This window comes from Rhizobium sp. BK418 (assembly GCF_004341105.1).
Classification (GTDB): domain Bacteria; phylum Pseudomonadota; class Alphaproteobacteria; order Rhizobiales; family Rhizobiaceae; genus Rhizobium.
Map to the genome: position 1 here is coordinate 787,634 of NZ_SLZK01000001.1, position 56,678 is coordinate 844,311.

The window sequence follows — 56,678 nt, forward strand, 5'->3', positions numbered from 1 at the left end:
TGCACAGGTCGACCGCATCACATCCCGCCAGCTTCTCGATCAGCAGGTCGTCGAGGACAAGGTTGACAAGCTCATGGAGCAGCAGATGGCGCTGACCTCGCGTCATGGGAAGCTCGACAACCTGCTCGACCGCGCCGAAAGCTCTGGCCTGACGGGCAAGGAGGCGCCTACCGTAGACGTGCCGGCGCAGGCCTATGCGCCTGACATCAAGGACAAACGTGCGTCGCTTTCCGGCGGCGTGCAGGCGATCGACAAGCTTCTGGCAGGCGATAACAAGCCGGCTGATGCCGGCGCTCCCGACAATTCCACCCTCGCCTATGTTCCATCGGAGGAAACGGTCGGCGACCGTGCCGACCGCATCTTTTCTAAGGTCACTCTCTCGCTGAAGAATGTCGAACAGGATCAGAAGAGCCGCGTCGACCAACTGACGAGTGACGCCGGCAGTGCCGCCGATGCGATCGAAGGCGTGCTCGGCCGCTTCCATATCCCGGTCCCGTCGGAGACATCAGCGGCGAAAGAGGACGAAGACGCCGTCGGCGGTCCCTATGTCGAGCCTGAAAGCAACGACGACTTCAACAATTCTCTGGTGCAGCTCGACAGCGCGCTGACGCGGCTGGAAGCGGTGCGTAGCACTGCCGAGTCCCTGCCGTTCCGCAATCCGGCTGTTGGCAAGGAAATCACCAGCCCCTTCGGCAACCGGCGCGATCCGTTCCTCGGCCGCCTTGCCCTGCATTCGGGCATCGACTTCCGTTTCTCGCCCGGCGAAAGGGTCCGTCCCACTGCGCCCGGCAAGGTGATCGCTGCCGGCTGGACCGGCGGCTACGGTAATATGGTCGAGGTCGATCACGGCAATGGCATTTCGACGCGCTATGGCCATATGTCTGAAATTCTGGTCAAGGTTGGCGACACCGTAGACCGCAACGATGTGATCGGACTTGCCGGCAGCACCGGCCGTTCCACCGGCACGCATTTGCATTACGAAGTGCGGCAGGATGGACACGCCGTCGATCCGATTTATTTCATGAATGCCGGCCTTAAACTTGCCACTTATATAAAATAGCCGGTCGCGGTAACGAATGCTTCACCTCGCTACCTGGGGTGGAGACGCTCTCCCTTGACTTGCCGGCCGTTTAGGACTATGTCGCCCACCATTGCGGCATGCAATCCTGCCGACTCGCCAGAGACCGGCCGAACGAAACGGAAACAGTTTTCCCTTTGACGACATTTGCTGACCTTGGTTTGAGCCCCAAAGTGCTCTCCGCTGTTACCGATGCGGGCTATACGACCCCCACCCCCATTCAGGCCGGGGCAATCCCTTTCGCGCTTGAGCGCCGCGATATTTGCGGTATCGCGCAGACCGGCACCGGCAAGACGGCATCTTTCGTTCTTCCCATGCTGTCGCTTCTGGAAAAAGGCCGCGCCCGTGCCCGTATGCCGCGCACGCTGATCCTGGAGCCGACCCGCGAACTGGCTGCCCAGGTTGCCGAAAACTTCGAGAAATACGGCAAGAATCACCGCTTGAACGTCGCCCTGCTGATCGGCGGCGTTTCCTTCGAAGAGCAGGACCGTAAGCTCGAGCGTGGCGCAGACGTCTTGATCTGCACCCCCGGCCGCCTTCTTGACCATTTCGAACGCGGCAAGCTTCTGATGAGCGGCGTTGAAATCCTCGTCATCGACGAAGCAGACCGCATGCTCGACATGGGCTTCATCCCCGATATCGAGCGCATCGCCAAGCTGATCCCCTTCACCCGCCAGACGCTGTTCTTCTCGGCCACCATGCCGCCGGAAATCCAGAAGCTTGCGGACCGCTTCCTGCAGAACCCTGAGCGTATCGAAGTCTCCAAGCCGGCTTCGGCGTCGAGCACCATCGTGCAGCGTTTCGTCGCCTCGCACGGTAAGGATTACGAGAAGCGCGCCGTGCTGCGCGATCTGATCCGCGCCCAGGAAGACCTCAAGAACGCGATCATCTTCTGCAACCGCAAGAAGGATGTCGCCGAACTCTTCCGTTCGCTAGACCGTCACGGTTTCTCCGTTGGCGCGCTCCATGGCGACATGGACCAGCGCTCGCGCATGACAATGCTCGCCAACTTCAAGGACGGCAACATCAAGCTGCTCGTCGCTTCCGACGTCGCCGCCCGCGGCCTCGATATTCCCGATGTCAGCCACGTCTTTAATTTCGACGTGCCGATCCATTCGGAAGATTATGTTCACCGCATCGGCCGCACCGGCCGTGCCGGCCGTTCCGGCGCTTCCTTCACTATCGTCACCCGCCACGACCAAAAATATGCCGACGCGATCGAAAAGCTGATCGGCGAAAAGGTCGAATGGCTGAACGGCGACCTCTCCGCCCTGCCGCCGGCCGAAGAAAGCCGTGACAGCGAGCGTTCTCCTCGTCGCGGCAAGGGTCGTGAGCGGGATAAGGATCGTGGCCGCGAGCGTCGGTCTTCGAGTCATAAATCTGATATCAACGCCGAAGATAATGGTGCAGAAGTCGTGGAAGCAGTAGCAAGGGCCGCCAGCGTGAAGAACGAGCGCAAAGCAGAACAGAAGCCGCAGAACAACGCGCGCGGCAATCGGCCTTACCCCGCGAACGACGACAGCCGCGATCGCCGCCGCCATCGCGACAATGATGACGGCCCCACGCCCATTGGTTTCGGCGACGATATCCCTGCCTTCATGCTGATTGCCGCCAACGCCAAGATCTGAGTGCCCCATGGGCAAGCCCGGCATCGACTTCCCAGGCTTCGGTGTAGGCCTGGTGATTTTGCGCGACGGCAAGATCCTTCTCTACAAGCGCATCCGTCCGCCTGAAGCCGGCTACTGGAATATCGTCGGCGGCAAGGTTGATCATATGGAGCCGGCCGAAGAGGCTGCGCGCCGCGAGGCGGAAGAGGAAACCGGCCTCGCGATCGGCCGTATCGAACGCATAGGCCTGACCGAGCAGATCATCGAAGCCGACCGCCAGCACTGGATTTCCCTGCTCTACATCGCCCGCGACGTAACGGGCGAGCCGCAGTTGACCGAGCCGGACAAGCTTTCGGATTTCGGCTGGTTCGGCCTTGCCGACCTGCCGGAGCCTTTGTCGGCCTTCACCAGAGCAGCGATTGCCAGCCTTCCGGCGGGCGAATTGCGCTGATCATTCGGCGCGCAACGCCGCCTCATAGGCAAGCCGCACCCATCGGGCCATGATATCGGGATCGTCATAGGCTTCTTCCGGAATGCTCCAGTAAGGCATCTTTACCGGCGCGCCCTTCTTGCCCTCGTAAAACCACTGGCTGGCACCCGCCGCCGCAAATTCTGGCGCGCTCTTCTCATCGGCCTTCAGCAGGATTTCGTCTCGCACTTCGAGCGCCAGGATACGGCCGAGATGATAGATGCCCTTGCCGCCGAACATGCGTTTGATGGTGACGGGACCAAGCGACTGAAACATTTCCTCGATGCCGGCATTGTCCATGGCTGGTCGCTCCTCTGACTGGAGCGCCTTGCATCCATTCGGACGCACAAAGCGACGCTCTAACTCTTTGAATCTAAGCATCGTGCTTTTCGAAAATCGATTCCGATTTTCAGGCCGATGCGGGGTAAGGCTATATCGAATGATAACCGCGGTGCAGATAGAGAAGCGCCGGGTGGATTTCGGTGAAACGGACGGCAGCGACCTCGCCGAAGATGACGTTATGGGTCGGCATTTCCTTGATATCGGTCACCCGGCAGTCGAAGACGGCAAGTGCATCGGCGAGCACCGGCGCACCCGTTGCCAGCGTTTCGAAACGGGCACTCAGGAAACGTTCTTCGTTTTCCAGTTGCGTGCGTCCAGAAAAGGCGTCGGCCACGCGCTGATGATGAGCGCCGAGCGAGTTCAGTGCGAAAATGCCGCTGCGCCAGAAGATCTCGTTTTTCACATTGGTGTTATTGAGGCAGACGAGAACGGAAGCCGGATTGTCCGACACCGAGCAGGCGGCCGTGATGGTGACGCCGCGGCGGGCTTCACCGAGAGCCGTCGTCACCAGCTGCACGTGGCCGGCATAGCGACTCATGGCGTCGCGATATAGGCCAGGATCAATATGCTGCCTGTTCAACACATGCTTCTCCGCAATCAGTGTCTTGTTTTTGTTATTTCGCCAATATGGCGGGCATCAGTTACCTTTTCTACAATAGCAGCCGCTAAAAGCTGAAGAATATGCTTGTTTTTCTTTGACGATTGCCGCCGTGCAGATAAAAGGGCATGGACTAGACGAGAGACCTGCACCTTTCATGATGACGCTGCGTGTCATAGCCGCCCTTCTGTCGCTCCTGGCGTTGACGGCCGAAAGCCGCGCGGCCGGCGTGACGATCGGCGTTGTGGCCCCGCAAGACGGCACCTTCGCCTCGCTCGGCGCCCAAGTTCGTGCTGGCGCAGTTTTCCAGATTGGGCAGGCCGGCGATACGATCGTTCCGATCAGCGAAAGCTGTGAGGACAATAGCGGCCCGGCGATCGCCGATGCGCTGATTGCCGCCAAAGTTCAGATCGCCATCGGTTTCCTCTGCAGCGAAACGCTTGAAGGCGCGTTGCCGAAGCTCAAGGATGCCAACATCCCTGCCATTACCGTGTCGGTGCGCTCGCGTATCCTGATGGAAGATTCGCTGAAGAACGGCTGGCCCCTCTTCCGTCTTGCGCCGCGGGACGGCGATGAGGCGGAGAAGATCATCCAGATCATCCTGCAGCAATGGACGGCTTTCCCGATCGCCCTCATCGAGGACGGCACGATCCACGGCCGCGAATTGACGGAAGCCGTACGCGACGCACTGGAAGAAAATGGTCTCAAGCCCGTCTTCACTGATACTTACCGGCCGGGGCAGGAACAGCAGATCGGTCTCGTGCGCCGCCTGAAGCGAGCAGGTGCCACCAAGGTCTTCATCGGCGGCGACAGGAACGATGTCGCCACCATCGCGCGTGACGCCAAGGCTGAAAACATCTCGTTGGATATCCTGAGCGGCGATGCGATGCGCGCTCCCAACCAGCCGCTTGCGCTTGCGGACGGCGTACGCGCTGTCGCGATTCCGGAATACGCTCTTCTGCCGGAGGCAGATTCGACCGTCCACGCGATGCGGGCGGCAGGAGTAGAGCCCGAAGGTTATGCCCTGCCTGCGGCAGCCGCCGCACTGATTGCCGATCAGGCCGTGCAGGCGGCGGTGACCGAGGGCAAGCCAATCGCAGAAAAGCTGATCGGAACGCAATTCAATACGCCGATCGGCCCGGTTATCTTCACACCGGCCCATGAGTTGTCGCAGAATCCCTATCGCCTGCTCCAATGGCGCGGCGACGCGTTCGTCCCGCCCGCTGGCGGCACGGACTGACCTATTGACCATGCCGTAAGGCGGCTTACCCGCTTCCGGTTTGAGACGGAGACCGAGACCCATGACGACACTGCCCATCCGCATCGCGCCATCGATCCTGGCGGCAGATTTTGCAAAGCTCGGCGAAGAAGTACGCAACGTCACCGCGGCCGGCGCCGACTGGATCCATCTCGACGTCATGGACGGCCATTTCGTGCCGAACATTTCTTTCGGCCCCGATGTCATCAAGTCGCTGCGTTCCTACACCGATGCGACCTTCGACTGCCATCTGATGATCTCGCCTGCCGATCCCTATCTGGAGGCCTTCGCCAAGGCCGGGTGCGACCGCATCACGGTCCATGCAGAAGCCGGACCGCATCTGCATCGCTCGCTGCAGACGATCCGCCATCTCGGCAAGAAGGTTGGCGTCACGCTCAATCCGGCAACGCCGCTCTCGGTCGTCGAGAACGTGCTTGACGATGTCGACCTCATTCTCATCATGTCCGTCAACCCCGGTTTCGGCGGCCAAAAATTCATTCCGGCAATGGTAGACAAGATCGCAGCGGCGAAGTCACTCATCGGTGACCGTCCGATCGAGCTTGAGGTGGACGGCGGCGTGACGGTGGATACCGCTCCTGCCGTGGCAAAGGCCGGCGGCAATGTGCTCGTCGCCGGGTCGGCAATTTTCAAGGGCGGCTCGCTCGAGGCTTATCGGCAGGCGATCACGGCCCTTCGCAACGCGGCTGAGGGAGCTCGCTAAATGACGAAGCGCATGTTCATGGGCAGCCTTTTCGCCGCCCTGCTGACGGGAATATCCGCCACAGCCTTTGCCGGCGATATCGCCAATATCCAGCCTGTCGGTTTCTCAGCTGATGGCAAGGTCTTCGCCTTCCAGGAATTCGGCATGAAGAATGGCAAGGTCCCCTATTCGGATACCTATTTCATCAATACCGACACCGGTGAAAATCTCGAAGAGACGCCCTTTCATCTGGAGCTGACAGACAAGGATGCTGATCTCTCCAAAGCGCGGCGCCAGAACCTGACAGCGGCCCGCAAGCAAATGGACAAATATGACCTACTGACCAATCCCGGCCTGATCGCCGCGTTCAATCCGCCGACCGAACTCGGCTCGCCGATGAAGACGATCCGCTATACGACGCTTGCAACTGACGGCCTCGCGCGCGGCGCTTACACGCTGCTGCTCGGCGATGCGCAGGTCGCGACACCCGATGCTTGCAAAACCCTGAACAACCACGTTGTTGGCTTCACTCTCCAACTCATCGAGAAGGACGGCGCGCCAAACCGCCAGATCGTCCATCAGGACAAGGCAATTCCCGCTGATCGCGGCTGCCCGGTGGAATATCGGATGGGCGGCGCCCTCGTCTATCAGCCGGAAGCCGGAAGACCCGTCCACATCGCCCTCATTCTGGCGCTGAGCGCTGCGCCTGACGGTCGCAACGGCCGCTGGATTGCCGTTCCGGTTAAGCCCTGAAAATGAACCGTCTGCGGGTGGCATGGCCGTCCTATTCAGAGCTTTTCATCGGCGCCCCCCTCTGGGGCGTGCTGATGCTGATCTCGGCCATGGTTGGCCTCTATCTGCGCAATGGCATGGAGACGAGCCATGTGCTTGATCTCGCCCTCCTCTATTTCGGCGGCGGGCTGCTCTCCTGGCCCTTCAATCTGCTTGCCGGACGATATCTTGCGCTTGGTCATGAGCTGGAGGCGCGTTTTGCCGCCTTCTTCCTGGCGTTGACGACGGGCACGGTGCTGATGACGGCCTTTCTTTTCGCCATGGATTACCGGATTTTCTATTCTCGCTGGCATGCGCCCTTCGGCTCTGTCATCTGGATGTTCCAGTTCGTCTTTACCGGCGCCAGCGCCATCTATCAGTTCCTCGTTATCGGTCTGGGGCTGTTTTTGCCCGTCGGACTGGTCTGTCTGCTTGTCATCAGCCTGGCTCTTGCCAAACGCATGCGTTGAGATTGCCGGCCGTCTTTGCTACAGGGGCCGCAGCTACTGTCACAAATGAAGGCGCTCGCCCATGATCCCTCGTTATTCCCGGCCCGAGATGGTCGCCATCTGGTCTCCAGAAACCAAGTTCCGTATCTGGTTCGAGATCGAGGCGCATGCCTGCGATGCGCTCGCAGAGCTCGGCGTGATCCCGAAATCGGCTGCCGCCACCATCTGGGAAAAGGGCGGCAAGGCAACTTTTGATGTTGCCCGCATCGATGAGATCGAAGCCGTTACCAAGCATGACGTCATCGCCTTCCTGACGCATCTTGCCGAGATCGTCGGCCCCGATGCCCGCTTCGTCCATCAGGGCATGACCTCCTCTGACGTGCTTGACACCACGCTGAACATCCAACTCGTGCGCGCTGCCGATATCCTGCTTGCCGATATGGACCGTGTTCTCGCTGCGCTGAAAACCCGCGCCTTCGAGCATAAGGATACGATCCGCATCGGCCGCAGCCACGGCATCCATGCCGAGCCGACGACGATGGGTCTGACCTTTGCCCGCTTCTATGCCGAGATGAGCCGCAACCGTGCGCGCCTGGTCGCCGCTCGCGCTGAAATCGCCACGGGTGCGATCTCCGGTGCCGTCGGCACTTTCGCCAATATCGATCCTGTTGTCGAAGAGCATGTCTGCGCAGCCCTCGGTCTCGTTTCCGAGCCGGTCTCCACCCAGGTCATCCCGCGTGATCGTCATGCGATGTTTTTCGCCACGCTCGGCGTCATCGGCTCCTCGATCGAAAATGTCGCGATCGAAATCCGTCACATGCAGCGCACCGAAGTTCTGGAAGCGGAAGAATTCTTCTCGCAAGGCCAGAAGGGCTCTTCGGCCATGCCGCACAAGCGCAATCCGGTTCTGACCGAAAACCTGACCGGCCTCGCCCGCCTCGTGCGCATGTCCGTCGTTCCCGCGATGGAAAACGTGGCGCTCTGGCACGAGCGCGACATCAGCCATTCGAGCGTCGAGCGCGCCATCGGCCCGGATACGACGATCACGCTGGATTTTGCGTTGAACCGTCTCGCCGGTGTGATTGAAAAGCTCGTGGTCTATCCCGAGAATATGATGAAGAACCTCAACAAGTTCCGTGGTCTCGTACATTCGCAGCGCGTTCTGCTGGCGCTAACTCAGGCCGGTGTCTCCCGCGAGGATGCCTATCGCCTCGTGCAGCGCAACGCCATGAAGGTCTGGGAACAGGGCAAGGACTTCCTCGAGGAACTGCTTGCCGACGCCGAAGTCCGCGCCGCACTCTCCGAGGCGGATCTCCGGGAGAAGTTCGATCTCGGTTATCATACGAAGCACGTCGATACGATTTTCCGTCGCGTCTTCGGCGAGGTGTAATTACCGAAGATATCTCATGAAACGGCGCCCACGAGGCGCCGTTTTCATTTCCGCTTGCGCGATGTGGAAGCCACTGGCGTCTTGCGTTTTTTCGTCTCGCTTTTTGCAATCGAGATGTCGGCCTGTAAATCCGCTACCTCGCAAGCCTCTGTCCTGCCCCGGCCCTCGGCCGCCTTGGCCACCAGCCGGTCAAGATGTTTGAGATCTTCTTCGTCGAGATTTTCGATGCCGATGAAGCGGTTCTCGGCGTGGCTCGTCAGGATGATTTCATTGAGCTTTGCCTGAATAGCGCGCGTGTCGCGCGTCTGCGCGTTCTGCAGCACGAAGACCATCAGAAAGGTGACGATCGTCGTGCCGGTGTTGATCACGAGTTGCCAGGTTTCCGAATAGTCGAACAAGGGACCTAGAGCGGCCCAAATAATGACGGCGATAAGCGCCAGAATGAAGGTCACCGGCTTGCCCGCCCACTCCGATACCTTGGTTGCAAAGCGGGCAAACACATGGCGTAACGTCACCTTGAAATCCTCCTTGGAAGTCGGCCAAAGACAAACTCCAAGGAACGTTCCGCGGTTCCGTATGCAGAAAAAATTCCGGGTATCGCGGAATCTTGCGACACCCGGAATGGTGCCGTCACATGGCAATCAGTTTCCGGTAGAGATGCCAGGTCGCATGGCCGAGGATCGGAATGACGAGTGCAAGGCCGGCAAAGAGCGGAAGTGTGCCGATGACGAGCAATGCGGCCACAATCAAACCCCAGGTGAGCACCGGCACAGGATTGGCGAAGGTTGCCCGGATCGAGGCGACCATCGCGGCCACTGCTCCGCAATCCCTGTCGAGTAGAATCGGAAATGTCACGACAGTGATCGCCAGAACGACGAGCGCGAATCCGAGGCCGACCAGATTGCCCCACAGGATGAGCTGTATGCCTTCAGTCGTGCCGAAGACCTGTTGCATGAAGAGCGACATGGAGCGCGGGAAGACCTCACCGATAAGGCTCGTATAGATGGTTTGCGCCGTGACCAGCCAGACGACGAAGATCCCGAACAGCAGGAGGCCGACGGCGATGATCGACGGCAGGGCCGGCGAGCGGCGTACATCGAGCGCATGTTGCCAGGAGGTGTCGAGACCGGCCTCGCGTCGACGACTGATTTCATAAAGGCCGATCGCGGCGAGCGGGCCGATCAGCACGAAACCCGACATCAACGGAAAGATCATCGGCGCGAGATTGGCGCCCGAGCTCAACATCGTCAGGAAGATGCCAGCGATCGGATACATGAGACATAGGAAAACGTAATGTGAAGGCTTTTCCCGGAAATCCTCGAAACCGAGCCTGAGCGCGTCGAAGACGTCTGCTATGCTGATGCGATTGATCGCAGGCCGTGCGAAGCTGTCGCCAGCACCTGTCATGATATGGAATGCCGCCATGGCTTTCTCCTCCTCAGCCAAGATGAGCCGGAGGCGAACGTGTCGGTAACGACAAGCCGACACGCAAACGCAACCGGCAGGCAGCGACTATAGCAAATTTCTCAGGCCAAGTCGCTCTCTCCCTTGACATCGCCGTCAAGCTTTCTCACATCGGCGACACCATGAAAGCGTCAGAAGCAGATATTCTCATCGTTCCCGGTTACACCAACTCCGGTCCCGACCATTGGCAGACCCGCTGGGAAGCAAAGCTCTCCACCGCGCGCCGGGTCGAGCAGGCGGAATGGTCGAAGCCCGTGCGTGAGGACTGGATCGCCCGCATCGCCGAGGAGGTGAATGCCGCCACACGCCCCGTCGTGATCGTCGCCCATTCCCTTGGCGTACCCTCGGTGATTCATGCGATCCCGCTGTTTGAAAAGCGGGTTGCCGGTGCCTTCTTCGTCGCGCCGCCCGATGTCGCCAATCCGGATATCCGTCCGAAACATCTGATGACCTTCGGTCCCTACCCGCGCGATCCACTGCCCTTCCCCTCGATTACGGTGGCAAGCCGCAACGATCCTTTCGGCACGTACGAACATGCCGACGATATCGCCAACAGCTGGGGGTCCTTCCTGGTGGATGCCGGCGAATCCGGCCACATCAATGCGGATTCTGGTCATGGGCCCTGGCCCGAGGGCACGATGGTCTTTGCTCAGTTTCTGAGCCGCCTGCCCGGTTGAGAACCGGAAACTCCGGTATTTCCAGTGAATTGAGCGATCGCTTTCTAAGCATTTCTTAATGGAAAGACCGCAGACTGCGCTGATGCCAGAAAAGCGAGAGCGCGCGCCCGTGAAGCAGAGCCATCCGCAAGACGCCGCTGACCCGGACCGCGACGCACCGGCCGCAAATGGACCGGTGAGCTATACGGATGATTCCGATCTTTCCGAGCGCGAAAGCCGCTGGAACTACGCGCTCGTCGGCTCCGGTCTCGGCGTCTGGGACCACAATTACCGTCTCGACAAGAAATATTACTCGCAGACCTGGAAGACCATTCGCGGCATGGCGCCTGATGAGGCGGCCGATGGTGATTACGAGGCCTGGCTGCAGCTCATCCATCCCGATGATCGCGATTTCGTCATTAATGCCATCGAGCGCCAGAATGCCGGTGACCCGGCCTACCATATCTTCCAGTATCGCGAGCGCCACAAGGATGGCCATTGGGTTTGGATCGAATGCCGTGGCGCACCGGTTGAGTGGGATGAAAACGGTGCGGCCCAGCGTGTCGTCGGCACGGACACTGACATCACCGCACGCAAGCAGACGGAGGAGATGCTGGCGCAGCTCTCCCGCCGCCTCGACCTTGCCCTGCAGATCAGCGATATCGGCGTATTCGAAGCCGATATCGACCACGGAACCGTCGAATGGGACGACCGCCTCATTGCCATCTATGGGCTGCAGGGCGTCGACCGCCTGACGGCAGGCGCGGCGTGGCCGGGAAGGATTCATCCTGACGATCGCGAGCGGGTGCTCGACACAGTCGAAAGCACCGTCAACAACGGGACCGGCTTTCACCATGAATTCCGCATCATCAGGGGTGATGGCGCCGAGCGCATCATCCGCGCCAGCGCGGCGTTCTTCGTCGACGGCAACGGTTACCGCAAACTGATCGGCGCCAATTGGGACGTGACGGAGGAAGTGGCGCTGCGCAACGAATTGCAGCGCGCCAAGGATCTTGCCGAAGCCCGCAACCGCGAACTCGAAGCCGCCAAGGAAAGCATCGAGCATCTGGCTCTTCATGACTATCTCACCGGTCTGCCGAACCGTCGCTATCTCGACAAGATGCTGGAAGAACGTTCCGCCCAGTGCCGCGAAGAAGATCTGGCGCTTGCCATCCTCCACATCGATCTCGACCGCTTCAAGCAGATCAATGATACGCTCGGCCACCGCGCCGGTGACCACTTGCTGAAACATGCCGCTCGGGTATTACGCGACTCCATTCGCAGCACGGATTTCGTCGCGCGCATCGGCGGCGATGAATTCGTCGTCCTCTGCGTCGTCAACACCGCTTCGAAGAAGATCGCCACAGTCGCCGAGCGCATCATCCGCGAGCTGAGGAAGCCAATCAAATATGAGGGGCATGACTGCCGCTTCGGCGCCAGTATCGGCATAGCCATCGATAGCGGCTCGAATCTCGATGAAAAGCAGCTTCTTCTCAACGCCGATATCGCGCTCTACCGGGCTAAAGCCTCCGGCCGCAACCGCCACGAATTCTTCTCCAAGGCTGTACGGCGAACGATCCTGACGGCCAAGCGCCTTGCCGATGAAATTCTGATCGGTCTCGAGCGCAATGAATTCGTACCCTTCTACCAGCCGCAATTCGATGCCCGCACGCTGGATATCGCCGGCATCGAGACCCTGGCCCGCTGGCAGCATCCGGAACGCGGCGTGCTTGCTCCCGATCGTTTTCTCGACATCGCTGAAGACCTCGACGTCGTCTCGACGATCGATGCCTTGATCCTGCAGCGGGCCCTTGCCGACCGCAAAACCTGGGTCCGTGAAGGCTTCGCCATTCCCCGCATTTCCGTCAATGTCTCCGCCGGGAGACTTTCCGATCCGCAGCTCGGCAAGAAGCTGCGTTCGCTGAGGATCGAACCGGGCACGGTGTCATTCGAGCTGCTGGAATCCATCTCGCTCGACGATTGCGACGACGCGGTCACCGCCAATCTCAAGAAACTGAAGAAGCTCGGCATCGACATCGAAGTCGATGATTTCGGCACCGGCCACGCCTCGATCGTCAGCCTGATGCGGCTGAGCCCGAAGACGCTGAAGATCGATCGCGAGCTGATCAGCCAGCTGCCGCAATCGGCAGAGCAACGCAAGCTCGTCCGTTCCATCATCGAGATCGGCCGCTCGCTGAACATTCTCGTCACCGCCGAAGGTGTGGAGACTGCCGATCACGTCCACATCCTGCAGGAGCTTGGCTGCGATATGCTGCAAGGCTATGCACTTGCACGGCCGATGCCAGCGATGCAGATCCCGGCCTTCATCCAAAGCGAAAGCTGGCGGCAACCGGAGAGTGCGGCCCGTGCGCTGCAGACTGACCTGCGCCGTTCCGTCGGCCGCACGGTTTCCAGGTGACGACCTCCAGATAGAGACCTGTATAACCGCTCCGAGATTTTGCCTTCATTTCACCGTAAAGAAAAAGGCGGTAGTCTCCTCTTGCGAAGACATTCGATTCTCTTTGCGGTTTTCCCGCTACGGCCGGAAACCGGGGAAGGAGTGACAGGCGGATTGTGAAACTCTCTCTTTTCCTTTAAGGGGACGCCACGAGATCGATCCACGCGCGCTATCCCAAGAGCGCCAACAGCAGAGAATAACTACAATGAACCGTCGCCGCCGTATCTACGAGGGCAAGGCAAAGATACTGTATGAAGGGCCTGAACCGGGCACACTGATCCAGTTCTTCAAGGACGATGCCACCGCTTTCAACAAGAAGAAACACGAAGTCATTGATGGTAAGGGCGTTCTCAACAATCGTATTTCTGAATATATCTTCAGCCATCTGAACAAGATCGGCATTCCCACCCACTTTATCCGCCGGCTCAACATGCGCGAGCAGCTGATCAGGGAAGTGGAGATGATCCCGCTCGAGATCGTCGTGCGCAACGTCGCCGCCGGCTCACTCGCCAAGCGCCTCGGCATCGAGGAAGGGGTCGTTCTGCCGCGCTCGATCATCGAATTCTATTACAAGTCCGATACGCTTGAGGATCCGATGGTCTCCGAGGAGCACATCACTGCCTTCGGTTGGGCCAATCCGGCCGAACTCGACGACATCATGGCACTCGCCATCCGCGTCAACGACTTCATGACCGGCCTCTTCCTCGGCGTCGGCATCCAGCTCGTCGATTTCAAGATCGAGTGCGGCCGCCTCTTCGAAGGTGACATGATGCGCATCATCCTGGCCGATGAAATCTCGCCGGATAGCTGCCGCCTCTGGGATATCGAGACCCACAAGAAGATGGACAAGGACCTCTTCCGCCGTGATATGGGCGGGCTGCTGGAAGCCTATTCCGAAGTTGCGCGCCGTCTCGGCATCATCAATGAAAACGAGCCCGTGCGCGGCACCGGCCCCGTTTTGGTCAAGTAAAAGGCAGGGAAGAACAAGTGATCAAGGCTCGCGTCACCGTCACGCTGAAAAACGGCGTTCTCGATCCTCAGGGAAAGGCCATCGAAGGCGCACTCGGCGCCCTCGGCTTCGGCGGCGTCGGCCATGTCCGCCAGGGCAAGGTCTTCGATCTGGAATTGGAAGGCACCGACAAGGCCAAGGCCGAGACGGATCTCAAGGCCATGTGCGAGAAACTCCTCGCCAATACGGTCATCGAGAACTACGCGATCGCGATCGACTGACGATCACAGGCTCGCCACCTGGCGAGCCTCCAGGATGAAGCGTCATGATGGAAGCAAAGCTGGAGACGGAAGTCTCGAAATATATGAGCTATGTCTTACGCCATGCGCCGGAAGCCGCAGGTCTGACGCTTGATGCCGAAGGGTGGGTTTCCTTCGATGCGTTCGAAAAGGCGTTGACGTCGAAATATGACGTCTCGCGCGCCGATATTATCGGCATCATCGAAAACAGTCCGAAGAAGCGCTTTGCTCTTGTCGAGGACAGAATTCGCGCCAATCAGGGCCACAGCGTCGGTATCGACCTAGCCTTGAAGCCGGTCGAGCCGCCGGCAATCCTCTTCCACGGCACGTCGCGGGCAAGCTGGCCTGCGATCGAGCGCGAAGGCTTGCAGAAGATGGAACGGCATCACGTTCACCTTTCTGCCGATATCGATACCGCGAAGATCGTCGCAACCCGCCGCAAGGGCGACTATATTATCCTGCGTATAGACGCAGCCCGCATGTTTTCAGAGGGACATTCTTTCTTTGTCTCGGACAATGGAGTATGGCTCGCCGAAAGCGTTCCAGTTCAATATCTTTCGCTAAACGCAGGCACCCCATGAAATCAGCCGTCGTTCAACTTCCGGGCCTCAATCGCGATCGCGACATGATCACCGCTCTCACCAAAATCTCCGGTCGCCAGCCGGTGACGATCTGGCAGACGGAGACGGAAATCCCCGATGTCGACCTGATCGTCATTCCCGGCGGCTTCTCCTATGGCGATTACCTGCGCTGCGGCGCGATTGCAGCACGCATGCCGGTCATGCAGGCGATCATCGAGAAGGCGAACAAGGGCGTGAAGGTTCTCGGCGTCTGCAACGGCTTCCAGATTCTTGTCGAGGCCGGCCTTCTGCCGGGCGCCTTGATGCGCAATGCCTCGCTGAAATTCGTCTGCCGCGAGATCAAACTCGAAGTCGTCAATGCCGACACGGATTTCTCTCGCGCCTACGAAAAGGGCCAGATCATCCGCTGCCCGGTCGCTCATCACGACGGCAACTATTTTGCCGATGCCGAGACGCTCGCTGCCATCGAGGGCAACGGCCAGGTCGTCTTCCGCTATGCCGAAGGCACCAACCCGAACGGCTCGGTCAACGACATTGCCGGCGTCATGAATGCCAAGGGCAATGTTCTCGGCATGATGCCGCATCCGGAAAACCTTATAGAAGCCGCTCACGGGGGGTCGGACGGCCGCGGCCTCTTCGCTTCGGCGCTCGACGTCGTCGCTGCCTGATTCATTTCATCAGAAAGCCCGTCGCCGGATCACTGGAGCAAGCTGAATGCGCCCTTGCCTTTTTGCTGCTACTGCCAACGCTGTAGCCTTTGCCGGCCTCTCTGCGCTGGTTGCTGCCTGCCAGTCCTCGACACCTGCAAAGGGGCCGGACCGCAGCGCGCTATCGACAATGGAGCGTGTGGCGCTCGGCGCCAACAGTTGCTGGTTCAAGTCGGGCGACCCGGCTTTCGCCGCATATAGGCTGGCGCCGGAGCTCAATTCCTTCTCCGGCCGGCCGCGCATCCTTGTCGTCCACAAGGGCAGTCCTGAAAGCCGCCCGCTTCTCGTCGTGCAGGCCGAGGGCAGTCCTGCCAAGATGCAGGCTTTTGGCCCGATGATGTCCGAGCCGGTCTCAGGCCGCATCGCCGCTGACGTCACCCGCTGGTCGGGCGGCAACCGCGCCTGCAGCTAAGGCTCCACATCACGAGCCTAATCCCAGAAAAACGACTTGCTGATTTCCCGCGCGGCATCGGTTTGCGACAGACCGATATCCTTCAGCTGATCTGCGGTCATATGGCGAAGCGCGCGCCGTCCCTCACGCTTTTGATGCCAGATGAGAATGGCGACCCAGAGACGCATCAGCCGTGTCGTGGCCGGCTTGTGCCTGGGCAGTACGATCTCGTGCGGACTATCGATAGAGACAATCGATACAATATGACCTTTGGCCTGGGGTATAGCGGACATCTTTGACTCCTGTTGCTTCCGCTGACAGGATTGTCTCATAGTCTTGACAGGTATAGGGTGACAATTTATTCATTGTCACCATGACAAATTGGCTCCCCGATCTTTCGCAGGGCTCCGGCCCGGTCTACATGCGGCTTGCGGACAACATTGAATCCGCCATTGCTTCCGGCGCCTTGCCGGCAGGCAGCAAGCTGCCGCCGCAGCGAAATCTCGCCTATGATATCGGGGTGACAATCGGGACAATCGGCCGCGCTTATGCGCTTGTGCATGAGCGTGGTCTTGTCGCCGGCGAAGTCGGCCGCGGCACCTATGTGCTTGACCGCGCCAATACGCCGCCTAGCGAGCAGGTCGATCCCGTCACTCTTTCGCTAAGCGGCACGCGCGTCGCGGATGCGCCCCCGAACAAGCTTCGCTTCGATACGACAGCTGCTCCCGATCTTGGTCAAGGCAAGGTCATCGCTGGCATCATGGCCGAGATCGGCGAACAGCATCTGGCGGAAATCTCCTCTTATTCTCGCAGCTTTCCGCCGAACTGGTTTGAGGCCGGACGTCTGTGGCTGGCACGCAATGGCTGGTCGCCGGAGGTCGAAAACGTCGTGCCGACGCTCGGCGCACACGCCGCGGCCATCGCCGTCATCGCCGCCGTGTCGGCGCCCGGTGACAAGATCGTCTTCGAAAACCTCACCTATACGCAGGTGAGCCGCAGTGTGCGCCTGCTCGGCCGGCGCACACTGATCGTCGAGTCTGATGAACACGGCATCATCCCTGATGATTTCGAGCGGCTCTGCCAGCAGCAGCATCCGAAGCTCGTCTTCACAATGCCGACCGTCCACAACCCGACACTTGCCATCATGTCCTATGAACGGCGCGTGGCCATTGCCGATATCGCAAGGCGACATGGCGTGTGGATCATCGAGGACGACCTCTATGGCGGCATGGCTAACGACGATACGCCTCTGCTCGCCTCGATCGCGCCTGATCGCACCTTTCTCGTCAACGGCCTGTCAAAGTCGGTCGCGGCTGGCGTGCGCGGCGGCTGGGTTGCCTGCCCGCCGCACTTCGCCCAGCGCATCAAGGTCACGCACAAAATGGTCACCGGCGGCCTGCCCTTCATTCTGGCCGAAACTTGTGCGCGTCTTGTTGAGAGTGGCAAGGCGCACGAGATCCGCAATGCCAGCGTCCTCGAACTATCGGCCCGCGTTCGCCTCGCCCGCGAGCAATTGCGCGGGTTCGAGTTCGAATCCCACCCGCACGCCCCCTTCCTGTGGCTGAAACTGCCGGAGCCCTGGCTGTCCGGCACTTTCAAGAATGCTGCCTTCCGCGATGGCGTGCTTGTCGATGACGAGGATGAGTTCAAGGCGGCGCGTGGGGAGAAAGTCTATCACCGCGTGCGCATCGGCTTCTCCTCACCGAAGGATAGAAACGAGCTGGCCGCAGGTCTTATGGTATTGAAACGCCTACTGGAAAATGGTGGCTCCGCCTATGACGGCGAGATCTGAACTGTTGCAGATCGGTGTCAGCATTGTGGAAAAGGTCATAATCGAAACATAGCGCTTTACCGAGACCTCTCGCATGTTACCTCTGTCCCATTCCGCTGTTTAGGCGAGAATCAAAGGACAGCAGATGAAATTCGAATTCCGTTCACTCCTGCTGCGCCTGTCAGGTATCGCGTCGGTCGCAGTCTTTGCATGCAGCCTGGGAATGTCATCAGCGGCGCAAGCCGGAGATAAGGTTTTCGACGAATTGCGCTTCGGCGCATCCGCTTCCGTTCAAGGCGGCCATTCGCATGAAGACGGCGTTTTCCCCGAAATAACGGCCCTTTTTGACCCCTTCGGCTTCGAGCAGGCAACCGGCTGGAAGCAGCAGCTTTTGCATCCCCGCGTTCATTTGGGCACCTCGATCGGTACGGCTGGCGAAGCCACGCAATTCTTCGCCGGTTTCACCTGGACGGTCGACCTCAGCGACAAGATCTTCGCGGAGGCCGGTTTCGGCGGCGTCATCCATACCGGTGACATCGATGGCAATGACGATGGGCCGGATCTCGGCTGTCGTGTGCTGTTTCACGAATATCTCGGCGCCGGCTATCGCTTCACCAGCAACTGGAATGTTATGGCGCAGCTCGCCCATTCCTCGAACGCCAACCTCTGTGACGGTCCGAACGACGGCATGACTCGCGCCGGACTGATGGTCGGCTACAAATTCTGAAGGCTGCGCCCTGCAAATTGCCAGTACGGAACTCGCGGTGCCTGCCCTCTGTTGACGGCAGGCATTTTCCTGTCGCGCATAGTTCCTACATAGGCTAAAGACACGGCAAACGCGCTAGAGCATGTCCGTTTTTCTTCCAATCACTGTCATGCTCTATCTCTTTGTTTTCACGCAATTCCGGATGCAAAACCGCTGCGCACTTTTGCAGGATTGCTCTAGGCAGGGATTTTCGAGAGCTCATGACCATTCCCAACACTATCAAGATTACGCCGGAACTCATCGCCTCACACGGCCTCAAGCCGGATGAATACCAGCGCATTCTGGATCTGATCGGCCGCGAACCGAGCTTCACGGAGCTCGGCATCTTCTCGGCCATGTGGAACGAGCACTGCTCCTACAAATCCTCCAAGAAGTGGCTGCGCACCCTGCCGACCAAGGGACCGCGCGTCATCCAGGGGCCGGGCGAAAATGCCGGTGTCGTCGATATCGATGACGGCGACTGCGTCGTCTTCAAGATGGAGAGCCACAACCACCCCTCCTATATCGAGCCCTATCAGGGTGCTGCGACCGGTGTCGGCGGTATCCTGCGTGACGTCTTCACCATGGGCGCTCGTCCGATCGCTGCCATGAACGCGCTGCGCTTTGGCGAGCCGGATCATCCGAAGACCCGCCATCTCGTTGCCGGCGTCGTCGCCGGTGTCGGCGGCTACGGCAATTCCTTCGGCGTGCCGACTGTCGGCGGCGAAGTGGAGTTCGACGCCCGCTACAACGGCAATATCCTCGTCAATGCCTTTGCTGCCGGCCTTGCAAAGTCGAACGCGATCTTCCTGTCGGAAGCCAAGGGTGTCGGCCTTCCTGTCGTCTATCTCGGCGCCAAGACCGGCCGTGACGGGGTCGGCGGCGCGACGATGGCTTCGGCCGAATTCGACGAGTCGATCGAGGAAAAGCGCCCGACCGTTCAGGTTGGCGACCCCTTCACCGAAAAGTGCCTGCTCGAAGCCTGCCTCGAGCTGATGAAGACGGGCGCCGTCATCGCCATCCAGGACATGGGTGCGGCCGGTCTCACCTGCTCGGCTGTTGAAATGGGCGCCAAGGGGGATCTCGGCATCCTGCTCGAACTCGACAAGGTGCCGGTACGCGAGGAGCGCATGAGCGCCTATGAGATGATGCTGTCGGAAAGCCAGGAGCGGATGCTCATGGTGCTGCAGCCGGAAAAGGAAGAGGAAGCCAAAGCGATCTTCGTGAAATGGGGCCTCGATTTCGCGATCGTCGGCAAGACCACGGCCGACCTGCGCTTCCGCGTCATGCATCAGGGCGAGGAAGTCGCTAATCTGCCGATCAAGGATCTCGGCGATCAGGCTCCGGAATATGACCGTCCCTGGCGCGAATCCGACAAGCGGGCGCCACTGCCGGCAAACCTCGTCGCAGCCCCGCAGGATTACAACGAAGCGCTGCTCAAGCTCGTTGGCTCCCCCAATCAATCGAGCCGCCGCTGGGTCTACGAACAGTATGACACGCTGATCCAGGGCAACTCGCTACAGCTGCCGGGCGGCGACGCCGGGGTCGTGCGCGTCGAAGGCCATCCGCTGAAGGCGCTTGCTTTCTCCTCCGACGTTACGCCGCGCTACGTTGAGGCCGATCCTTTCGAAGGCGGCAAACAGGCCGTTGCCGAATGCTGGCGCAACATCACCGCGACCGGCGCTGAGCCGCTGGCTGCGACCGACAACCTTAATTTCGGTAATCCGGAAAAGCCTGAGATCATGGGCCAGTTCGTCGGCGCCGTGAAGGGCATTGGCGAAGCCTGCCGCGCACTGGACTTCCCGATCGTCTCCGGCAACGTCTCGCTCTATAACGAAACAAATGGCGTCGCGATCCTGCCGACCCCCACCATTGCCGGCGTCGGCCTGATGCCCGACTGGCGCAAGATGGCCCGCATCGGCAGCGCTGCCGAAGGCGACAGGGTCCTGCTCATCGGTTCCGATGGCAGCCATCTCGGCCAGTCCGTCTATCTGCGTGATGTCGTCGGCAGCACCGATGGCCCGGCCCCGCACGTCGATCTCTTTGCCGAGCGCCGCAACGGCGATTTCGTTCGCTCAGTCATCCGCAACGGCCAGGCGACTGCCTGCCACGACATTTCCTCCGGCGGTCTTGCGATCGCGCTTGCCGAAATGGCGATGGCATCAGGCAAGGGCCTCAAGATCAGCCTCAGTGAAGGAAAGGGCGCGCCGCATGCCCTGCTTTTCGGCGAGGATCAGGCGCGCTATGTGCTGTCGGTTCCGAAGGATGTCGCCGATTTCGTCTGCGCCAACGCAGAAGGCGCCGGCGTGCCCTTCCGCCGCCTTGGCACCGTGCAGGGCGATGCGCTTGTCGTCGACGATCTGATTGCGCTGCCGATTCAGCAATTGCGCGATGCCTATGAATCGTGGTTCCCTGATTTCATGGATAACCGCGGCGAAATTGTCGCCGCGGAATGATGCGCAAGGAGTAACGATCATGGCCATGAAACCCGGCGATATCGAAGATATGATCAAGGCCGGTATTCCCGGTGCCAAGGTAACGATCCGCGATCTGGCCGGCGATGGCGACCATTACGCCGCAGAAGTCGTGGCGGAAGCCTTCCGCGGCAAGAGCCGCGTGCAGCAGCACCAGATGGTCTATGAGGCGCTGAAGGGCAATATGGGCGGCATTCTGCATGCGCTTGCTCTGCAGACCTCGGCGCCGGATTGAGCCGACATCCTGGCTTCGGCCGATCGAAGATCGGAAATGAACCGACCCGGCAGGAAATCCCGCCGGGTCTTTATTTTGGAGCGGAAGCGATTGGTACGAAATGGTCGGCGCCCCTCGCCTCTTTGTCCTCGTGCTCCCGGGCTGGCAGTTTGCTCACATCGGGATAGGCAAAGACCGAGGCCGGCATGGGTCCAGCCGTCAGCAGCGTGAAATCGAAGGAGGATTTCATGTCCGGCCCCAGCACATATTGGCGATGCACACGCAACTGATCGGCACGGATCTTCTTGTAGTGCTCCGGTGTCAGCATCTGCCGCACGCGGATATGGATCATGCTGGCCTGCGGCGCATCCGGATGGCCGGAAACACTGACGACCGGCACCTTGTAGAAGTTGATCGAGTCCGTCAGGCACTGTACGTCCAGCCAGAAAATATTCGGGCAACGTGCAATCAGGCCGACGCGCGAGCGCAGCAGCGTCGCCGATGACATCAGCGCGCATTGCAGGATGGCGCAGCCAAGCGTCGCAAACACCACGCGCTTGCTCTTGAAGACATCAGGTTCCCGTTCCAGCAGAATGCCGACGACATGGGCTGCGACGCTGGATCCCATGCTGTGCGAGGAGATGACATATTCATCGGCCTCCTCGTTGAGCGCCTCGCGCATCGACGTCGCGCATTGCTCGAGCCAGTCGTTGAAGTCTGTCCTGTCCATGCGCGCCAGCGCCACCGCCATGTCCCAGTCGGCGAAAAGATGCAGGGTATGGAAACGTTCCGAAAACGGCAGGAAGCCGAAGGTGAAGAAGATCGCCGCCAGCGGCGCACTCCAGCCGAAATGCCAGCCGGAAAGTCCGAGCCAGTAGGGCAGCGTCAGGATCTGCAGCGTGATGAGGATCGCAAATGCCGTCAGCAGGAAGGGAAAGATAAAGAACAGGCCGAAACGCCAGGCGTGGCGGAAATAGCCGGCCATGCCACCTTCCCGCACCACCTGCAAGAAGCTTAGAAAGCCTGCCGCGATGCGGCTCGCCGTATTGCCCATGCGCAACTGCTGCACCAGTTCGTTATGATCGAACACATGCACGCGCGTCCGCGTCTGCCAGCCATCGGCGCCAGTGCCGACATCGAAGGAAACATAGTGCCCTTCGCCTGCTGCACCTGTTTCGACATCATAGCCCCAGACGGATGCACTCTGCCGGGCGGTACGCTCATACCGCGCCCGATGCGCTGCACCATCAAGCGGCTCGAAGCCGGGGAAATGCAGCACAACCCGCTTATTGACGAGTTTCATAGTCTTTTTCTTCTTTCCGGCGGGTTGGGAGCGCCGCTACCTGATGACGGGTTCGCCTGAAAATACGGCGAAAAACCGGATAAAATCTTCGAGCCGCCTTGCTAATCGAACTCCTCCGGAATTCAATAGGGAACGGTTCGTTTCGATGGGATTGAGGGGATTTTGCAGCCGAACTCGTGCATGAACAGGTGTCCGACCTCGTCGGCCGCGTGCTGACGGATTTCCTGAAGAGGACGTTCGGCAGGACGACGATGCCAGGATGCCCCACGCGCTTTCGCTGATGCCGATCTCTCCGCTTTCCCCAATGTCACACACTGGCTTGCAACGCTGAGGGAGTGTCGCGGCTCAAGCCTTATAGTCAATTCGAACGGGCTGCCTCCGTAAGGTTCAGCCCGGGCGTCGCCTGATCTGTATTCTACCGGGGGGTCTCAAGAAATGGTTCGCATTCTGAAAATCATTCTCGCAACGCTGGTCGTGCTCTGTCTTGTCTCGGTCGGCGCGATTTATGCGCTGTCCGAGAGGCGGCTTGCCAAGACATATGATCAAGCGTCCACCGATTTTGCCGTGAAGACGGTGCTGTCGCCTGATGAGGCGGAACGGCGCGCCCGCACCTTCATGTGCGGCGGCTGTCATCATGATGCCGGCAACGTCCTTCTGGATGATCCGGCCCTTGGCCGCATCGTCGCGCCGAACCTGACGCGCGTGGTTCCCGGCTATACCGATGCAGAACTGGTGCGCCTCGTCCGCCATGGCATAAAGCGGGACGGGACCGGCGTCGTAATCATGCCCGCCAGCAATCTCTCGAACATCTCGGACGAGGATATGGCCGGCATCATTGCCTGGCTGCGCAGCCTGAAGCCGCTTCCGGATGCCGTGCAGGGCGGTACGAGCTGGGGTCCGGTCGGCCGGATCGGTCTGGCTCTCGACCAGATTCCCTTCGAGGCCGACGACGTCGCGCCGACTTTCAAGCCGGTTGCCGCCCGACCAGCCGATATCGGCGAATATATGTGGAAGACGGACTGCAGCCACTGCCACAATCTCGATACCGAAAAGCAGTCGCCGGCATTCAAGGCCCCTGCCCTTCGGCCGCTGGCGCAATCCTACCCGCCCGAGCAATTCAAGGCGCTGCTGCGCACCGGCAAGGGCATGGGCGGACGCGATCTCGGCGTCATGACCGAAGTCTCCCAATGGGATTTCAGCCACTTCACCGATGCCGAGATCGAACAGATCCAGGCCTACCTCGCCAAGCAGCCGTAACGCTTGGGCAACAATCCGAGTCACAGAGTGTCGCGGATTGGTCTTTTTTTGGTTTTGGCGGGTGGAATTCCCGCCCCCACATGCTATCTAAGAAAAACGATTGAAACGGCGGGCCTTTAACCCGCCTGTTGAAAGGATTAGGTCCCATGAGCGGCATCAACGAATTCATCGACAACGAAGTCAAGAGCAACGACGTCGTCCTCTTCATGAAGGGCACGCCGCAGTTTCCGCAGTGCGGTTTCTCCGGCCAGGTCGTGCAGATCCTCGATTATCTCGGCGTCGACTACAAGGGTATCAACGTGCTCGCCGATTCGGAAATCCGCCAGGGCATCAAGGATTATTCCAACTGGCCGACCATCCCTCAGCTCTACGTTAAGGGCGAGTTCATCGGCGGCTGCGACATCGTCCGGGAAATGTTCCAGGCCGGTGAGCTGCAGCAGCATCTCCAGGAAAACGGCGTCACGGTTAAGGGCGCCGCCTGATCGGTCACCGGGCGTCCGTCCGGTTTCCACATCTATATCTTGAGTTCGAGGCGCTGCACCAAGCAGCGCCTTGACCTGTTTATGGGATTTTCATTGTGACACATTCATCACAAGCCATGTCCGCGGGCCGCTTGCCCATGGGCAAGCTGGAATTTATCGCGCTTGCGGCTTTCCTGATGGCCGTGAACTCGCTGGCAATCGATATCATGCTGCCTGCCCTGCAGCAGATCGGCGCCAGCCTTGGTGTCGAAAACGAAAATCATCGCCAATATGTCGTTTCCGCTTATCTCTTCGGCTTCGGTCTCGCCCAGCTTTTCTACGGGCCGCTTTCCGATCGGTTCGGCCGCCGTATTCCGCTGCTGATCGGCCTCGGCGTTTACGTTGTTGCCGCCTTCGGCATCGCTGTCGTCCCGACCTTCGCGGGGCTTCTGGCACTGCGCTTCATCCAGGGTCTCGGTTCGGCCGCCACCCGCGTCATTACTATTTCCATCGTCCGCGATGTCTACGGCGGAAGACAGATGGCCGAAGTCATGTCGCTCATCATGATGGTCTTCATGGTCGTGCCGGTCATTGCGCCGGGCAGCGGCCAGATCATCATGCTCGTCAGCACCTGGCACATGATCTTCGTCTTCATCGGCACCATGGCGACGGCCGTCGGCATCTGGATGTATCTGCGCCTGCCGGAAACGCTGGATCCTGCCAATGTCCGTCCGTTCACAGTCCGCTCGGTGGCGCAGGGCTTTGCGATCTTCTTTTCCAACCGCATCGCACTCTGTTACACCGTTGCCAGCACGATCCTCTTCGGCGCGCTGTTCGGCTTCATCAACTCCGCCCAACAGGTCTATGTCGGCATCTACGGGCTCGGTGTCTATATGCCCGTCGCCTTTGCCGGTGTGGCGCTGTTCATGGCCTTTTCGTCCTTCATCAATTCGCAACTGGTCGGCCGCTTCGGCATGCGCCGCCTGTCGCACGCATCAGTCCTTGGTTTCTGCGCATTGAGCTTCATCTGGTTGGTGGTGCAGATATCAGGGCCGCAGCCGATGCCCTTCGTGATCTTCATTGTGTTCTTCGCGCTGGTCATGTTCCAGTTCGGCTGGATCGGCTCCAACTTCAACTCGCTCGCCATGGAGCCGCTCGGTCACCTTGCCGGCACCGCCTCCTCGGTGATCGGCTTCATGAGCACGATCGGCGGCGCCTTGATCGGAGCTCTGATCGGACAGGCCTTTGACGGCACGGCGACGCCGATGATCGCGGGCTATTTCGTCGTCTCGCTGATCGGCATCGTCTTCGTGCTGATCGCCGAGAAAGGTCGGCTGTTCAGGGCGCAGCACGCGCCGCTCTCGCACGACGATTCGATTTCAAGCTTCGCCGATGTCGGGCACTGATACCGGGCGCCGATATCTGGACTGAAGCCTACAGACACATCAGGCGGCGGCGCATCTTGGTAGGGGCTCGCCGCCCTCCCGCACAATATTCGGCCGGTTTCCGGCCGCTCTTCCGTCATTCAGGGGGTTCGAATGACTCTGACACACAAACCGCACACGGAAAACCAGGGCTCGGCCCGTATCGGCATGGGCTTCGTCGAATTCGTTGTCACCATCGCCATCATGACGGCCAGCATCGCCATGGCAATCGACAGCATGCTACCGGCGCTGCCCAATATCGGCCATTCGCTTGGTGTGACCAGCAACAATGACGCGCAGCTCGTCATCGGCGTCTTCTTCTTGGGCTTCGGCGCCTCGCAGATCATCTTCGGCAGCCTCTCGGATGCTTTCGGCCGCCGCAACATTCTGCTCGGCGGCCTGGTTTGCTATATGATCGGTATGTTTGCGGCCGCCGCCACTGGCAGCTTTGAAATGCTGCTGATCATGCGCTTCGTTCAGGGCATCGGCGGTGCGGCTGTCCGCATCACCACCATGTCGATCGTGCGCGACTGCTTTGGCGGCCGCGAGATGGCCCGCGTCATGTCCTATGTCATGATTGTCTTCATGATCGTGCCGATCGTCGCCCCCTCTGTCGGCCAGCTCATCATCACCTATGCCCATTGGAACTGGATCTTCATCCTGCTCGGCATCGTCGCCACGATTCTCTTCGTCTGGGCGCTACTGCGCCTGAAGGAATCCCTGCCGCCGGAAGAGCGCATTCCCTTGTCGGTCGCTGCTGTTGCCGACGGTTTCAAGACGGTTCTCACCAACCGCATCACCTGCGGCTACATGATCGGGCTGACCATGTTCACCGGGGTCATCAGCGCCTATGTGATCTCGGTGCAGCAGGTCTTCGGTGAAGTCTATGGTCTTGGCGACTGGCTGCCGATCGCCTTTGCGGCAACGGCCGGCGGCATTGCCGTCGCCAATTTCGCCAATGGCATGCTAGTGCGCACCTTCGGCATGCGCCGCATCTCGCATGCCGCCATGCTGCTGTTCACCATCATTTCGGCGCTGGGCTTTGTCGTCGCACTCGGCGGCACGCCAGCGTTCGCTTTCTCCTATGCGCTCTTCTCGATCCTCCTGATGATGTTTGCCGTGATCGCCACCAATTTCACCGCGATCAGCCTGGAGCCGATGGGCAACCTCGCTGGTACGGCAACGGCAATCACCGGTTTCGTCTCGACGACGTTCGGCGCCATTCTCGGCGGCGGTGTGGGCCAGCTCTTCAATGGCACGGTCCAGCCCCTTTTCGGTGGCTTTGCGCTCTTTGGTGCCATCACTGTCGTCGTGGTCCTCTGGGCGGAAAAAGGCAAGCTTTTCACCCATCCCGGTGACAGCCCACAGATCGACCCTGGCGCCGTTCACATGTAATGCTGCAGCAGACCTAAAGCGTGCAGCGATCTTTCGCAAAACCGCTGCGCACTCTTGCGCGACATGTTTAGACTGGAAGTTTGCCATGAGCCGTTTCTGGAGCCCCGTTGTCCATGTGCTGACGCCCTATGTGGCGGGCGAACAGCCCATTATCGATGGGCTCGTCAAGCTGAACACCAATGAGAACCCCTACGGTCCATCGCCGCGCGCGCTCGCGGCGATCTCGGAAGCGGTCAACGACACGCTGCGGCTCTATCCTGAGCCGACGGGCCTGAAGCTGCGCAAGGCGATCGCCTCCACCCACGATCTCGATCCGGGCGAAGTCTTCGTCGGCAACGGTTCGGACGAGGTTCTGGCGCACACCTTCCAGGCACTCTTGAAGCACGAGATGCCTCTGCTCTATCCCGACATCACCTACAGCTTCTATCCAACCTATTGCGGCCTCTACGGCATCGATTTCCGTGAGGTCCCGCTGGACGAGAAGATGCAGGTGCGCATAGAGGATTACCGGCAGCCCTGCGGCGCCATAATCCTACCCAACCCGAACGCGCCGACAGGTACGGCGCTACCGCTTGCAGCGATCGAGGCACTGATCGCGGAACATCCGGATCAGGTTGTCGTCATCGATGAAGCCTATGTGGATTTCGGCGGTGAGAGCGCCATTCCGCTGGTCAGGAGATATCCGAACCTGCTGGTCATCCAGACTTTCTCGAAATCGCGCGGCCTCGCCGGCTTGCGCGTCGGTTTCGCCGTCGGCCAGCGGCCGCTGATCGATGCGCTTGAAAGGGTCAAGGACAGCTTCAATTCCTATCCGCTGGACAGGCTGACCCAGGCTGGCGCCGTGGCTGCCTGGGAGGATTGGGACTGGTTCGGGAAACATTGCGACCTGATCGTTGCAAGCCGCGAGCGCCTGATTGTCGAGCTTAATGAGCTCGGCTTCGAGGTCCTGCCCTCCTCTGCCAATTTCGTCTTCGCCCGTCATCCCGAACGGGGCGGTGCGGAACTGACTGCGGAGCTGCGCAAGAAGGCTGTCCTCGTCAGGCATTTCCGCAAGGAACGCATCCAGGATTTCCTGCGCATCACCATCGGCACCGATGCCGAATGTGACAAGCTTCTGGACGCGCTGAAGCAGATTCTCGCCTGACGGCTCAGACTGTGACGACCTCGCGGCGCAGGATGTCCCAGCTCTCCTTATCAGGCGTGATCAGCAATCCGCCGGTAACATGATGCGGCAGATAGGCCGAGCCGTCGAAGCGGGCGGCATAACCGCCTGCTTCCTGAGAGATCAGCGTGCCGGCCAGATGATCCCAGGGCATCAGCTTGTTGTATATCAGGTAATGAACATGGCCGCCTGCAAAGGTGCGGTATTCGTGGGCCGCACAACGGTAGTTGGTGAGGAAGCGCACCTTGGCGAGATTGCCGAGGATTTCAGCGCGCTTTGCCTGCGGCAGGTAACCGGTGGAGGCCATGCCGACCATCTGGTCGAGCGCGACAGGCTCGGCCACCCGCAGCCGCTGCGCTTCTCCATCAGGCCGGCGCAGCCAGGCGCCCCCGCCCTTTTCCGCCATGACCCAGTCGTCGCCCATCGGATCGTAGATGATGCCGGCAACGGTCTCGCCCTTTGAGACAACCGAGGCCATGACGCCGAAGGCCGGAATACCCGAGGCGAAATTGAAGGTTCCATCGACGGGGTCGACGATAATGGCGAGATCCGCACCTGCGAGCTTGTCCAGCAGCGAGGCATCGGCGGCAACCGATTCCTCGCCGATGAAGAGCGCATCCGGCCAGAGGCGCTGGGCCTCCGACTTCATCAAGCGTTCGGCCTGTTCGTCCGCCTCGGTCACGAGGTCGGTCGCTTCCGTCTTGGCGCGCACATCACTGCTGCCCAGCCGGCGAAAGCGGGGCAGGATTTCCGCTTTCGCTGCCTGCCGCATAAGATCGGCAAGCTTCATCGTCTCTATGGCAGTCGTCATGGCCTCGTTCCTTTCGGTTTATCGGTAGCCGACGATCTCCTTGCGGATCATCTGCCAGCTTTCCTTGTCGGGAGCCGAGATGATGCCGCCGGAAATCTCGCCGGGCCGATAGGGTGTTCCGTCGAATTTCGCGGTATGGCCGCCGGCTTCCTGATGCGTCAGCACACCGGCAAGGTGATCCCAGGGCATCAGCTTCTCATGGCCGATGAAATGCAGTTTGCCCGATGAAACCATCCAATACTCATAGGCAGAGCAATTGAAGGCGAAGGTCATGCGGGTCTTGGCCATATTGCCGGCAATGCGCGAACGGTCCGGCTCGTCCATGTGGCTGAAAGACATGGCGCCAACCATACGGCCGAGTTCGATTGGCTCTGCCACGGCAAGGCGCACAGGCTCACAATTGCGCTTCTGCAGGAAGGCGCCAGCGCCCTTGAGCGAAACGACCGTATCGCCAAGCGCCGGATCGTGAATAATGCCCGCAACCGTCTCGCCCTTCGCGGTCACGGCCAGGATCGTGCCGAACACCGGCAGGCCAGCCGCGAAATTGAAGGTGCCGTCGACGGGGTCGATGACAAAAGCAAGATCGGCATCGGCCAGCGCCGGCACGACGGAACGATCCGCCTCATAGGCCTCCTCGCCGACGATCAGCGCACTCGGAAAGCGCTCGCGGATGGCGGCTGTCAGGTAAGCTTCGGAGCGCAGGTCGGCCTGCGTGACGAGATCGATGGAAGATGTCTTTTCGGAAACATTGGCCGCGGCCGCATTGCGGAAGCGCGGCATGATTTCTTCTTCAGCGACATGCCGGAGGCAATCACCGAGAAACTCTATGTCTCTGTCTGAGAAAATCATTTTGGACTCGTTGCATGGAACTGCTGAGGTTCATAGCAAGTCCATTATGACGTTTGGGTGACTGCGAGCGCGGAAAAGTCGAAAAGTTTTGGGTCAAGCAGATGTGACGCGTTTACATGCGCGAGAGCGCGCAGCATCGTGTCCTTCCGGCCGGGCATGCGGCGCTCGATATCGGCCAGCATGTCCTTCATCGCATTGCGCTGCAGACCGTCCTGCGAGCCGCAGAGATCGCAGGGAATGATTGGAAACTGCATGGCAGCAGCAAACTTCGCCATGTCGTCCTCGGCGCAATAGGCAAGCGGCCTGAGCACCATCAGGTTGCCTTCGTCATTCAGAAGTTTCGCCGGCATGGCGGCAAGCCGGCCGCCATGGAAGAAGTTCATGAAGAAGGTTTCGAGGATGTCCTCGCGATGGTGGCCGAGCACCAGCGCATCACAGCCTTCCTCCCTGGCAATACGATAGAGATTGCCGCGGCGCAGGCGCGAGCAGAGCGAACAGTAGGTCGCCCCCTCAGGCACCTTTTCCTTCACGATCGAATAGGTGTCGCGATATTCGATGCGGTGTTTGACGCCGATCTTCGAAAGGTATTCAGGTAGCACATGCTTCGGAAAATTCGGCTGACCCTGATCGAGATTGCACGCAATCAGCTCCACCGGCAGCAGCCCGCGCCATTGCAGGTCGAGCAGCAGCGCCAATAGCCCGTAGGAATCCTTGCCGCCGGAAATGCCGATCAGCCAGCGCTTCTGGTCCTTCAGCATGTCGAAATCTTCGAAAGCCTGACGTACTTGGCGCAGCAGGCGCTTACGCAGCTTGTTGAAGGAGACCGATTGCGGCGCATCGGCAAACAGCGCATGACCGATGCCCGCATCCGCCGTTTCCAGGTCATCGGCGATATTGGCTGCGATATTCATTGTTTCATCCGTTCGATATGCCTGCCCTCTCTAACAGAAAGCGGCAGTCCAACCCAGCCTCAATCGCCGAAAACCGACCAGCCGGTGCGCGCCGCCAGCATTTCCAGCGCAACCGCCCCAAGCTGCGAATTGCCGACCTTGTTCAGCCCGGGCGACCAGACGGCGATCGAGGCAATGCCGGGTGCTACCGCAAAGATGCCGCCGCCGACGCCACTCTTGCCCGGCAGGCCGACATGATAGGCGAAATCGCCAGACCCGTCGTAATGGCCGCAGGTCAGCATCAGCGCGTTGATGCGTCGCGCACGCTTGGGCGATACCACTGAATGGCCTGTCAGCGGATTGCCGCCGCGCGCCGCCAGGAACAGGCCGGCGCGCGCCAGCTGCTCGCAGGTCATGGACAACGCGCATTGATGGAAATAGACGCCGAGCACATGATCGACCGGATGATCGAGATTGCGATAGGAGCGCATAAAATTGGCAAGCGCGAAGTTCCGGTAGCCGGTCGCCGTCTCCGAGCGTGCCACCTTCTCATCGATGGTGACGGATTCGTCGTCGGCAAGGTAGCGCACGAAGCGCAGCAGTTCGCCGATCGCCTCGCGCGGCGCGTGGCCGGCCATGACGACATCGGTGACGGCAATCGCGCCGGCATTGATGAAGGGATTGCGCGGAATTCCATGTTCATGCTCGAGCTGGACGATGGAGTTGAAGGCCGAGCCTGAAGGTTCGCGGCCGACCCTCTTCCACAGCCCCTCACCCACCTTGCCGAGGGCCAAAGTCAGCATGAAGACCTTGGAAATGCTCTGGATGGAAAAGGGTATATTGGCTTCGCCGACACTGTAGACCTTGCCGTCGACGGTGACGATCGACAGGCCGAACTGGTTCGGATCGATCTTGGCGAGCTCGGGAATATAATCCGCGACCTTGCCCTCGCCGATACGGGGCGCCAATTCCCTGTAGATGCTGTCGAGGACTGCCTGCAAATCCACCATCTTCCCCTCCGGATACGAAAAAGCCGCCCCGAGAGGCGGCTTTTCCAGAATGCGAAAACGCCTCGCGCTCTGCTGCGCCGCACATCGAAAATGTGCTAAGGACGCAGTAGCACTTTAGAGACGCATAAGCCTTTCCGACAATCGAATCGATTGTCGAGGTTATGCGTTAGCGCGAATAGAATTCGACGACCAGATGCGGTTCCATGACGACCGGGTACGGAACGTCAGACAGCGTCGGAACGCGTGCGAACGTGGCAACCATCTTGTTGTGGTCGACTTCGACATAGTCAGGAACGTCGCGCTCTGCAAGCGAAACGGATTCCAGAACAGTCACGAGCTGCTTGGACTTTTCACGAACTTCGATGACGTCGCCGACCTTGCAACGGTAAGAACCGATGTTGACGCGCACACCGTTGACCGTGACGTGGCCATGGTTGACGAACTGACGGGCGGCAAAGACCGTCGGAACGAACTTGGCGCGGTAGACGATCGCATCGAGGCGGGACTCCAGAAGACCGATCAGGTTTTCGGAAGTGTCACCCTTGCGGCGGGAGGCTTCGGCGAAGATGGCGCGGAACTGCTTCTCGCGCAGGTCACCGTAGTAACCCTTCAGCTTCTGCTTGGCGCGCAGCTGCACACCGAAGTCCGAAAGCTTGCCCTTGCGGCGCTGGCCATGCTGGCCCGGGCCGTATTCGCGGCGGTTCACCGGGGACTTCGGACGGCCCCAGATGTTTTCGCCCATACGGCGGTCGATCTTGTACTTGGACGATTCGCGCTTGCTCATCGTATTTCCTTTCAAGGTGTTGTGACGGTTTGTTGCCAAACCGCGCGAAGGAAACACGCCCTCCTTTGATCCCGTTTCCGGGAGCCGACAGGATCTTTCCATTACGCGAACGGATCTGATCCACGGGACATGTCAAATGAAACACCGGACATTGCTGCCCGGTGCTGGCGCGGTCTTTAGTCGGGCATCATGAAAATGTCAACAGCGACAAGGCGCTGAAAGCCTTTATTCCGCCGCTTCCCGGCCGTTGCTGTCATCGGGGGCATTGGCATCGCCGGGAGCCGTCTGGCAGCCGATATCGGGGAAAGCCACGATCCGTTTGCCGGAGAAATCGGTATGCACAACAATGCTCCCCTGCTCCTCGAAATAGCCGAGAAGCCGGCGAGCGCGCCGGGCTGAATGCGTGCCGTAGGCGCGTGCGATCCGCGCATCCGACGGGCAAGGCTCGCCGCAGACTGCGGCCTTGGCGAGCATCAGAAATACGCCTTGCAGATCGTCGGTCACAGAGGCAGAGAGCGACAGCGCCGTCGACCAGTTTTCCGAAGCAGCCGTCTCGGCATCGACGCCGGAGCGCGAAACTGCCACGCGGCGTCGAAACTCCGGCAGGGACATTGGAGGCCCGGGAACGCGGCGCATGCGCAGCCGTACCAGGAAATCCTGGTAGAGAACCGCATCGGTGCGGAAACCGGAGCCCGGATCGTCGAGGATTTCCGACAGCACGCCGGCAAGCCGTTCTTCGCGCTCCTCGGCCGAGATCTCCGGCTGCACCACCCGCGGCTCTGCCTGGATGGGGCTGGCTGCCGGCGTCGAGCGTGAAAGCTCAGCAAGGATATCGGTGGTCGGGCGCGGCGCCGGCGGCGCGCGGCGTACGACCGGACGCTGGAATTCTTCTGGGTCGGGCGTGAAGATCAAGTCTTCTACATCCTGCGGCGATTCCGGCAGCGGCATCAGCTTGGGGCTGGAGGAACGCGCCGAGGTCTCGACGCTTCCGATCTGAATCGGCAGCGGGCGGCGTGAAAGTGCGGGGCCGAGGGCGACGAAATGGCCGCGCTTGAGATCACGAAACATTTCCGCCTGACGGCGGTCCATGCCGAGCAGGTCGGCCGCGCGCGCCATGTCGATATCAAGGAAGGTTCGGCCCATCAGGAAGTTGGAGGCTTCTGCCGCGACGTTCTTGGCAAGCTTGGCGAGACGCTGCGTGGCGATGACGCCGGCAAGGCCGCGCTTTCGCCCACGGCACATCAGGTTGGTCATGGCGCCGAGCGAAGCCTTGCGCGCATCTTCGGACACGTCACCGCCGACAGAAGGCGCAAACATCTGCGCTTCGTCGACCACGACCAGAACCGGATACCAATATTCGCGATCGGCATCGAACATGCCGTTGAGGAAGGCCGCTGCCGCCCGCATCTGCTGCTCGATATCGAGCCCTTCCAGCGTCAGGACGCAGGAAACACGATGCTGGCGAATACGGTTGGCAATGCCGGCAAGCTCGGCCTCGGTGCGCTCGCCATCGACGACGACATGGCCGAAGCGATCGGACAGCGTGACGAAATCACCTTCGGGATCGATAATGACCTGCTGCACCCATTGGGCGGATTGTTCCAGCAGGCGCCGCAACAGGTGCGATTTGCCGGAACCGGAATTGCCCTGCACGAGCAGACGCGTCGCCAGCAACTCCTCGATATCGAGTGTCGCCGGAGCGCCGGACGCCAATCCCATATCGATCCCAACCTGCAATGCGAAACCTCTTCAGAGACTCAAATCAGCGACGTGCCATCCTTCCAGAAATGGCGGCCTTCCGTCTATCAAAGAATCCGACTGATATCAGGAGCGGATTGAGGCAACCCACAGAGATTGTGCCGCCCTGTCAGGCGCTCAGCCCGAACCCCTGCATCAGCCGTCGCGTGGCAAAATCCGGATTGCCGGACGTGAAGACGGCAAAGTCGAAATTATCGGGATGAACCGCATCCGCAACCTGCGGCACCAGCGAGCGCGCCCGCCGCGCGATGGCTTCCGCAGGGTCAAGCCAGTCCACCGGCCATGGAGCGAGCCGCCGGAACATGTTGGCCATGAAGGGATAATGTGTGCAGGCGAGCACGACGATATCGGTCTTGCGTCCGTCCTTCTCGACGAAGCACTGGTCGATTTCGGTAAGCACGGCGTCGTCGGAAACGGCGTCACCACGGATGTAGGCCTCCGCCATGCGCGCCAGGTTTTCCGAGCCGACCAGCCGCACATGGCACTGCTGCGCAAAGGACTGGATGAGATCCCGTGTATAGGCGCGCTTGACCGTGCCGGGGGTCGCAAGCACGGAGACGAGGCCGGAGCGCGTGCGCTCGGCCGCAGGCTTGATGGCCGGTACCGTGCCGACGAAGGTCATCTGCGGGAAGGCTGCGCGCAGATCCGCGCCGACGAGCGTGAAGGCCGTGTTGCAAGCGATGACGCAGACTTCCGGATCGTAGTCTGCGAGCAGCTTGGCAAAGAGCCCGATGATCCGCTCCTTCAGCGCCTGCTCTTCCCATCCGCCATAGGGAAAACCGGCATCATCGGCGACATAGATGAAGCCGCGTTCCGGCATCAGCACGCGCGCCTCGCGCAGCACGGTCAGCCCGCCTATGCCTGAATCGAAGACGAGGACGGGTTTCAGCTCATTCGTCGGCGCTGTCATCTGTGGGCGCTTCCTTGCGGGATCTGGTGAAACCGCCCTTGCGCGGACTGTTGCGCGAAAAGCGGTCGAGGGAGGAGATGACACCGCGCAACACGCTGATTTCCTGCTCCGTGAATGCCCGGCGGGAGAGAACGGCGCGGAGATTGTCGACCATTTTCGGCTTTTTCGAGGGCGGATGAAAATAGTTGCGCGAATCCAATGCTTCCTCGAGTTGGTCGAACAGGCCGAACAACTGCTCCTTGGTCGAGGGCCGCTGTTCGAGCGCCTGGAACGGCACCGCTTCCAGATCCTCCATGCCCGATTTCATCCACTCATAGGACATCAAGAGCACGGCCTGCGCGATATTGAGCGAGGCGAAGGCCGGATTGACCGGGAACGTGACGATCTCGTCGGCAAGCGCCACTTCCTCGTTCGTCAGCCCCCAGCGCTCGCGGCCGAAGAGGATGCCGGTCGCCTCGCCTGCCCGGAATTTCGTACGCAGCGTTTGCGCGGCAAAAACCGGAGAACGGACAGGCTTGTAATTGTCCCGGCTGCGCGCCGTCGTCGCGTAGACGAAGTTGAGATCGGCGATCGCCTCTTCCAATGTATCGAAGACCTTGGTGCCTTCGATGACATGATCGGCCTTAGAGGCCGCCGCCTGCGCCTTCTCATTCGGCCAGCCGTCGCGCGGATTGACGAGGCGAAGATCGGCAAGACCGAAATTCGCCATGGCGCGCGCCACCATGCCGATATTCTCGCCCATCTGCGGTTCGACCAGAATGATGACAGGCCCTTCGGCCAGAAGTTGACGCTCGCTATTGGTGCCGGCCATGGTGCCTATTCGTGTTCCTATTCCTGATTGCCCATTATTCTTGATTCAGGGGCGCAATAGCTTTGCCGGCCGCAAACGGCAAGTCCTGCGTCTCGTGCGGGTAGAGGCGGTCCAGCGTCGAGCCGATCATTTCCACCGCCAGCCGTGCCCCTCCCCGCCAGAGCGGCAGGTGGCGACCAGTCGGCTTCATCTGCTTGCGGGTGACGAGGAAACATTCGGAGCCGCGGGGTGCCACGACATCCAGCAGGGCGATGTCAGCGGCGATCCGGCGCTTCAGATCATCATCCACGGCATCGGCCGTGTGGTTGCGTGCCAGAATGCGCGACCAATAGGTAACGGAAAGAAAAATCGCCAGCGTCTGGCGAATCTGTCCCGGTCTGGTGACAATCGACCACGACGAGCCGAGCGGGCGCGCGGCAAGCGTGATGTCCCGGTAGCAGGCATCGACCTCCTGCGCGATGACGATGAGTTCCGGCTGGCTCTTCTTGTCCGATACGGCCGAGAGCAGCTTTTTCAGCGTCGCGAACCATTTGTCGATCGCCGTATCGAGCGTTTCGCGCGTACGCGACGGCAACACCAGGAAGGCAACCAGTGCGCCCGCCACCGCGCCGATGACGGTCTCCTCAAGCCGCAGCTTCAGGAGATCAAATGTCAGCACACCCATCATGCCATAGATGAGACAGAGCACGATGGAGATGAAGAACGTCATCGTCGCATAGGAAATCTGCAGGAAGTAAAAAGCAAGGAAGATGCAGACGACAGCAACGACAACGGCAATTGCCGTCTGTCCCGTCAGCACTGTCGCCAGCACCAGACCGAAGGCAATGCCGAACAGCGTGCCGATCGAGCGCTGCAGTGCCTTGATGGCAGTGTCGCCACGCGAATTGGTATTCGTGAAGACGAGGAAAGACGCGAGCACCGCCCAGAACCAGCGCTCACGAGAAAGCGCCAGGCCGAGCGTCATGGCAATCGCCGAGGCCAGTGTGATCTGCAAGGCCGAGCGCATCAGCGGATTCTTCAACGAAAAATCGACAGCCTCGGGTGTGCTCGTTTCAGCAATTGAGGCGATCTCGGCAAACTCCGTCCTGCGTCCTGCGTCGATCGTTTCCATCAGTTGCCGGCGCGCTGCACCAAGCCAGAGCACCGCACGCGCCGTCTCGCTCTGCAGCTGGCCCTCGATATCAGCGACTGCCTTTTCTTCTGCCGACAGCACCGCCCTGTCATCCTCGATCACGGCGTGCACGAGCGCAAAGGATGGCGGACTCTGGAAGCTCACCATGATGGCGCTTTCCGTTGCCAGATGCGCATCGAAAAGCCGGATCGCCAGTTCCGCAGCTGGTGCAGAAGCTCCATCGAAGACGCCGCCTGGCGGGCGCGGAATGAAGCTCTCGGCCATCAGCACCACTTCTTTCAGCCGGTCTTCCAGCTGTCGCAGTTCCTGCCGGTCGGCTTCCTCGACCTTTCCATCGGCCGCGACGGCAGCGAGCTTGAAGAGGATCTGATTAATGCGGACCCGCACGCTTTCCAGCGAGCGCAGCAGGTCGCGCCGCCAATTATCGGGCAAGAGCACCGCCCTCACCCAATGGCTGACAAGCGCTGAGACAACAGGGCCAATCACCACGAGAGGCAGTTCCGCAATCTTCGGCTGGAAATAGGAGCCCATGAAATAGGAGGTGAAAGCGAACATGCCGATCGCAAATCCACGCGGACCGTAAACGCGGCCGGACGAGGCGAGGAAGATAACCAGGAGGAAAATGAAATCCGAGAGTATGCGATGCGACTCGAGAGCTGCTGCAATGCCGACGACGACAACGCTCGCAATGCAGCCGAGCAGCCGGGTAATGAGCTGGCGCGTCGAGCCCTTGTCGCGCACCGCGACCCCGCCTTCGATCGACAACACAATGCCGAGACCGTAGGAGGCGGTTGGCAGCGGTACGATGAGCGTGCTGATCGCAAACAGGATCAGGAAGGAAAGCATGATCGACAGCGTGACGCGCGAACCCATGCGCAGACGCGAAAGCGCCGGGTCGTTGGCAAGCAACCAGTCTCGGAACTCAAAGCCGAAAATCACTCTTGCCAGTCCTTTTGCGCGCCAATGGCTGCGTTGCCCAAGAGCGAGACACCGCCGCCCTGACAATAATCAAATCGCACCCGGTGTCACCAGAATGGTGATCACCAGGTGTCACCACTATGGCGTCGTCAATCAAGGCACGCGGAAGAGTCATTCGCCGTTGGCGATCTGTATCATGGCTTCCTTGAGCGAGATCGGCCCCTGCCCCTCTTCGCCCTGGATCATGATGTCGTCGATCACGGGTTTGCCATTCTCATCGATCACCTCGAAACGCGCGGTCGTAAAGGCATCCTTGTTGGGCGCGCCTTCCATGCAGGTTGCTGCTTTGAATTTTACCGTCACTTCGGTCGTGCCGTTGGCCGGCTGGCCGGGGTCGATGGAAAGGTCCTGCAGCGGGCAGGCATCCTGACCGTTGACGATCACGTCATAGTCGAAGGGCGAAATACCATCCTCGTCCGCAGCCGGGTTCTGAGCCGCAGCTTTGTATTTCTCGCCGAAATCCTTGCTGTAGAGGCGGCCGAGCGTGTTCTCTTCGAAAATATCGATCCAGTCGCTATTGTCGCCCGCCCAGTTCTTCTGCGTGTCCTTCATGATCTCCTTGACCGGCGCAGTCGCGTCGGCCGCAAGCGAAAGGCTGGGTGCGACAGCCAGGGCGGCAACGAGGCCGGCGAACAGAACGGCGATCTTCTTCATGGCAAAATGTCCGGGACTCGGGGGGCTGTTGACGCGGAGGTTAGCCATTTTCCCGCTCTTGGCAATGGCGGCAAAAACGTCACGGTCCCGCCCGTTCTGCTTTGCGTTCCCGGCTCACAATGCTATAGCGCTGCGGACCCACATCACCCACCCGGGACAGCTCTGTCCCTCTCCTAAGCTTACGAGGCAGATACATGAAGAAGATCAAGGTCGCCAATCCCGTCGCCGATCTCGACGGCGATGAAATGACTCGCATCATTTGGCAGCTCATCAAGGATAAGCTGATCCATCCGTATCTCGACCTCGACATCGACTATTACGACCTTTCGGTCGAAAACCGCGACGCCACCAACGACCAGGTTACGGTCGACGCCGCCAACGCCATCAAGAAGTACGGTGTCGGCATCAAGTGCGCGACGATCACGCCCGACGAAGCCCGCGTGAAGGAATTCAACCTCAAGGAAATGTGGAAGAGCCCGAACGGCACGATCCGCAACATCCTCGGCGGCGTTATCTTCCGCGAGCCGATCATTTGCCGCAACGTTCCCCGCCTCGTTCCCGGCTGGACGCAGCCAATCGTCGTCGGCCGTCACGCGTTCGGCGACCAGTACCGCGCAACCGACTTCAAGTTCCCCGGCAAGGGCAAGCTGACGATCAAGTTCGTCGGTGAAGACGGCACGGTCATCGAGAAGGAAGTCTTCAACGCCCCGGGCGCCGGCGTTGCCATGGCCATGTATAACCTCGATGAGTCGATCCGCGAATTCGCCCGCGCCTCGATGATGTACGGCCTGATGCGCAAGTGGCCGGTCTACCTGTCGACCAAGAACACCATCCTCAAGGCCTATGACGGCCGCTTCAAGGACATTTTCGAAGAAGTCTTCGAAACCGAATTCAAGGATCAGTTCAAGGAAGCCGGCATCACCTACGAACATCGCCTGATAGACGATATGGTCGCCTCTGCCCTGAAGTGGTCCGGCGGCTATGTCTGGGCCTGCAAGAACTACGACGGCGACGTCCAGTCCGACACGGTTGCCCAGGGCTTTGGCTCGCTCGGCCTGATGACCTCGGTCCTGCTGACGCCCGACGGCAAGACGGTTGAAGCCGAAGCCGCTCACGGCACGGTGACCCGACACTACCGCCAGCACCAGAAGGGCCAGGAAACCTCGACGAACTCTATCGCTTCGATCTTCGCCTGGACCCGTGGCCTCGCCCACCGCGCCAAGCTCGACGACAATGCCGAGCTCGCAAGGTTCGCCTCGACGCTGGAAAAGGTCTGCGTCGACACCGTCGAAGCCGGCTTCATGACCAAGGATCTGGCGCTGCTCATCGGCCCGGATCAGCCTTGGCTCTCGACCACTGCCTTCCTCGACAAGATCGACCAGAACCTGCAGGCCGCGATGGCTTGAGCCTGCTCGGATAGAATTCGAAAACCCGGCCTTTGCGCCGGGTTTTTTGTTGCTCCAATGCTTCGACGTTGCTGCTAAATTAGCAATAGCTGCAAAACACAAGCCTCGCGTAAGTTGCAAGGTCTATCAACCTACTCGCCCAGGCATGGAGGTTCTGATGGCCAAGAAGAGTTTCGTCCCCGAATTCCTGCAACTTGTAAGGCTGCTCGCTCGCCGGGAGGGTCAGGATATGATTGTCTTCTATCTCGATCTCGCACTGCTCGAGACCCAGACCCAACATTACAATCAACGGTTTCGTTCGCCTCACGGTCAGGCGGCAATTGGCGAAATACCGCCGTCGACCGAGATCATTCCTCGCGCTGCCGTAAAGATGCCGCCCGCCCCGAAGGTTGAAATCTCCCGCGCCAATGCTACGAAAAGAGCATGGGATAAAGGAGAACAGGATGAACGAGGAAATCACCTTCTACACCAACCCGATGTCGCGCGGCCGAATAGCGCGATGGATGCTGGAAGAAACCGGCGTCCCATATCATACCGAAATCCTGACTTTCGGCGGGACGATGAAGGAACCGGACTATCTGTCCGTCAACCCGATGGGCAAGGTGCCGGCGATCCGTCACGGGAAGACGATCGTGACGGAATGCGCGGCGATCTGTGCGTATCTTGCGGACGCCATTCCTCAAGCAGGCCTCGCGCCGCCGCCCGATGAACGGGCCGATTATTACCGCTGGATGTTCTTCGCCGCCGGGCCGCTGGAAGCCGCCGTCACACTGAAGGCGCTCGGCTTCGAAATTCCGCAGGAACGGCTGCGCATGGCCGGCTGCGGTTCCTTCGGCGATGTGATGGGCACATTGGAGAAGGCAGTTTCGGCCGCCTCCCCCTATATCACCGGCAAGCGCTTCACAGCGGCCGACGTCTATGTAGGCTCGCATATCGGCTGGGGGCTTGCCTTCGGCAGCATCGAAAAACGCCAGGTCTTCGTCGACTATTTTGGCCGGCTGTCCGAACGTGATGCCTATAAGCGGGCAACGGCCTTGGACGAAGAAGCGGCGAAAGCGATGCAGGCTGCCTGAGCATCCTACGCAAGCGGCATATAAATGTCCGTCCGCAATTCAGTCGGCGCGACCTGGCGCGGATTGTTGAGGTATTCCTCGAACATGATGCGATCCCGGAGCTGCCGGCCGGATGCCGGCAGCCACTGGGCATAGAGCCACTGATAGGCCTTGTACATGTCGGCATAAGGTCCTTTGTGATGCAGAACGGCATAGTCGCCGCCTTCCACCTTCAGCCGCTCCAGCGGTGCGTTGACTGCCGTCTCGCTACCAGCTGTCACACAGGCTATCGAGCGCAGTTTCTCGGGCTGCACCAGATCGGGGTCGTCGAGATAGACGCCGATCATCCGCATGTCGGGCTTTGCAAGTCCACGGGCGTAAAGCATGCCGAACAGCGTTTCGAAGGCCTTTCCGATCTCCATATAGGAGCCGGTATGAGGAACGCCGACCAATTCGAGCGGTGGAATGGTTTTCAGGGTGACATCAAACATGGCTTGCGCCTTTCCGGAGATTGAGAGTTCGAACTGCGTGTGGCTTCCCTCTTTCCGGTAACGTGCCGGCGGCATTCCGTAGACCGATTTGAAGATGCGGTTGAAGGACTGGAGATTAGGATAGCCTGATCGCTTCGCAATCTCGCTGACATCAAGATCCGTGCGGACGATGTCGCCCGCCGCGCGATGCAGCCGCAGCCGCTTGACGGTCGCCGCCAGCGTCTCGCCGTAAATCGCCCTGTAGATCCGATGCCAGTGATAGCTTGATAGGCAGGCAATCTCGGCCAGCCGCTCCATATCCAGATCCTCGTCCAGATGATCATGAATATAGGCCGAAACCCGTCTCAGACGGTCTTCGTAAAGCGCCCATACCATTTCAGCCACCATGTCAAACCCCGCTATTCGATCGGCTGCAGCAAAGCATAGCCTCATTTGACAAATCCTGCGGACTTCTCATGACACGCAGGAGGTCTGCGCCTTGTCGCGCTCGGAACAACCTCATGCAGAACAAAAGCGACGCTCGCCCAAAAAGAAAAGGCGGGAACATGTCCCGCCTTTGCAATCAATCCATGTTGGAGTTCAGCTTGCGAGTGCCGCCGCAACGGCCTCAAGCGCCTCGTCAGCCTTGGCGCCATCGGGGCCGCCGGCCTGGGCCATGTCAGGACGGCCGCCGCCGCCCTTGCCGCCGAGCGCTGCAGAGGCGACACGCACCAGATCGACCGCGCTGAAACGGTCGACGAGATCAGGCGTGACGGCGACGACTGCGCTTGCCTTGCCGTCTTCCGAAACGCCGATCAGCGTCACGACACCGGAGCCGATGCTGGCCTTGCCGTCATCGGCGAGACCCTTCAGATCCTTCGGGTCGACACCGGCCACGGCCTTGCCGAGGAACTTGACGCCGGCGACCTCACGCACGGCATCGGCAGAACCGCCCTGCCCGCCGCCCATGGCGAGCTTGCGCTTGGCATCGGCCAGTTCCTTTTCGAGTTTGCGGCGCTCGTCCATCAGCGCCTCGACTCGCGAGAGGACCTCGGACGGCTGAACCTTCAGCGAGGCAGCGAGCGTTTTCACGCGTTCGTCCTGCTCGGCAAGATATTCGCGCGCCGCTTCGCCGGTGACGGCTTCGAGACGGCGAACGCCAGCCCCGACAGCGCTTTCGCCAAGGATGCGAACGAGACCGATCTGGCCGGTGGCAGATACATGCGTACCGCCGCAGAGCTCAATCGAATAAGGCTTGCCGGCCTTGGCTCCATGCAGACTGGTGCCCATCGATACGACACGCACTTCATCGCCGTACTTTTCGCCGAAGAGCGCCATGGCGCCTTCTTCGATCGCGTCGTCGACGCTCATGAGGCGGGTCGTAACAGGCGCATTCTGCAGAATGATCTCATTGGCCATTTCTTCGACGGCTTTCAACTCCTCAGCCGTCATCGGCTTCGGATGCGAAACGTCGAAGCGCAGGCGCTCGGGGGCGACCAGCGAACCCTTCTGGGCGACATGGGTGCCGAGCACTTCGCGCAGCGCCTCATGCAGAAGATGCGTTGCCGAGTGGTTGGCGCGCAGGCGGGAACGGCGGGCGTGATCGACTGTCAGGACAACCGCCTCGCCGGTCTTGAACGCGCCTTCGACAACGGTGCCAGAATGCACGAACAGGCCTTCGCCCTTCTTCTGCGTGTCCGATATCTCAATCTTGCCGTGGTCGGTGGAGATGACGCCGGTATCACCCATCTGGCCGCCGGACTCACCGTAGAACGGCGTCTGGTTGACAACGATCTGCACTTTGTCGCCGGCCCTGGCCTCAGCGGCAACGGCGCCGTCCTTGACGATCGCTTGCACCACGCCTTCGGCCGTCTCGGTGTCGTAACCGAGGAACTCGGTCGCGCCATGCTTTTCCTTGAGCTCGAACCAGACGGTTTCGGTCGCCTTCTCGCCCGAGCCGGCCCAATGCGAGCGTGCCTCGGCCTTCTGGCGCTCCATCGCATCGGTGAAGCCCGAGATATCGACGCCGATTTCGCGGGCGCGCAGGGCATCCTGTGTCAGATCGAGCGGGAAGCCGTAGGTGTCGTAGAGCCTGAAGGCGGTCTCGCCGTCCAGCATGTCGCCCTTGGTCAGGTCGGCGGTCGCATCCGACAGAAGCGACAGGCCGCGCTCCAGCGTCTTGCGGAAACGGCCTTCTTCGAGCTTCAGCGTTTCAGAAATCAGCGCTTCGGCGCGCACCAGTTCCGGATAGGCACGGCCCATCTCCTGCACCAGCGTCGGCAGCAGCTTGTACATCAGCGGCTCCTTAGCGCCGAGAAGCTGGGCGTGGCGCATGGCGCGGCGCATGATGCGGCGCAGCACGTAGCCGCGGCCTTCGTTCGACGGCAGCACGCCATCGGCGATCAGGAAGGCCGACGAGCGAAGGTGATCGGCGATGACGCGATGGCTTGCGGAACCTTCAGCCTTGACGCCCATCGTATCCTCGATGGCGCCGATCAGCGTACGGAAGAGGTCGGTGTCGAAGACGCTCTGGACGCCCTGCAAAACGGCGGCCATACGCTCCAGGCCCATGCCGGTATCGATCGACGGGCGCGGCAGCGGATTGCGCACGCCGGGCTCGGTCTGTTCGAATTGCATGAAGACGAGGTTCCAGAATTCCAGGAACCGGTCGCCATCCTCTTCCGGCGAGCCGGGAGGGCCGCCCCAGATCTTCTCGCCCTGGTCGATGAAGATTTCCGAGCACGGACCGCAGGGGCCGGTATCGCCCATCTGCCAGAAATTGTCCGACGTCGGGATGCGGATGATCTTATCGTCGGAGAAGCCGGCAATCTTCTTCCACAGCGTCGCTGCTTCCTCGTCTTCGGAATAGACGGTCACCAGCAGGCGGTTCTTCGGCAGGTCGAAACCTTCGGTGACGAGCTTCCAGGCAAGCTCGATCGCATTCTCCTTGAAATAGTCGCCGAAGGAGAAGTTGCCGAGCATTTCGAAGAAGGTCAGGTGGCGCGCGGTATAGCCGACATTATCGAGATCGTTATGCTTGCCGCCGGCGCGCACGCACTTCTGCGAGGTGGTCGCCGTCGAGTAGGGACGCTTTTCCAAGCCGGTGAAGACGTTCTTGAACTGGACCATGCCGGCATTGGTGAACATCAGCGTCGGGTCATTGCGCGGCACGAGCGGGCTCGATGGAACGATCTCGTGGCCGTTCTTCTTGAAGTAGTCGAGGAAGGTCGACCGGATATCGTTTACACCGCTCATTTCATGCCCTTCGATGCTGCCAGCAGGCAGGTAAAATTAAATCCATCGGCTTTTATCGTTCGACCTAGCCACTGTCCAGCGAACAAACAAAACCGGCCGCATTCTCGTCACAGAATGCGGCCGGTTGGAATTCGATTCAGTTATGGCCGATCACATGTCGCCGGCGTCACCTGCATCGTCACCGGCGTCAGGGCCGCCATTCTGCAGGAAGCGGTCGGCGATCAGGCCGGCATTCTGGCGCAGCGCCGTTTCGATCTCGCGGGCGAGATCCGGATTGTCGCGCAGAAAGATCTTGGCGTTCTCGCGGCCCTGGCCGAGGCGCTGGCTGTTGTAGGAGAACCAGGCGCCGGACTTTTCGACGATGCCGGCCTTGACGCCGAGGTCGATGAGTTCGCCGGTCTTGGAAACGCCCTCGCCATACATGATGTCGAATTCGACCTGCTTGAAGGGAGGCGCCATCTTGTTCTTGACGACCTTGACGCGCGTCTGGTTGCCGATCACCTCTTCGCGTTCCTTCACCTGGCCGATGCGGCGGATGTCGAGGCGGACGGAGGCGTAGAACTTGAGGGCGTTGCCGCCCGTCGTCGTTTCCGGCGAACCGAACATGACGCCAATCTTCATGCGGATCTGGTTGATGAAGATCACCATGCAGTTGGACTTGGAGATCGAGGCCGTCAGCTTGCGCAGCGCCTGGCTCATCAGGCGGGCCTGCATGCCCGGCAGGTTGTCGCCCATTTCGCCTTCGATTTCGGCGCGCGGCGTCAGCGCTGCGACCGAGTCGACGACGAGAACGTCGATAGCGCCGGAGCGCACCAGCGTGTCGGTGATTTCGAGTGCCTGTTCGCCGGTATCGGGCTGGGAGATCAGCAGGTTCTGCAGATCGACGCCGAGCTTGCGGGCGTAGACCGGATCGAGCGCATGTTCGGCGTCGACGAACGCGCAGATGCCGCCCTTCTTCTGGGATTCGGCAATGGTCTGCAGAGCGAGCGTCGTCTTACCGGAGCTTTCCGGACCGTAAATCTCGATGATACGACCCTTCGGCAGACCGCCAATGCCGAGCGCGATATCGAGGCTGAGAGAACCTGTGGAAACCGTTTCGATCTCGACGATGTTCTCGTTCGAGCCGAGTTTCATGATCGAGCCCTTGCCGAACGACCGCTCAATCTGTGAGAGTGCCGCTTCGAGCGCCTTGCTTTTGTCCACCGATTTGTCCTCTACGAGCCGCAATGAATTCTGAGACATTCGATCCACCTTTAGGTTATTGACGCTGCTCAAGCAATGTCGCCGCTGATGCGAAGTTTGTACTCCATTTGTTCTTATTTCGCAATGGGGTTGCAAATAATTGAAAGAAAAAGGTAAAACGGCCTGTGTTCTATTTTTGTTTTATCGATGCAAAGCAACGGCTTAGTGTGCTTCGCCCCGTGAATGCGGCCACTTTGCCCGCCATTCGATTCGCTTCCGGAGTGCAGAAATGAGCGCTAAGATTCTCGTTCTCGGCGGCGCCCATATCGATCGCCGCGGCCGCATTTCCGGCGAGACGGCGCCGGGCGCCAGCAATCCCGGCACATGGTTCGAGGAACCCGGCGGCGGCGGCTTCAATGCGGCGCGCAATCTCGCCCGCCTCGGATTCGACGTGACGATGATTTCACCGCGCGGCGGCGACCCGATCGGCGAGATGGTGAGCGAGGCGGCGGACTTTGCCGGGATTAACGACCGCCCCTTCGTTTTCCTCGACCGCAAGACGCCGAGCTATACGGCGATCATCGAGAGGGACGGCAATCTGGTCATCGCGCTTGCCGATATGGATCTCTATCGATTCTTTGCACCGCGGCGGCTGTCGATCCGCTGGGTGCGTGACGCTTTCGCCGCCACCGATTTCATCCTCTTCGATGCCAATCTGCCCGAGGAAACAGCTGTCGCCATCGTTGCGAAAGCCAAGGCACTCGGCAGGCCGGTTGCGGCTATCGCCATCTCGCCGGCAAAGGTGGTGCGCCTCCTGCCCTGCCTCGACGGTATCGACTATCTCTTCCTCAACGAGGCCGAGGCTGCGGCCCTTGTCGGCGACCGCCCGGACGATGCTGCCGGCTGGCCGTCGCTGCTCGGTGACATCGGTGTTGGCGGAGCGGTCGTCACCCGCGGCCAGCGCGAGCTCGTCGCCTTCAAGGAAGGCCGTGCGCTCGTCCTGCAGCCGCCGATTTCCGACACTGTCGCCGATGTCACCGGTGCGGGAGATTCGCTTGCAGCCGGTACGCTCTCCGCCCTGATGCTCGGCTTGCCGCTCGAAGAAGCGGTTCGTCATGGCGCTGCTGCCGCAGCATTGACCGTCCAGTCATCGCATGCCGTGAACGAAAATCTTTCGCCTGACCTGCTCCGCGACATGCTTTCGCTTGTCCCGGCGGCGAGAATTCTGCATTGAAGCCGCTAAATCGATAAACGGATACGGATCATGACCAAACCCATCTCACCTCAGCTGCCGATTTCCTATTCGAAGGAAGTGGCCGCCGCCAAGCAGCGCGGCGCCCCGATCGTGGCGCTCGAATCGACCATCATCACCCATGGCATGCCCTACCCCGGCAATATCGAGATGGCGCGCAGCGTCGAATCGATCATCCGCGATCAGGGTGCCGTTCCCGCCACCATCGCCGTCATTCATGGCAGGCTGCATATTGGCCTCGAGGCTGCCGAACTGGAGCAGCTTGCCCAGGCCAAGGATGTCATGAAAGTTTCGCGCGCCGATATCGCCTTCGCGATCGCCGAACGCCGCACCGGGGCGACGACAGTAGCCGCCACGATGATTGCGGCGGCGCTTGCCGGCATCAAGGTCTTCGCCACCGGCGGCATCGGCGGCGTGCACCGCGGTGCTGAAGAAACCTTCGATATCTCTGCCGACCTCGAAGAGCTCGCCCGCACCGGCGTCATTGTCGTCTGCGCCGGCGCCAAGGCGATCCTCGATATTCCGAAGACGCTGGAAGTGCTGGAAACGCGTGGCGTACCCGTCGTTACCTATGAAAGCGACGAATTCCCGGCCTTCTGGTCGCGCTCGTCGGGCATCCGCAGCCCGTTGACGCTGAACAGTCCGGCGGCGATCGCCAATTTCCAGACCACGCGCGAACAGCTTGGCATCGAAGGCGGCATGCTGATCGCCAACCCGGTCCCGGAAGCCGACGAAATTGCTCGCGAGGAAATGGAAATCTATATCGAACGCGCCCTCGACAGCGCCGAGCGTGACGAAATCACCGGCAAGGCGGTAACGCCGTACCTGCTGAGCACGATCTTCGACCTGACGGATGGTCAGAGCCTGAAGACGAATATTGCGCTGGTGGAGAACAACGCTCGCCTGGCGGCCGAAATCGCCGTCGCACTCGGCGAATAAAGCCAGGGCGGACGGGTTTCGCCAGCAATTACATCGTGGAAAGACGTGAGGGGCGCACAGCGCCCCTTGTTCGTCTCAGCTATCCAGCGTCTCTTTCACCGCCACAGCCAGTTGCTTCAGCGAGAACGGCTTCGGCAGGAAGCCGAACTTGGCTTCCGGCGGCAGGTTGCGGGCGAATGCGTCTTCAGCGTAACCGGACACGAAGATGAATTTCAGGTCCGGATATTTCTTGCGTAGCTCACGCAGCAACGATGGCCCGTCCATCTCGGGCATGACAACGTCGGAGACGACGATATCAACCTTGCCTTCGAGTTCATCCATGATGTCGAGCGCTTCCACACCCGAGCCCGCCTCATAGACGGTATAGCCGCGCGTCTCCAACATGCGCTTGCCGCCGCGCCGCACTGCTTCCTCGTCCTCGACGAGAAGGATGACGGCCGAACCCGTCAGGTCTTCCGGCTGCTTCGGCTGAACGAGTTCCACTACATTTGCACCGCCTGAAGCAACTGCCTGATCCGAAGCTTCCGCTTCCGTGGCAACGGCCGGCTCGGCGATATGGCGCGGCAGGAAGATGCGGAAGGTGGTGCCCTTGCCGACTTCCGATTCCGGCTGGATGTAGCCGCCGGACTGCTTGACGATGCCATAGACCATGGCAAGGCCGAGACCGGTGCCCTTGCCCACTTCTTTGGTGGTGAAGAAGGGCTCGAAGATCTTGTCCATGATCTCGGGCGCAATGCCGGTGCCGGTATCGGTCACTTCTACGAGCACCATGTCCTCATGCGGCATGTAGGAATAGTTGAAGGCGGCGACTTCGGCGGCCGGCAAATTACGGGTACGCAGCGTCAGCGTGCCGCCCTGGGGCATCGCATCGCGGGCATTGACGCAGAGATTGATCAGCACCTGCTCGAATTGCGACAGATCGGTTTTCACAGGCCAGAGATCGCGGCCATATTCGACGTCGAGTTTGACATTGGTGCCCGAAATCAGCCGGTCGACCAGCATGCGCAGATCACCGACGACATCGGTGAGGTTGAGCACCGTCGGCCGCATCGTCTGCTTGCGCGAGAAGGCGAGCAACTGGCGTACCAGTACCGCCGCGCGGTTGGCGTTGCGTTTGATTTCTATCAGATCGGCGAAGCTTGCATCCGAAGGCCTCGCCTGCAGCAGCAGATGGTCGGAGGAAAGCAGGATTGCCGTCAGCACGTTGTTGAAGTCATGCGCGATGCCGCCGGCGAGCGTACCGACCGCATTCATCTTCTGCGTCTGCGCCATCTGCGCTTCGAGCGCCTTCTGCTCGGTCACTTCGACCGCATAGACGATTGCCGCCTCTTCCGGCGCCTCGTCCGACTGGTCGATGACGGCATTCACATAGAAGCGGAAGAAACGCGCCTCATCGGTCGGCGTGCGGGAATCGATCGGCGCGATATCGCCTTGCCGGTCCTTTGCGGCGGCGAGCGCTGCAGCAATCTGCGGCCGGTCGCTCTCCTGCACGATGGTTTCCAGAAGTGCGCCGCGCTCAAGATCGTCACGCGAGACGATATTGGAAAAGAGTTTCAGGAAGGGCGCATTGGTGCGCAGGATCTTGCCGCGACCGTCGACCGAAGCAATCGCCATCGGTGTATTGTTGAAGAAACGCGTGAAACGCATGGCGGCGGCCGAGGCGGATTGCTCGTTCTCCTGGCCCGCATCGCGCGTCAGCACGATGGTGCGGCTTTCGCCGGGCGCACCGTCGCGCATGGAGGTGACGCGATGGATGATCTGCACCGGCAGGCTTTGGCCGTTCGATTTGCGCAGGTCGAGGTCCAGCGTCACGGTCTTCTTCAGGCCGGGTTCGGCCTGCACCGACTGGATCAGCGCCAGCCCTTCGCCCGCGACGAGATCGCCGATATTCATCGAGCCTGGCATGAATTTCGTCAGGTCCAGACCCAGCCATTCGGCAAGCGTGGCATTGAGATAGAAGATTTCGCCCTTGCGTCCGGCCGAGAAGAAGCCAGCCGGCGCGTGGTCGAGATAGTCGATCGCGTTCTGCAGTTCCTTGAAAAAGCGCTCCTGGTCTTCGCGCTCGGTGGTGATATCGGTAATCTGCCAGATCTGCAGCGGCTTGCCGTCGCCGTCTTCCGGCTTCAGCAGCCGCGCCTTCAGGCGATACCAGTGCGCGCCGGCGCTGCCCCCCGGTCCGACGGCGCGCAACAGGCGGAATTCCTCGCGGCCTTCCCGGCCTTCGCGCAGACCGTTCACCAGCCGGTAAAGCGCTTCATTCGATTCGCGATGGCGCGACAGCAGGGTTTCCAGGGTCTGCACCTCGGTCGCCTTGCGGGCGCCGGTCAATGCGCCGTAAGCGGCATTGGCATAGACGATGCGGCCTTTTTCGTCCGTGATCAACGTCCCGTCGGGATGGCTGTTCAGAAAGGCGCGCGCCAGGCCGTCGGATTGGCGCTGCGGCATCACTTCGATAAAGCCGATTACCGAGGAGACGAGGAAAAAGATGCCGACCATGGCAAGCACGCCAAGCCCGCCAAGAACCAATTCATTGCCGAGCGAATCCTTGAAGAGGACGAAGGCTGCCGCTGCCGCAATCAGCACGATTGCCAGCAGAATGATGCGTAGCGCCGTGCCAGAACGCCCCCCGCGATCCACAAGCGGCGCGTTATAGTCATCGACCTGACGCGATTTCGTCATCTATTCCTCGCATAAGCCTGACCTGCCGCGCTTGTAACACCGTTGCGAAGCGGGAATCAGGCATTCTTTTTCTTCTTACCAACTTGCTGCGCCCTCAAAAACAGCAGGCTTTCGTCAGACTGCTTGAATTCACAGGCAAACGCGCCAGTTTGCCCCGTAACCCCGTTCTACCAAATAGGTTGCACAACAGGAAATCGCGTCCGCCGGTGACTGGACAGACCCGCCGGCTCTTGCCTAAGGAGCGGAAAAGTCGTCTGTTGTGCCATGATGCGAAATGGAGTGAGTGCCTATGTTCGATGATGTTGTAGGGGCTTACGGTAGCCGCTTCCTGCTTGCCGCCGGTGGTGTCGGCATTGCGCTTGTCCTGCTCATTCTCGTTCTGTGGTATCTGCGCGGCCGCGCGCCTTCGCCGTTCGTTCGCGGCGGCCGCAACCGCCAGCCTCGCCTGCAGGTGCTCGACGCCGCAGCCGTCGATGCCCGACGCCGCCTGGTGCTCGTGCGCCGCGACAATGTCGAACATCTCGTCATGATTGGCGGCCCGACCGACATCGTCATCGAAAGCCGCATCCTGCCGGAATCCGAAGCAGAGACGGCTTCTGAGTTCCGCCCGCAGCCGGTCGAGGACCGCCCAGCCGTCCGGGAGCGCCCGGCCGCCGCCATCCAGACGCGGCGTGAACCTCCGCCTGCCCCGCAACTGCGGCCGCAGCCGATTGCGCCGCCTGCAGCCGCAAGCGCCGAGCCCGATTTAGAAGCCTACAGCCCGGCGCCCGCCCCTGTCATCGCGCCGCCAGCCGAGCCCGTTCGCCAGCGTCCCGAGCCTCCGGTCGTTGCGCCGGCGGTCGCCCCGCCGATGTCGGCCCAGCAAACGTCTGCGCAGCAAATGTCGGGCCAGCATGTCTCTGCCCAACAGGTGCCGACGCCGCAGGTCTTCGCTCCGCCGCTCACAGCCGAGCGTGACAACCCGCAGCGTTTGGCTCAGATTCAGCAGCGCCAGCCGGAACGGTCCGCTCCGGTGCCCGATACGGCAAACGCCGCCGATATTCTCGATGCAGCCCGCCAGCGCGTGTTGCCGCAGCAGCGCATCGAGCCGGAGGTCTCCGCGCCGCCGGCACAGAGCATCCCCGCCGTATCGGGCGGAGCGCCGGTAGCAGCGGAGGATGGCGAAGCGCAATCTGCTGCCATCCGCCGGGATTTCCAGCGCGTGCTTGATGAGGAGATATTGGCTAATCCGGCCGCCGAGCGCGTGGTTCCCGCACCCAACGCATCTCCGGTCCGCCCTGCCCAGCAGCCCGGCCCCTCTCAGCAGCCCGGTTCGATGCCGCGCCGCGACCCTGAAATGGCGCCGATCACAGGTGCGGATGCAGCGCTTCAGAAGGAAGTTGCCCGCATATTCGGCGAGATGAGCGTTAACCGCGACAAATAAGGAACGGGGCCACTGAGCCCCAGGTAAAACTATGCAAACAAAAAAGGCACTGCGTTTCGTCTCGCAGTGCCTTTTTCATGTCCGTTTTTGGAAGCGCCTATTCGTCCCGATAAACCTTTTCACGGCGCTCGTGGCGTTCCTGCGCCTCGATCGACAGCGTGGCGATCGGGCGGGCATCCAGACGCTTGAGGCCGATCGGTTCGCCGGTTTCCTCGCAGTAGCCGTAGGTGCCATCTTCAATGCGCTGCAAGGCTGCGTCGATCTTGGAGATCAGCTTTCTCTGGCGGTCGCGGGCACGAAGTTCGATGGCCCGGTCGGTTTCGGAGGATGCGCGGTCTGCGAGGTCAGGGTGATTTGCGCTTTCTTCGGCCAGATGGTCGAGTGTTTCGCGCGCTTCTCTAAGGATATCGTTTTTCCAGGCGACCAGCTTGGCTCTGAAATAAGCGCGCTGGTTCGTGTTCATGAACTCCTCGTCTTCCGAGGGAACATAATTGCTAAGATCGATCTTCTCACTCAACGCGATTCTCCTGAAGAACATCTCATCTGGCGGGGTGTATATCCCAAGCGCTATCAGCGATTCAAGCCAAATAAGACAGGTAAACAGATTTTTAAATCTGTCATAAATTTGAGCTAACGGTCTATTTTCTCACCATTATTCGGAGTGGTGATTCGCGGTTCGCATTCAAAATGGCGTGTCGCCACCGCCCTTTTGCGCTCGTGAAAGCCTTTCGACAGTTGACGTCGCCGGACCGCAGCCGCTACTTAAAAGGCTCCGCTCGAAGCTGGATTTGCCCATGGTCGCCCTCCTGCCTCCACCGCACCGGATCTACCTCCTCCGTCATGCCCAAGCTGTCCAAGCCGAGCCCGGACAGCGCGATTTCGACCGCCCGCTGAGCGAGAAGGGTTTCGGCGACGCCGAGATCGTTGCCGACCGTGCTGCCGACAAAGGCTACCGTCCGGATATTCTGATCAGCTCGACGGCGCTTCGCTGCCGCGACACTGCAGAGGCCGTGCACCGCGCCATGGGCGAAACGCTCGACATGCGCTTCGTCGATACGCTCTATAACGCCTCGGTCGATACCTATCTTGAAATCCTCGACGCGCAGGATGCGACGAGCGTCATGCTCGTCGGCCATAACCCGACAATGGAACAAGTCCTGTCGGCGCTGATCGGCCAAAAGGCTATGGCAGGCTCTGTGCCGAAGGGATTCCCGACGGCCGGTCTCGCCGTCATCGACTACGTCGCCACGACTTCGGCCTGGCGTCTCGCAGATTTCGTCATCGACTAGGAGCTCCAAGCTCTTTTGCGCCGCTTCTTTTTCAGGCTGCGGCGATTTCCTATATTGCGGGCCTATATTGTGGGCACTGCCATCAGGGATCCCGATTTGCCGCTACGCCTGACATCCTTTGCCGACGATGCGCTGATCGCGCTGGATAATCTTGCAGACCGCGCCAGCGGTCTCGTCAATCCGACCATCCGGCTTGGCGTTACCGGCCTTTCCCGCTCCGGAAAGACCGTCTTCATCTCCTCGCTCGTCCATAACCTCCTGCATGGTGGCCGCCTACCGCTCTTCGAGGCGGTTCAGTCCGGTCGCGTTTCGGCTGTGCGTCTCGAGCCGCAGCCCGATGATGCCGTGCCGCGTTTCCAGTATGAGGATCACATCCGTGCGCTGGTGAAAGAGCGCATCTGGCCGGATTCGACGCGCGCGATCTCCGAACTGCGCATCACGCTGGACTATCAGAGCGCCAGTTCCTGGACGCGCATGTTTTCGCCGGGCCGTCTGTCGATCGACATCGTCGATTATCCCGGCGAGTGGCTGCTCGACCTGCCGCTGCTCGGCAAGGATTTCCGCAGCTTCAGCGAGGAGACGATCGCACTTGCCGCGACCGGCATCCGCGCTGAACTGTCGAGCGCATGGCTGGCGCTGACCAGAGCAACCGATATCAACGCGTCAGCCGACGAAATGGTCGCCCGCGACCTCGCGACCAGCTTCGCCGACTATCTGAAGGCCTGCAAGGCCGACGAGCGATCGTTGTCCACCCTTCCCCCCGGCCGCTTCCTGCTCCCCGGCGATCTCGATGGCTCGCCTGCGCTGACCTTTGCGCCGCTTGCCCTGCCCCCGGGGGGCCGGCCCGACCGCGGTTCGCTCTGGGCGATGATGGAGCGCCGCTACGAGGCTTATAAGTCCGTTGTGGTCAAACCCTTCTTCCGCGAGCATTTCGCGCGGCTCGACCGGCAGATCGTGCTGGTCGATGCGCTGCAGGCAATGAACCGCGGCCCGGAAGCCGTGCAGGATCTGGAACGTGCGCTGACCGATGTGCTCGCCTGCTTCCGCCCCGGCACCAATTCCATCCTGTCCTCGCTGCTTGGCCGTCGCATCGACCGCGTACTGGTTGCCGCCACCAAGGCTGACCATCTGCACCATGAAAGCCATGACCGGCTGGACCGGCTGACGCGCCGCCTCGTCGATCGCGCCATCGACCGGATCGGCATGGCCGGCGCCGGCATCGACGTCATGGCGCTTGCCTCGGTGCGCGCCACGCGGGAGGCCACCGTGCGCCGGGATGGCCACGACCTGCCGGTCATTGTCGGCACGCCCATGGCAGGCGAAAAGATCGCTGGCGAGACCTTCGACGGCGAGCGCAAGACTGCAATTTTTCCCGGCGATCTGCCGGAAAACCCCGAGACCCTGTTCGAGCGCATCGAAGCCGGCGATGGCTCTGTCGAACTGCCCGATGTCAATGTCGTGCGCTTTCGCCCGCCGCAACTCGAGGAAACCGGCGGCGGCATAAAACTCTCGGTGCCGCATATCCGCCTCGACCGCGCCATGCAGTTCCTGTTTGGAGATCGCCTCGCATGAGCAAGCCGCCGATCGACCAGCCCAATCCGCCGCGCCGGGCGCCAGCCGCCTTCACTTATGAGGAAGACAATGCGGCGACCGAAACCCCGCGCCCAGAAACCCCGCGTGCAGAGCGTCGCAAGCCGGCAAGTTTCTCCGGCGAAGTAGTGCTGACGCCAGATGAGGAAGATCCCTTCCTTAATCCGGAGCAGGATCTGAGCCCGCTACCGGTCGCAGCCCCGCGCAAACGCCGTACCTCCTTTGCCGGCATTGCCGCAGGCGCCTTCGGCATTCTGCTGTCGCTCGCCTTCGGCCTGTGGACCGACCGGCTGATCCGAGATCTCTTCAGCCGTGCCGACTGGCTGGGTTATGCTGCACTTGCCGTCCTTGCGATCGGCATCCTCGCCGTCATCGCCATCGTCATCCGGGAGACGGCGGGCATGATGCGGCTTGCCGCGGTGCAGACCATCAAGGCTGAAGCCGACGCCGCAATCCTGGAAACCCGCCCGGCCAAGGCCCGTGCCGTCGTTTCCCGTCTCACTGGCCTGCTGGGCGACAAGCCGGAAACCGCCAAGGGCCGCGCCACACTGAAGGCGACCGAAGGCGAGGTCATCGATCCCCCGCATCTGATTGCGCTTGCCGAGCGTGAACTGCTTGGCCCGCTGGATCGGCGCGCCCGCGCGCTGATCGTCAATTCCTCCAAGCGCGTCTCGATCGTCACGGCGGTCAGCCCGCGCGCAGTCGTTGATTTGCTCTATGTGCTCTTTGAGGCCGCGCGTCTGATTCGCGCCATGGCCGAGCTCTATGGCGGTCGGCCTGGCACGCTCGGCATGCTGAGATTGATGCGCGACGTGCTTGCGCATCTCGCCGTGACCGGCTCGATTGCCGTCGGCGACAGCCTTGTGCAGCAAGTACTAGGCCATGGGCTCGCCTCGAAGCTTTCAGCCCGACTGGGCGAAGGTGTCGTCAATGGATTGATGACGGCTCGCATTGGCATTGCCGCCATGGATCTCTGCCGCCCGCTGACATTCCGCGCGCTCAAACGGCCGGGAATCGGCGATTTCATCGGCGACCTGACGCCTTCGATGACTGCGCGCAACGGTAATCCCTAAACCGAACTCCTGATTTCGACATATTCACGCCTTCTTGCTCACGGCGTTAAAAATTCCAGCGGATTCAATGTGCTGAAGGCGCAGGCTGAGAAGCCTTGCCTTACGAAA

The 56,678-nt window shown here is 60.6% G+C and carries 53 protein-coding genes (1 of these 53 cut by a window edge); 32 read left to right on the plus strand and 21 right to left on the minus strand.

The genetic code is table 11. From position 1 onward, the window contains the following. The 3 genes from EV281_RS03910 to EV281_RS03920 all read left to right on the plus strand — a co-directional run. Window positions 1-1,060, plus strand: partial view of a peptidoglycan DD-metalloendopeptidase family protein gene (locus EV281_RS03910; RefSeq protein WP_132651602.1) — the 3' portion only. It extends 260 nt beyond the left edge of the window; only the last 1,060 of its 1,320 coding nucleotides appear in the window; the start codon falls outside the window, past its left edge; the stop codon is at window positions 1,058-1,060. Window positions 1,061-1,158: 98 nt separating this feature from the next. Continuing rightward, window positions 1,159-2,706 carry a DEAD/DEAH box helicase gene (locus tag EV281_RS03915; RefSeq protein ID WP_184327059.1) on the plus strand — a complete coding sequence of 516 codons (1,548 nt, stop codon included), beginning with the start codon at window positions 1,159-1,161 and terminating at the stop codon, window positions 2,704-2,706. Window positions 2,707-2,713: 7 nt separating this feature from the next. Beyond that, window positions 2,714-3,136 (plus strand): NUDIX domain-containing protein, encoded by a 423-nt coding sequence (locus EV281_RS03920; protein WP_132651604.1) that lies wholly within the window; start codon window positions 2,714-2,716, stop codon window positions 3,134-3,136. On the opposite strand, the gene EV281_RS03925 is transcribed toward EV281_RS03920, so the two are convergent. Both EV281_RS03925 and EV281_RS03930 read right to left on the minus strand, forming a co-directional pair. Continuing rightward, on the minus strand, window positions 3,137-3,454 hold the full coding sequence (locus tag EV281_RS03925) for a TfoX/Sxy family protein (protein WP_132651605.1): 318 nt from the start codon (window positions 3,452-3,454) through the stop codon (window positions 3,137-3,139). Window positions 3,455-3,584: 130 nt separating this feature from the next. Next, window positions 3,585-4,079, minus strand: coding sequence for a flavin reductase (locus tag EV281_RS03930; protein ID WP_132651606.1), 495 nt, complete (start codon window positions 4,077-4,079; stop codon window positions 3,585-3,587). 172 nt (window positions 4,080-4,251) lie between these two features. Between EV281_RS03930 and EV281_RS03935 the strand changes: the two genes are divergently transcribed. The 5 genes from EV281_RS03935 (at window position 4,252) to purB (ending at window position 8,662) form a co-directional block, all read left to right on the plus strand. Continuing rightward, complete coding sequence (locus EV281_RS03935) at window positions 4,252-5,334, plus strand: branched-chain amino acid ABC transporter substrate-binding protein (RefSeq protein ID WP_132651607.1); 1,083 nt, start codon at window positions 4,252-4,254, stop codon at window positions 5,332-5,334. 61 nt (window positions 5,335-5,395) lie between these two features. Next, a complete protein-coding gene (gene rpe, locus EV281_RS03940; RefSeq protein ID WP_132651608.1) occupies window positions 5,396-6,073 on the plus strand; it encodes a ribulose-phosphate 3-epimerase in 678 nt (225 codons plus the stop codon). Continuing rightward, window positions 6,074-6,805: a DUF2259 domain-containing protein gene (locus tag EV281_RS03945; RefSeq protein ID WP_132651609.1), complete on the plus strand. Its 732-nt coding sequence runs from the start codon at window positions 6,074-6,076 to the stop codon at window positions 6,803-6,805. 2 nt (window positions 6,806-6,807) lie between these two features. After that, window positions 6,808-7,293 carry a hypothetical protein gene (locus EV281_RS03950; RefSeq protein WP_184327058.1) on the plus strand — a complete coding sequence of 162 codons (486 nt, stop codon included), beginning with the start codon at window positions 6,808-6,810 and terminating at the stop codon, window positions 7,291-7,293. Between the two features lie 61 nt (window positions 7,294-7,354). Beyond that, window positions 7,355-8,662 carry an adenylosuccinate lyase gene (purB, locus tag EV281_RS03955; RefSeq protein WP_132651611.1) on the plus strand — a complete coding sequence of 436 codons (1,308 nt, stop codon included), beginning with the start codon at window positions 7,355-7,357 and terminating at the stop codon, window positions 8,660-8,662. Window positions 8,663-8,706: 44 nt separating this feature from the next. Here purB and EV281_RS03960 read toward each other — a convergent pair whose 3' ends face one another. Continuing rightward, a complete protein-coding gene (locus tag EV281_RS03960; protein ID WP_132651612.1) occupies window positions 8,707-9,177 on the minus strand; it encodes a low affinity iron permease family protein in 471 nt (156 codons plus the stop codon). A 115-nt stretch (window positions 9,178-9,292) separates the two neighbouring features. Further along, window positions 9,293-10,087: a DUF2189 domain-containing protein gene (locus tag EV281_RS03965; RefSeq protein WP_132651613.1), complete on the minus strand. Its 795-nt coding sequence runs from the start codon at window positions 10,085-10,087 to the stop codon at window positions 9,293-9,295. Window positions 10,088-10,248: 161 nt separating this feature from the next. Here EV281_RS03965 and EV281_RS03970 point away from each other — a divergent pair, with 161 nt between their 5' ends. From EV281_RS03970 to EV281_RS04000, 7 genes are all read left to right on the plus strand, one after another. Beyond that, entirely contained in the window at window positions 10,249-10,803 is a 555-nt protein-coding gene (locus tag EV281_RS03970) for an alpha/beta hydrolase (RefSeq protein WP_132651614.1), read from the plus strand. A gap of 58 nt (window positions 10,804-10,861) precedes the next feature. Next, on the plus strand, window positions 10,862-13,201 hold the full coding sequence (locus EV281_RS03975) for an EAL domain-containing protein (RefSeq protein WP_245508209.1): 2,340 nt from the start codon (window positions 10,862-10,864) through the stop codon (window positions 13,199-13,201). Window positions 13,202-13,445: 244 nt separating this feature from the next. Then, on the plus strand, window positions 13,446-14,210 hold the full coding sequence (gene purC, locus EV281_RS03980; protein ID WP_132651615.1) for a phosphoribosylaminoimidazolesuccinocarboxamide synthase: 765 nt from the start codon (window positions 13,446-13,448) through the stop codon (window positions 14,208-14,210). A gap of 17 nt (window positions 14,211-14,227) precedes the next feature. Beyond that, window positions 14,228-14,470, plus strand: a complete 243-nt coding sequence (purS, locus tag EV281_RS03985; RefSeq protein ID WP_132651616.1) for a phosphoribosylformylglycinamidine synthase subunit PurS — start codon at window positions 14,228-14,230, stop codon at window positions 14,468-14,470. A gap of 44 nt (window positions 14,471-14,514) precedes the next feature. Then, on the plus strand, window positions 14,515-15,069 hold the full coding sequence (locus EV281_RS03990; protein WP_132651617.1) for an RNA 2'-phosphotransferase: 555 nt from the start codon (window positions 14,515-14,517) through the stop codon (window positions 15,067-15,069). After that, window positions 15,066-15,737, plus strand: coding sequence for a phosphoribosylformylglycinamidine synthase subunit PurQ (purQ, locus tag EV281_RS03995; RefSeq protein WP_132651618.1), 672 nt, complete (start codon window positions 15,066-15,068; stop codon window positions 15,735-15,737). The genes EV281_RS03990 and purQ overlap by 4 nt, the downstream gene beginning before the upstream one ends. 46 nt (window positions 15,738-15,783) lie before the next feature. Next, entirely contained in the window at window positions 15,784-16,188 is a 405-nt protein-coding gene (locus EV281_RS04000; protein ID WP_132651619.1) for a hypothetical protein, read from the plus strand. 17 nt (window positions 16,189-16,205) lie between these two features. Here the strand turns inward: EV281_RS04000 and EV281_RS04005 are convergent, their stop codons facing one another. Beyond that, window positions 16,206-16,460: a DUF1127 domain-containing protein gene (locus EV281_RS04005; protein ID WP_132651620.1), complete on the minus strand. Its 255-nt coding sequence runs from the start codon at window positions 16,458-16,460 to the stop codon at window positions 16,206-16,208. Window positions 16,461-16,540: 80 nt separating this feature from the next. Here EV281_RS04005 and EV281_RS04010 point away from each other — a divergent pair, with 80 nt between their 5' ends. The 4 genes from EV281_RS04010 to EV281_RS04030 all read left to right on the plus strand — a co-directional run bounded on the left by EV281_RS04010 (window position 16,541) and on the right by EV281_RS04030 (window position 21,392). Further along, on the plus strand, window positions 16,541-17,959 hold the full coding sequence (locus EV281_RS04010) for a PLP-dependent aminotransferase family protein (RefSeq protein WP_132651621.1): 1,419 nt from the start codon (window positions 16,541-16,543) through the stop codon (window positions 17,957-17,959). A 124-nt stretch (window positions 17,960-18,083) separates the two neighbouring features. After that, window positions 18,084-18,665 carry an acyloxyacyl hydrolase gene (locus tag EV281_RS04015; protein ID WP_132651622.1) on the plus strand — a complete coding sequence of 194 codons (582 nt, stop codon included), beginning with the start codon at window positions 18,084-18,086 and terminating at the stop codon, window positions 18,663-18,665. 239 nt (window positions 18,666-18,904) lie between these two features. After that, window positions 18,905-21,139, plus strand: coding sequence for a phosphoribosylformylglycinamidine synthase subunit PurL (purL, locus tag EV281_RS04025; RefSeq protein ID WP_132651624.1), 2,235 nt, complete (start codon window positions 18,905-18,907; stop codon window positions 21,137-21,139). Window positions 21,140-21,158: 19 nt separating this feature from the next. Continuing rightward, entirely contained in the window at window positions 21,159-21,392 is a 234-nt protein-coding gene (locus tag EV281_RS04030; RefSeq protein WP_007826248.1) for a BolA family transcriptional regulator, read from the plus strand. A gap of 70 nt (window positions 21,393-21,462) precedes the next feature. Here EV281_RS04030 and EV281_RS04035 read toward each other — a convergent pair whose 3' ends face one another. Continuing rightward, window positions 21,463-22,674 (minus strand): hypothetical protein, encoded by a 1,212-nt coding sequence (locus EV281_RS04035; protein WP_245508210.1) that lies wholly within the window; start codon window positions 22,672-22,674, stop codon window positions 21,463-21,465. Between the two features lie 435 nt (window positions 22,675-23,109). On the opposite strand from EV281_RS04035, the gene EV281_RS04040 reads away from it, so the two are divergent. From EV281_RS04040 to hisC, 5 genes are all read left to right on the plus strand, one after another. Further along, window positions 23,110-23,931 carry a c-type cytochrome gene (locus EV281_RS04040; protein WP_132651625.1) on the plus strand — a complete coding sequence of 274 codons (822 nt, stop codon included), beginning with the start codon at window positions 23,110-23,112 and terminating at the stop codon, window positions 23,929-23,931. 146 nt (window positions 23,932-24,077) lie between these two features. Next, window positions 24,078-24,413, plus strand: a complete 336-nt coding sequence (gene grxD, locus EV281_RS04045) for a Grx4 family monothiol glutaredoxin (protein ID WP_112567585.1) — start codon at window positions 24,078-24,080, stop codon at window positions 24,411-24,413. Between the two features lie 137 nt (window positions 24,414-24,550). Beyond that, window positions 24,551-25,798 carry a multidrug effflux MFS transporter gene (locus EV281_RS04050; protein ID WP_132652001.1) on the plus strand — a complete coding sequence of 416 codons (1,248 nt, stop codon included), beginning with the start codon at window positions 24,551-24,553 and terminating at the stop codon, window positions 25,796-25,798. 132 nt (window positions 25,799-25,930) lie between these two features. Then, window positions 25,931-27,211 carry a multidrug effflux MFS transporter gene (locus EV281_RS04055; protein ID WP_132651626.1) on the plus strand — a complete coding sequence of 427 codons (1,281 nt, stop codon included), beginning with the start codon at window positions 25,931-25,933 and terminating at the stop codon, window positions 27,209-27,211. 85 nt (window positions 27,212-27,296) lie between these two features. Next, window positions 27,297-28,355, plus strand: coding sequence for a histidinol-phosphate transaminase (gene hisC / locus EV281_RS04060; RefSeq protein WP_132651627.1), 1,059 nt, complete (start codon window positions 27,297-27,299; stop codon window positions 28,353-28,355). Between the two features lie 4 nt (window positions 28,356-28,359). On the opposite strand, the gene EV281_RS04065 is transcribed toward hisC, so the two are convergent. From EV281_RS04065 to EV281_RS04110, 10 genes are all read right to left on the minus strand, one after another. After that, on the minus strand, window positions 28,360-29,184 hold the full coding sequence (locus EV281_RS04065; protein ID WP_132651628.1) for an inositol monophosphatase family protein: 825 nt from the start codon (window positions 29,182-29,184) through the stop codon (window positions 28,360-28,362). A gap of 18 nt (window positions 29,185-29,202) precedes the next feature. Continuing rightward, a complete protein-coding gene (locus tag EV281_RS04070) occupies window positions 29,203-30,033 on the minus strand; it encodes an inositol monophosphatase (RefSeq protein ID WP_132651629.1) in 831 nt (276 codons plus the stop codon). 44 nt (window positions 30,034-30,077) lie between these two features. Continuing rightward, complete coding sequence (gene ttcA / locus EV281_RS04075; protein ID WP_132651630.1) at window positions 30,078-30,944, minus strand: tRNA 2-thiocytidine(32) synthetase TtcA; 867 nt, start codon at window positions 30,942-30,944, stop codon at window positions 30,078-30,080. Window positions 30,945-31,003: 59 nt separating this feature from the next. After that, complete coding sequence (locus EV281_RS04080) at window positions 31,004-31,933, minus strand: glutaminase (protein ID WP_132651631.1); 930 nt, start codon at window positions 31,931-31,933, stop codon at window positions 31,004-31,006. 166 nt (window positions 31,934-32,099) lie between these two features. Continuing rightward, window positions 32,100-32,717: a 30S ribosomal protein S4 gene (gene rpsD, locus EV281_RS04085; RefSeq protein WP_132651632.1), complete on the minus strand. Its 618-nt coding sequence runs from the start codon at window positions 32,715-32,717 to the stop codon at window positions 32,100-32,102. Between the two features lie 225 nt (window positions 32,718-32,942). Then, entirely contained in the window at window positions 32,943-34,454 is a 1,512-nt protein-coding gene (locus tag EV281_RS04090; RefSeq protein WP_132651633.1) for an ATP-binding protein, read from the minus strand. A gap of 130 nt (window positions 34,455-34,584) precedes the next feature. Then, window positions 34,585-35,385, minus strand: coding sequence for a glutamate racemase (gene murI, locus EV281_RS04095; protein WP_132651634.1), 801 nt, complete (start codon window positions 35,383-35,385; stop codon window positions 34,585-34,587). Further along, complete coding sequence (locus EV281_RS04100) at window positions 35,366-36,196, minus strand: RNA methyltransferase (RefSeq protein WP_132651635.1); 831 nt, start codon at window positions 36,194-36,196, stop codon at window positions 35,366-35,368. The genes murI and EV281_RS04100 overlap by 20 nt, the downstream gene beginning before the upstream one ends. A 34-nt stretch (window positions 36,197-36,230) precedes the next feature. Then, window positions 36,231-38,267: an FUSC family protein gene (locus tag EV281_RS04105; protein ID WP_132651636.1), complete on the minus strand. Its 2,037-nt coding sequence runs from the start codon at window positions 38,265-38,267 to the stop codon at window positions 36,231-36,233. A gap of 150 nt (window positions 38,268-38,417) precedes the next feature. Further along, window positions 38,418-38,960: a hypothetical protein gene (locus EV281_RS04110; RefSeq protein WP_132651637.1), complete on the minus strand. Its 543-nt coding sequence runs from the start codon at window positions 38,958-38,960 to the stop codon at window positions 38,418-38,420. Window positions 38,961-39,154: 194 nt separating this feature from the next. Between EV281_RS04110 and EV281_RS04115 the strand changes: the two genes are divergently transcribed. Together EV281_RS04115 and EV281_RS04120 are read left to right on the plus strand one after the other, a co-directional pair. Beyond that, window positions 39,155-40,366, plus strand: a complete 1,212-nt coding sequence (locus EV281_RS04115) for an NADP-dependent isocitrate dehydrogenase (protein WP_132651638.1) — start codon at window positions 39,155-39,157, stop codon at window positions 40,364-40,366. Between the two features lie 443 nt (window positions 40,367-40,809). Further along, window positions 40,810-41,439, plus strand: a complete 630-nt coding sequence (locus tag EV281_RS04120) for a glutathione S-transferase family protein (protein ID WP_132651639.1) — start codon at window positions 40,810-40,812, stop codon at window positions 41,437-41,439. A gap of 5 nt (window positions 41,440-41,444) precedes the next feature. On the opposite strand, the gene EV281_RS04125 is transcribed toward EV281_RS04120, so the two are convergent. The 3 genes from EV281_RS04125 to recA form a co-directional block, all read right to left on the minus strand. Continuing rightward, complete coding sequence (locus EV281_RS04125; RefSeq protein WP_132651640.1) at window positions 41,445-42,296, minus strand: AraC family transcriptional regulator; 852 nt, start codon at window positions 42,294-42,296, stop codon at window positions 41,445-41,447. Between the two features lie 192 nt (window positions 42,297-42,488). Then, window positions 42,489-45,143, minus strand: coding sequence for an alanine--tRNA ligase (alaS, locus tag EV281_RS04130; RefSeq protein ID WP_132651641.1), 2,655 nt, complete (start codon window positions 45,141-45,143; stop codon window positions 42,489-42,491). 150 nt (window positions 45,144-45,293) lie between these two features. Further along, on the minus strand, window positions 45,294-46,385 hold the full coding sequence (gene recA / locus EV281_RS04135) for a recombinase RecA (RefSeq protein ID WP_132651642.1): 1,092 nt from the start codon (window positions 46,383-46,385) through the stop codon (window positions 45,294-45,296). A gap of 229 nt (window positions 46,386-46,614) precedes the next feature. Here recA and EV281_RS04140 point away from each other — a divergent pair, with 229 nt between their 5' ends. Together EV281_RS04140 and EV281_RS04145 are read left to right on the plus strand one after the other, a co-directional pair. Then, a complete protein-coding gene (locus EV281_RS04140; protein ID WP_132651643.1) occupies window positions 46,615-47,559 on the plus strand; it encodes a carbohydrate kinase family protein in 945 nt (314 codons plus the stop codon). A gap of 30 nt (window positions 47,560-47,589) precedes the next feature. Next, a complete protein-coding gene (locus EV281_RS04145) occupies window positions 47,590-48,516 on the plus strand; it encodes a pseudouridine-5'-phosphate glycosidase (protein ID WP_132651644.1) in 927 nt (308 codons plus the stop codon). A 75-nt stretch (window positions 48,517-48,591) separates the two neighbouring features. On the opposite strand, the gene EV281_RS04150 is transcribed toward EV281_RS04145, so the two are convergent. Continuing rightward, on the minus strand, window positions 48,592-51,195 hold the full coding sequence (locus tag EV281_RS04150; protein WP_132651645.1) for a PAS domain-containing sensor histidine kinase: 2,604 nt from the start codon (window positions 51,193-51,195) through the stop codon (window positions 48,592-48,594). Window positions 51,196-51,484: 289 nt separating this feature from the next. Here EV281_RS04150 and EV281_RS04155 point away from each other — a divergent pair, with 289 nt between their 5' ends. Next, window positions 51,485-52,618: a flagellar biosynthetic protein FliO gene (locus EV281_RS04155; RefSeq protein ID WP_207896866.1), complete on the plus strand. Its 1,134-nt coding sequence runs from the start codon at window positions 51,485-51,487 to the stop codon at window positions 52,616-52,618. A 97-nt stretch (window positions 52,619-52,715) separates the two neighbouring features. On the opposite strand, the gene dksA is transcribed toward EV281_RS04155, so the two are convergent. Next, window positions 52,716-53,135: an RNA polymerase-binding protein DksA gene (gene dksA / locus EV281_RS04160; protein WP_007826301.1), complete on the minus strand. Its 420-nt coding sequence runs from the start codon at window positions 53,133-53,135 to the stop codon at window positions 52,716-52,718. Between the two features lie 277 nt (window positions 53,136-53,412). On the opposite strand from dksA, the gene EV281_RS04165 reads away from it, so the two are divergent. The 3 genes from EV281_RS04165 (at window position 53,413) to EV281_RS04175 (ending at window position 56,570) form a co-directional block, all read left to right on the plus strand. Then, a complete protein-coding gene (locus tag EV281_RS04165) occupies window positions 53,413-53,907 on the plus strand; it encodes a histidine phosphatase family protein (RefSeq protein WP_132651647.1) in 495 nt (164 codons plus the stop codon). Between the two features lie 96 nt (window positions 53,908-54,003). Beyond that, entirely contained in the window at window positions 54,004-55,479 is a 1,476-nt protein-coding gene (locus EV281_RS04170; RefSeq protein ID WP_132651648.1) for a YcjX family protein, read from the plus strand. Then, window positions 55,476-56,570 carry a TIGR01620 family protein gene (locus EV281_RS04175; RefSeq protein ID WP_132651649.1) on the plus strand — a complete coding sequence of 365 codons (1,095 nt, stop codon included), beginning with the start codon at window positions 55,476-55,478 and terminating at the stop codon, window positions 56,568-56,570. Before EV281_RS04170 ends, EV281_RS04175 begins: the two co-directional genes overlap by 4 nt. Window positions 56,571-56,678 lie beyond the last annotated feature (108 nt).

Bases quoted from the DNA above. Each gene is read 5' to 3' on its own strand.
- EV281_RS04065 (WP_132651628.1), bottom strand. From the start codon at position 29,184: ATGACGACTGCCATAGAGACGATGAAGCTTGCCGATCTTATGCGGCAG.
- EV281_RS04055 (WP_132651626.1), top strand. From the start codon at position 25,931: ATGACTCTGACACACAAACCGCACACGGAAAACCAGGGCTCGGCCCGT.
- EV281_RS04150 (WP_132651645.1), bottom strand. From the start codon at position 51,195: ATGACGAAATCGCGTCAGGTCGATGACTATAACGCGCCGCTTGTGGAT.
- EV281_RS03915 (WP_184327059.1), top strand. From the start codon at position 1,159: ATGCAATCCTGCCGACTCGCCAGAGACCGGCCGAACGAAACGGAAACA.
- EV281_RS04140 (WP_132651643.1), top strand. From the start codon at position 46,615: ATGAGCGCTAAGATTCTCGTTCTCGGCGGCGCCCATATCGATCGCCGC.
- EV281_RS03965 (WP_132651613.1), bottom strand. From the start codon at position 10,087: ATGGCGGCATTCCATATCATGACAGGTGCTGGCGACAGCTTCGCACGG.
- purC (WP_132651615.1), top strand. From the start codon at position 13,446: ATGAACCGTCGCCGCCGTATCTACGAGGGCAAGGCAAAGATACTGTAT.
- purB (WP_132651611.1), top strand. From the start codon at position 7,355: ATGATCCCTCGTTATTCCCGGCCCGAGATGGTCGCCATCTGGTCTCCA.
- EV281_RS04005 (WP_132651620.1), bottom strand. From the start codon at position 16,460: ATGTCCGCTATACCCCAGGCCAAAGGTCATATTGTATCGATTGTCTCT.
- EV281_RS03950 (WP_184327058.1), top strand. From the start codon at position 6,808: ATGAACCGTCTGCGGGTGGCATGGCCGTCCTATTCAGAGCTTTTCATC.
- EV281_RS04040 (WP_132651625.1), top strand. From the start codon at position 23,110: ATGGTTCGCATTCTGAAAATCATTCTCGCAACGCTGGTCGTGCTCTGT.
- EV281_RS04000 (WP_132651619.1), top strand. From the start codon at position 15,784: ATGCGCCCTTGCCTTTTTGCTGCTACTGCCAACGCTGTAGCCTTTGCC.
- EV281_RS03975 (WP_245508209.1), top strand. From the start codon at position 10,862: ATGGAAAGACCGCAGACTGCGCTGATGCCAGAAAAGCGAGAGCGCGCG.
- recA (WP_132651642.1), bottom strand. From the start codon at position 46,385: ATGTCTCAGAATTCATTGCGGCTCGTAGAGGACAAATCGGTGGACAAA.
- EV281_RS04010 (WP_132651621.1), top strand. From the start codon at position 16,541: ATGACAAATTGGCTCCCCGATCTTTCGCAGGGCTCCGGCCCGGTCTAC.
- EV281_RS04125 (WP_132651640.1), bottom strand. From the start codon at position 42,296: ATGGTGGCTGAAATGGTATGGGCGCTTTACGAAGACCGTCTGAGACGG.
- EV281_RS04165 (WP_132651647.1), top strand. From the start codon at position 53,413: ATGGTCGCCCTCCTGCCTCCACCGCACCGGATCTACCTCCTCCGTCAT.
- EV281_RS04050 (WP_132652001.1), top strand. From the start codon at position 24,551: ATGGGCAAGCTGGAATTTATCGCGCTTGCGGCTTTCCTGATGGCCGTG.
- EV281_RS04035 (WP_245508210.1), bottom strand. From the start codon at position 22,674: ATGAAACTCGTCAATAAGCGGGTTGTGCTGCATTTCCCCGGCTTCGAG.
- grxD (WP_112567585.1), top strand. From the start codon at position 24,078: ATGAGCGGCATCAACGAATTCATCGACAACGAAGTCAAGAGCAACGAC.
- hisC (WP_132651627.1), top strand. From the start codon at position 27,297: ATGAGCCGTTTCTGGAGCCCCGTTGTCCATGTGCTGACGCCCTATGTG.
- EV281_RS04080 (WP_132651631.1), bottom strand. From the start codon at position 31,933: ATGGTGGATTTGCAGGCAGTCCTCGACAGCATCTACAGGGAATTGGCG.
- murI (WP_132651634.1), bottom strand. From the start codon at position 35,385: ATGACAGCGCCGACGAATGAGCTGAAACCCGTCCTCGTCTTCGATTCA.
- EV281_RS03920 (WP_132651604.1), top strand. From the start codon at position 2,714: ATGGGCAAGCCCGGCATCGACTTCCCAGGCTTCGGTGTAGGCCTGGTG.
- rpe (WP_132651608.1), top strand. From the start codon at position 5,396: ATGACGACACTGCCCATCCGCATCGCGCCATCGATCCTGGCGGCAGAT.
- EV281_RS03935 (WP_132651607.1), top strand. From the start codon at position 4,252: ATGATGACGCTGCGTGTCATAGCCGCCCTTCTGTCGCTCCTGGCGTTG.
- EV281_RS03970 (WP_132651614.1), top strand. From the start codon at position 10,249: ATGAAAGCGTCAGAAGCAGATATTCTCATCGTTCCCGGTTACACCAAC.
- ttcA (WP_132651630.1), bottom strand. From the start codon at position 30,944: ATGAATATCGCAGCCAATATCGCCGATGACCTGGAAACGGCGGATGCG.
- EV281_RS04120 (WP_132651639.1), top strand. From the start codon at position 40,810: ATGAACGAGGAAATCACCTTCTACACCAACCCGATGTCGCGCGGCCGA.
- EV281_RS04155 (WP_207896866.1), top strand. From the start codon at position 51,485: ATGTTCGATGATGTTGTAGGGGCTTACGGTAGCCGCTTCCTGCTTGCC.
- EV281_RS03945 (WP_132651609.1), top strand. From the start codon at position 6,074: ATGACGAAGCGCATGTTCATGGGCAGCCTTTTCGCCGCCCTGCTGACG.
- EV281_RS04070 (WP_132651629.1), bottom strand. From the start codon at position 30,033: ATGATTTTCTCAGACAGAGACATAGAGTTTCTCGGTGATTGCCTCCGG.
- rpsD (WP_132651632.1), bottom strand. From the start codon at position 32,717: ATGAGCAAGCGCGAATCGTCCAAGTACAAGATCGACCGCCGTATGGGC.
- alaS (WP_132651641.1), bottom strand. From the start codon at position 45,143: ATGAGCGGTGTAAACGATATCCGGTCGACCTTCCTCGACTACTTCAAG.
- EV281_RS04175 (WP_132651649.1), top strand. From the start codon at position 55,476: ATGAGCAAGCCGCCGATCGACCAGCCCAATCCGCCGCGCCGGGCGCCA.
- EV281_RS04115 (WP_132651638.1), top strand. From the start codon at position 39,155: ATGAAGAAGATCAAGGTCGCCAATCCCGTCGCCGATCTCGACGGCGAT.
- EV281_RS04030 (WP_007826248.1), top strand. From the start codon at position 21,159: ATGGCCATGAAACCCGGCGATATCGAAGATATGATCAAGGCCGGTATT.
- purL (WP_132651624.1), top strand. From the start codon at position 18,905: ATGACCATTCCCAACACTATCAAGATTACGCCGGAACTCATCGCCTCA.
- EV281_RS04110 (WP_132651637.1), bottom strand. From the start codon at position 38,960: ATGAAGAAGATCGCCGTTCTGTTCGCCGGCCTCGTTGCCGCCCTGGCT.
- EV281_RS03925 (WP_132651605.1), bottom strand. From the start codon at position 3,454: ATGGACAATGCCGGCATCGAGGAAATGTTTCAGTCGCTTGGTCCCGTC.
- EV281_RS04100 (WP_132651635.1), bottom strand. From the start codon at position 36,196: ATGGCCGGCACCAATAGCGAGCGTCAACTTCTGGCCGAAGGGCCTGTC.
- purQ (WP_132651618.1), top strand. From the start codon at position 15,066: ATGAAATCAGCCGTCGTTCAACTTCCGGGCCTCAATCGCGATCGCGAC.
- EV281_RS03990 (WP_132651617.1), top strand. From the start codon at position 14,515: ATGATGGAAGCAAAGCTGGAGACGGAAGTCTCGAAATATATGAGCTAT.
- EV281_RS04015 (WP_132651622.1), top strand. From the start codon at position 18,084: ATGAAATTCGAATTCCGTTCACTCCTGCTGCGCCTGTCAGGTATCGCG.
- EV281_RS04145 (WP_132651644.1), top strand. From the start codon at position 47,590: ATGACCAAACCCATCTCACCTCAGCTGCCGATTTCCTATTCGAAGGAA.